The organism is Rathayibacter sp. AY1C9, from assembly GCF_002932315.1.
Lineage (GTDB): Bacteria > Actinomycetota > Actinomycetes > Actinomycetales > Microbacteriaceae > Rathayibacter.
This window is the reverse complement of sequence record NZ_PSVZ01000007.1, coordinates 1-51,899: the sequence shown is the minus strand read 5'-3', so window position 1 is coordinate 51,899 and position 51,899 is coordinate 1. Positions and strand designations below refer to the sequence as shown.

Sequence of the window (51,899 nt, the reverse complement as noted above, 5' to 3'; positions counted from 1 at the left end):
GCTGACCGTGCACGCGCCCGCGGAGAGAACAGACGTGCCCTATGGCTTCGACCTCCATCGGGTGGACGTCTTCACCGCCGTCTACGACGAGATCAGCGGAGAGCTCCTGACGTCACAGGGCGATGTCGACCTCGCGTCTCTCGGTGCGCCCGGCGAGCTGATCACCGCCGGATAGATCCTTAGTTACCGTCCGTATGGGAATCCCCAAACGGGACGCCAGAGGCGATGCGGATGAGGCGAAGCGCGCGATTGCTTGGTGGCGCGCTCGCTACGCTCACGTGATGGTCGGCCTCTCGCAGTGGCGCCGGCGAGCTGACGCTCGCCGTTCGCGCCGCGCCCGGTTCCGGGTTCTGCTCGCTGAGGTTTGTGGTGAGTGCTCGCACCCCTGGGTGGAGCACCTCGCGGACGCCGGCCTGGTCGGCAGCCCCGTGTGCTCGGAGTGCGTCTACGAGCTCGAGCATGGGTTCAGTAGCGGACCGATTTGTCACCGACCGGTTCCGATCGATGTGTTGAGTCGCGCTGATGCCGCTGCGGCGGCGGCAGGGCAGGGCGGCAGTGATCAATTGGTCGGAGGAGGCCAGATTCGGGTCGCAAAAGAAGACCTTGACGCCTCATGTCAGCGTCCGGCGAGAGTGGTCAGCAGGTCCTGGATGCTCGTCTTCTCGACAACCGGGTCGGGGCTGCCGGCGCGGACGGAGGAGAGAACGGGGTCGATCTGCTGGTCGACGTAGGTCCACGTCTGGCAGTTCGCGGCGCTCAGTGCGGGCTCCGCGTCGTCCCAGGCGGTCTCAAGGTCGGTGGCGCGGGCTTTCGCGCCGGCCTGATCGCCGCTGGTGACGAGGGCGAGGGTGTCGGCGGTGATCGTCTGGAAGTTCTGCACGTCGGCGGAGGGGAAGTCGGTCTGAACGGATGCCTTCGCGTCAGCTGCGGACAGCGTTCCCGACGCATCGCAGGCCGGGGCTGCCCCTTCGGGTGCCGGACTGGTGTGCGGCTGGCTGTTGGTGAAGGCGAGCAGCCCGACGACGGCGACGGCGAGGACCGCGAAGGCGACGAGTGAACGGCGTTCGCGGGCGACTGGCGTGGTGTAGTGCTCGGATGCGCCCTTGTCGACATCGGCCTTGCTGAGGGAGAGGTAGACGACGGTGGCGAGGATCGCGAGCAGGAAGATGATGCTGGTGACGAAGGTGCCGAGCCCGAGGCCCTGCTCGTCGGGGGACAGGCCGAGCCAGTCGCCGATATTGGCGCCGAGGGGGCGGGTGAGGATGTAGGCGATCCAGAACGCGAGGACCGGGTTCGCGCCGTAGCGCCAGAGGCCGGTGACGATCGCGAGCAGCGTGAGGGGCAGGAGGATCGAGACGCCAGGGCCCCAGCCGGTGAGCTCGAGAGTCCAGTCGCCGAGGGCGGTGCCGAGCGCGAAGGTGACCAGGACGGTGACCCAATAGAACGCCTCCCGCGGGGTGGTGTCGATGCTGTGGATCGAGAGGGTGCGCTCCTTCGAATACCAGACGCCGAACACGATCACGAGCAGCAGCGAGAAGACGAGGGAGCTGGCCCAGAGAGGCACTCCGAGCTGGTCGGTGAGGATGTCGGTGAGCAGGGTGCCGGTGACGCTCATCACCACGACAGTCAGCCAGTACGCGGCGGGCACGTAGCGTCGCAGCCGCATCTGCACGGCGAGCACGACCGCGGTGACGATGATGAAGATCACAGCCGTCGCGATGAGGCCGACGCCGAGGACCATGTTGATCCAGTCGGCGAAGCTCTCACCGACCGTGGTGCAGAGGATCTTGATTATCCAGAACCAGATCGTGACCTCGGGGACCTTGCTGAGCAGCCGCCGGCCGCGGGACGGTGCTGCCGTCGTTGAGATGTCCATGCCCGCAGAGTCTCAGTCGGGAAGTGGGCGGCGGCTCGGGATGCGCCGTGCTGCGTTGTGTTTGCTCACAACGACCCGAAGTACCCGAACGCGATCAGGTCGGTACCGAGCTGATGGGGTCGAGGCTCTGTGCTTTCACAACGGATGCAGGGGAATCCGCCGCCGCCACAGACGGCTCGTTCATAGCGTGGACTTCTGCGGCGTGCTTCGCGTCGAGAGACGAGGACGACACTGATGCCGAACCGGGAACCCCAACCGGACGGTGCGATCGCTTATCGGGCGGCGCGACGATGGCCGCTGATCTCGGCGGGCCTCGCGGTGCTGCTCACCATCCTCCTGGCCGCGCTGATCTTCTACCGCGAGCACGACAAGCCGTTCGGGTTCGACACCGCCTGGATGAACGAGATCATCGAGCACCGGTCCACGTTCTGGCTGGTCCCGTCGCTGGTGATGAACAGCCTCGGCGGCGGGATCCTCGGGACGATCGTGATTCCTCTGGTCGTCTTCGCGGCGCTGCTGCTCTGGCGCGGTCGCTGGGCTGCGACGTACTTCGCGATCGCCGCGCCGCTCAGCGGGCTGCTGGTGCAGATCCTCAAGAACGCGGTCGGGCGTCCACGGCCGCTGGAGATCCTCGTGAACGCCGACTTCGGCTCCTTCCCCTCCGGACACAGCGCGAACGCGGCCACGACCGCGGTGGTCCTCGCGATCGTCTTCCCCCTGTGGTGGGTCCGGATCGCCGGTGCCCTCTACACGGTGGCGATGATGCTCAGCCGCACCTACCTCGGTGCGCACTGGATCTCCGACACCGTCGGCGGGCTGCTCCTGGGCGCCGGGGTGGCGTTGATCGTCTGGGCGCCGCTCGCGGTCAGGCTGCACACCGAACGTGCTGCATCACCGTCGTTCCGTTGGCGGCGCTTCTCCGGGCACCGTCCGACCAGATGACGGCGGAAGGCAGCGGGCAGCGCTGCCGGTGAGCGGGTCGCTGTGCGCTTGTTCAACGGACCCGGCGAAGCCCCCAGCCCCGGGTGCCGCAGACTGCCCGACCATGGCGGAATGACGCACCTCACCGATCAGCGCCGACCTCCGCTCCCTCGGATCCGCTCCCGCCTCCTCGCCGGCCGCTACGCCGCCTCGACGGTGCCCGAGGCGACGGCGCTGTTCTGGGTCCTCAAGGTGCTGACGACGGGGATGGGCGAGACGGCGTCGGACTTCCTCGCGACCGCGTTCGACCCGGTGATCGTTGTCGGAGTGACCGGGCTCGCGTTCCTCGCCGCGCTGGCGCTGCAGTTCGCAGCCCGCCGGTACGTCCCCTGGGTGTACTGGACGGCGGTGCTGATGGTGAGCGTCTTCGGCACGATGGCCGCCGACGTGCTGCACGTGGTCGCCGGAGTCCCGTACCTCGTCTCGACTCTCGGGTTCGCGGTGGCGCTCGCCGCGGTCTTCGCCCTGTGGTGGCGGGCGGAGCGGACGCTGTCGATCCACTCGATCACGACGCCGCGCCGCGCCGCGTTCTACTGGCTCGCCGTCTCCGGGACCTTCGCGCTCGGCACGGCCGCGGGCGATCTGACCGCGTCGACGCTCGGGTTCGGCTACCTGCCGTCCGCGGTCCTGTTCGCGGCGGTCATCGCGGTGCCGGCGCTCGCGCACCGGTTCACGGGGCGGAACGCGGTCCTCGCGTTCTGGGCCGCCTACGTCGTCACGCGACCGCTCGGCGCCTCGGTCTGCGACTGGCTCGCGGATCCGGTCGACCGGAAGGGCCTGGGCCTGGGCACCGGCCCGGTCACGCTCGCGGCCCTCGCGGTGTTCCTGCTGCTGGTAGCGGTGATCGCGCTCCGCCGACCGCGCGCGGCCGTCACGGCGACCCCCTGAGCGCTGGGCTCAGGCGTCGCGTCCGGCGCGGTTCTTCTGCCGCCAGTAGGTGAGGGCGATGCCGGCGAGGCTGATCACGACGATGCCGACGAGGACGATGTCGATGTACTTCCCCACGAAGTCCGCGACGCCGGGGATCTGCCCGAGGAAGAAGCCGAGGAGGATCACGCCGGTGGACCAGACGGCGGCGCCGAGGGCGTTGAAGCCGACGAAGTGGCCGTAGTGCATCTTGCCGACGCCCGCGGCGACGGGGGCGAAGGTGCGCACGACCGGCACGAAGCGGGCGATGGTGACCGCCCAGCCGCCGAACCGGTCGAAGAACGACTGGGTGCGGGCGACGCTCGAGCGGCTGAAGAGCCCGCTGTCCTTGCGCTCGAAGATCCGCGGCCCGCTCGCGCGGCCGATGACGAACCCGAGCTGGTCGCCGAGGAACGCGGCGGCGGCGACCATCAGGATCACCAGCGGCACCGGCAGGGAGATCACGCCGGTCGCGACGAAGACACCGGTGAAGAAGAGGAGGGTGTCACCGGGGAGGAAGAACCCGATCAGCAGGCCCGTCTCGACGAAGGCGATCAGGCAGACCAGGGCGATCGCCCAGGGGCCGGCGCCGTCGAGGAGGGATTGGGGGTCGATCATCGGTTCTCCTTGCGAGAGGTCGGGTGGGGCTGAGTCGCGGGGATGCGGACGTCGACACCGAGGCCGTGGGGGGCGAGGTTGCGGAGTCGGAGCTCGCCGCCGGCGGCGCGGCTGAGACCGGCGACGATCGCGAGCCCGAGGCCGGCGCCGCCGTCGCGGGAGCGGGCGGCGTCGGGGCGGGTGAAACGGTCGGTCGCGACGGCGAGGAACGCCTCCGGAACGCCGGGGCCGTCGTCGTCCACCGAGAGGACGGCCTCTCCTGAGCGCTCGACGAGGGTCGCGCTGACGCTGCCGCCGTCGGGCGTCGCAGTGACGGCGTTCGCGAGCAGGTTGTCCAGGATCCGGCCGAAATCGGTCGGGGAGATCGGGTACCGGGCGGCGACGATCGAGGCGGGGGCGACGAAGTCGATCGCGAGGTCCCGCTCGCGGGCGAGCATCCGGGCGCGGTCGACGCTGTCGGCTACCTCCTCCCGCAGAGCCGCCGAGGAGGCGTCGCCGGTAGCGATGCCCGCGTCGATCCTCGACAGGATCAGCAGCCCGTCCGTCAGGGACTGCAGGCGGTCGATCGAGCGGCGCGCGTCGACGACATCGGCGTAGAGAGCCGCCGGATCGTCACGGACCCGCTCAGCGAGCTCGAGCCGGGTGCGCAGCGCGGCGAGCGGGGTGCGCAGCTCGTGGCTCGCGTCGGCGACGAGCCGCCGCTCCCGGTCCGCCGACTCCCGCAGGTCCGCGATCAGCGCGTTCAGGGTCGAGGCGAGGTCGGAGAGCTCGTCGCGGGCGGGCCCGACCGGGAGCAGCTCGGTGGAGCGTCCCTGGCGCAGCCGGTCGGCGATCGCGCGCATCCTGCCGACGGGGCGCAGCGCGAGGCCGACCAGGACCCAGGACGTCACAGCGAACGCGACGAACAGGATCGCGAGGGCGATCAGGAGCGTCGTGCTGACGCCGCCGACGACGGCCTCGGCGGTGTCGCGGCTCTCCTCGATCAGCGCCTGCGACGCTCCCGAGCGGACCAGCTCGATCGTGGAGGCATCGAGGATGTGATCGAGCTGCTCGCGCACGACGACCGCGACGATCCCGAAGAACAGCATCGCGACCAGCAGGCTCGACACCGTGATCCGCACCCGGATCGACAGGGACCGCCACCTCACGGCGTCACCCCGAGGCGATAGCCCGCACCCCGTCGGGTGAGGATCTCGACCGACGCCCCGCCCGCGGCCAGCTTGCGGCGGAGGTAGCTGATGTACTGCTCCGCGATGTTGTGGTCCACGAACTCCGCCGACCCCCACACCTCGAGCAGGATCTCCTCCCGCGGCACGAAGTCCCCGGCGCGCGCCGCGAGCGCGCGGAGGACGCCGAACTCCTTGGGGCTCAGAGGCAGGACGGCGCCGTCGACCGTCGCGGCGTGCGCGTAGGGGTCGACGCGCAGATTTCCCAGCACGACCGGTGCCCGGTTCGTGAGGTGCTCTCTGCGGATCATCGCTCGGAGGCGGGCGGAGAGCTCCTCGAAGTGGAACGGTTTCGCGAGGTAGTCGTCGGCCCCCGCGTCCAGGCCGAACACACGGTCCTGCAGCGCGTCGCGGGCGGTGAGCATGATCACCGGGAGCGTGGCACCGCTCGCGCGCAGGTGCCGGCAGATCTCGAAGCCACTCATCCCCGGGAGCATCACGTCGAGGATCGCCGCGGAGTAGTCCGCTTCGCGCGCCGAATTGAGCGCGTCGACCCCGTTCGAGAACAGGTCGACGTCGTAGCCGTCGCCGGTGAGGCCCCGCTTGATGAGCTCGCCCATCTCGACGTCGTCTTCGACGACCACCACCGCGTCACGCATCCAGGCCTCCTACGGTCATGCTCGCACCGGTGGCGCGGCGGAACCGGCCTACTCCGCGGAGATATGCGGCTTCTCAGCGGTACGCACTGCATACAAAGGCAGCACGTGCGGCCCGATGGAGCAGCACGCCCCTGGTGCGCAGACGATCTCGGACGCGGGCACCGACATGGACGCCGACCTCCGGTCGACGCGGTGCTGTGCGCTGTGCGCATTTTTGCCTGGAAGCCTTCGGCAACGTACGAGCCTGCGGCGTCCACGCAAGCCGCTGCGCGGCCGGCTCCTCCGAGGTTCTCGGCACGCGGTCGCTGCGCTCCCTCACATCGCGCCGACAACCTCTCCTCCTCCGCCCTCCGGGTTGCGCTCCCACCTCCGACCCTGCTCGGCACTACGTGCCTTCCAGGCAAAAAAACGCTGGGAGAGAAGGAAGAACAACCGAGCCAGACCACCCCCGCTGGCTTGACAAATCTGATTGAGATTCTTCACCTCTCCGCGGTTCCAACCTATTTCGCTCCACCGGCTGCGTGCCACCGATCCCGGACGCGCCCTACGGGCTTATTTCGCCCGTGATCGGTGTCACTCCGCCGGCTCCACTCAAACGGTTTTCCCCGCCGGAGAGGCAAAGAAAAACGATCAGCCAGGAGCAGGAGCAACACACATGGACACCCTCGAAGCGATCCTCCGTGACCAGACGGTCACCTACCTCGTCAGCAAGAACATCCTCTGCCCGCGCACCGGGGCCGTTCTCGACTCGCGCACCTGTGCCGTCTTCAACGACGCGGACGGGGATCCCGCGGTCGTCATCTCGCCCGAGGGCTGGCAGCAGATCGCGAAGGAGCCCGCCACCCTCGACCGCCTCGCGGAGCGCGGGATCACCGTCGACATCAACACCGCGCTGGCCGCAACCCGCTGAGAGGAACAGACCATGTACCGCACCGACACCGACACCGGCCTCGCGACCCCCGATCAGGTCGCCCTCATCATCACCGACCAGCGCGCTCACTGGGACCAGAACGCCGACGACAGCGACGACGTGATGCTCGCCGCCGTCCGCAACGCCCACGCCCTGCCGGGCGCCGAGCCCGTCGAGGACGACAGCTCCGCCCTCGCCGCCGCACTGATCGCGTTCCTCACCCCGGACCCCGCCCGCACCGCACCGGTCATCGACGCCGACACCGGATGCGCGACGCCCGAGCAGATCGGCCTCATCGTCGCGTTCGAGCGCAACTACTACGAGGAGCACGAGAGCTACAGCACCGAACGGCTGCTCGCGGGCGTCCGCAACACGCTCACCCTCCCCGGGGTGTGGGTGCTCGGAGGGTTCCCCGTCCGGGAGGACGGCACCGACCACGCCGCCGCGCTGATCGCGTTCCTCATCCCGGCGGTGACTACGTGATCGAGCGCAGCCGTGTCGATGAGCGGCCCGGGGCCGCGCGCGCGGCTCATCAGCTCTTGCGCCTGTCCAGCGGCCGACTCCAGCAGGAGGCCGACCGTGTGCGCCTGCACGGCGAGCGGCTGACGGGGCTGAGTCGGAAGACGAGCCGCCGCCTGATCGAGCAGGAGGAGGCGATCCGAGCGAACCGGATCGCCGCGGCGGACAGCGCCGCTGAGCGGCGGCTCATCGTCGGAGTCGTCATCGCGACGGGCGCTCTTCTCGCGGTCGGGCTGCGGCTGATCCTCACCTCAGGGCAGCTCCCTCCTCTGTTCTGACGAGCGGGCCGCGCTGACTTGTTGTCATGCTTACAAGTCGGACCTCGCCCACCGTCCCGCCTCCGCCCGCGCATCCCGTCAGGGCGAGCAGCAGTGCTCCTGCCAATGCGATCCCTGCGGTCGTCCGCCTCATCGTGTCCCCCGATCACTCCGCCGCGGCACGTCGCCGGGCGCGTCACCTCGACGCCAACAGCAGCCGCCCGCCCGGACGGAGTCGTCCTGGCGGGCGGGCAGCCCCCGTCCCGGTCACGCGCGCGGGATGACCACCGAGACGCTCGCGCGCGAGGCGCCCGAGACGGCCGTGACCGTGCCGGTGCCGGCGGCGATCGAGCTCTTGCCCGTGCGGAACACCTTGGTCACCGTGGCGCCCGGGGCGACCGCGGCCGAGGACGCCGTGCCGTAGGGCGTCACGACGGTCAGATCGGCGGCCGCGCGGCCGGTGTTCGTCGCCGTCACCGTGACGACGACCTTCCCGAGGATCAGCCGCGAGGTCGCCTTCGCGGTGACGGAGGCGCCGGGCGCAACGCTCGCTCCGGCCAGCGCCGTCGTCACGCCGTCGACGCGCGCGGTGATCGAGACGGTGCCGGCGGTGGAGCCGGTGCGGATCCGGGGGAGCGCGGCGACGCCGTCGGCGCCCGACAGCACCGCGGCGGTCGTCGCTCCGCTCTCGAAGGCCGCCGGCCCGGTGATCGCGAAGCCCACCGAGCGGCCCGCGAGGGCGCGACCGGAGGAGTCGCGCACCAGCACGGACTGCGCGAGGTCGCGCGTCGTCGCGGTCGGCACGCTCTGCAGCGTCCCGCGCGCCTCCGCCGAGGCCGCGAGGGCGATGCCGTTCACCTCGATCTCGGCCACGCCCGTGGACCCGCCGTACTCGCCGGCTCCCCACGCCGTGAACACGAGCCGCAGCGCCGTCGTGGTCACCGGAGCGAACGTCGCGCGGTTCAGCACGTCGCGCTCGCGGCCGGGAGCCGCTCCGCTCACGGGAGTCCAGACGTCGCCGACCAGGTGCTCGACCCGCCACGACCGCGCGGGGATCAGCCCGCGTCCGTCGGCGTCGGCCGCGTCGCTCGCGAACAGCACCGAGGCGCTGTCGACGGTCACGGCGCTCGGCCAGCGCAGCTCGACGTGCTGCTCTCCGACCCGGGGCCAGGAGCCCCAGATCGTCGAGGCGGCGCCGTCGGCGACCGCTCCGACCGAGGTCCACGGCGAGGTGTACGAAGCGCTCGTCGACGAGGCGAGCGGAGCGATGTCGCCGACGTAGTCGGTGCACGGCACGGTCACGGTGACCGTCGCGGTCCGGGTGAGCTCGTCGATCCGGTCGACCCGCACGGACATGCCGGAGTTGAGCACTGCGCTCTCTCCGCCGAGCACGAACTCGTTCGCCTCGCTCGCGTCGCCCGGACGCTCGAGCAGGTCGCCGGCGTACGGCTGGCCCGGGTTCGAGCGCAGGATCTGCACGCCCGAGACGTCGCGGCGCACCTGGAAGGGACTCGTGTACGCGCCGCCGTCGGACGTCGTGTCGGCGCGGTCGTTGTACTGCGCCCAGTAGCGGATGCCCGTGTCCTGCGGGTCGTTCCAGGTGAGCGCACGCCGGCCGGCGGGTCCGGCTCCGAGGGTGTCGAGCGTCGTGGTGCGGGGTGCGCCGCAGACCGGCTGGCGGGTGTTCGGCAGCGTGCCCAGGCGCGCCAGCGACGGGGACGACAGCGGCAGGAACGACCAGGCGCCGCCCATCACGTCGGTCCGGTTGCCGTACTCCTCGCGGCGGCAGTCCGCGGGCAGCGGGGTGGAGGCGTAGTCGCGGGTCGTGGCGCAGTTCACGCTGTAGGCGTGCGGCAGCGAGAGGTTGTGGCCGAGCTCGTGCGCGAGGAAGTACGCGTCCGGTCCGGGCTGGAACGCGCGTCCGCCGTCATCGGGATCGCCGGACTGCTCGCCGTTGGCCCAGTTCGGGCACGGGTCACCCTCAGGCACCATGGCGACCAGGTGCTTGCCCGGTCCGCGCTGCCAGCCGGTCCTCTGCGCGATCCAGTCCTGCAGTCCGCCCGTGTTCGTGCAGCCGATCGGCTGGTCGACGACCTGCCAGTCGACGACCTGGTCGAGCTCGAAGCGGATCGCCCCGCTGGTCTCGCGGGAGTAGAACCGGTCGACGAGGTCGAGGGCGCGGACGGCGTCGGCGGTCGTGTACCCGCCCGGGACGGTGCCCTGCGGAGCGACGAGCGCGATCGTCACGCGGTGCGTCTGCACCTGGGCGCGCGCCGGGATCTCGACGTCGACGAAGTCGGCGTCGAGGGCGAGGGCGGCCTGCTGCGTCGTCGCGTCCGCCTCCGGCTCGATCACGGTGGGCTCGGCGTCTGGAGCCGCGACGGGGCGGTCCGGAGCGGGAGCGGGAGCGGCGGGAGCGGGGGCCACCGGAGCGGCCGCCGCTGGAGCCGCGGCGGGCCCTCCGGCGACGAGCCCGGAGGCCAGCAGCAGTCCGGTGAGCGCTCCAGGGAGCAGGGCGTGTCGTCGTCGCATGGTCGTCCTCTGGGTCGGTCCTCGCTGAGTGCCCCGAGCGGCAGCAGGCGGGGGCACGAGCTCCCGCCGACCTCCTCGCCGCTGAGGAGTCGGCTGACGTTACCGTGAACATCCGTGCAGGAACGGGCAGATGTCCCTCCGCGGCGGCCCCTTTCCGGGTGGGGACCAGAAATGACGAAGGCCGGGAGCGGGACCCCGGCCTTCAGCGACGATCAGATCTCGGTGTGCCCCAGATCCGCCGCGTCCAGCAGTCGGATCTCGGTCTCACATGCAGGGGTCGCAGGTGGGGGAGGGCCGGCCTTCCAGCCGGCCCGCGAGGGGCGATCCCCTCACGCTCTCTAATGGTCTCGGCTGGCCTGGTGCCGGCTGTCAGGCTGGTCCTGGCTTGCTCGGGCGTGACTCATCACACTCTTGACCGCTGTGTCTTGCTGGGGACCTGTCCGTCCGAGCGAGCTAGTTCCGGCGTGACGCTGCGATGGCTTGATAGAAGGTTGTCCGCGACTTCGGCCGCGTGACTCGTTAGAGAGATGCCTCCGCGGCGCATCCCACCCGGATGACCCCTGAGGAGAAGAGGCCGCATGATCGTCGCCCACCGCTATGACCACGTCGTCGGAGTCGACACCCACGCCCGCACCCACACCTACGCAATCGTCGCTACCAAGACCGGCGAGATCCTCGGAACGAAAGCCTTCCCGGTCACGGCGGCGGCGATCGACAGAGCGATCGCCTGGGTGCGAGGCATCGCGGGCGGGTCGGTTCTGTTCGCGATGGAGGGCACTGGCTCCTACGGTGCGTCGTTGGGTCGAGCGCTGCTGCGTGACTAGATCGTGTTCTGCGAGGTCCGGCCGCCGAAGAAGTCGAGCCGCGTCCGCGGCAAGACTGATGAAATCGACGCGATCGCTGCCGCGACCTCGGCTATGGGGATCGAGCTCGAGGCGCTGACTCGGCCGAAGGCCGACGGGCTGCGCAATGCACTCCGAGTGACGCTTGACGCCCGCCGAGATATGGAAGTTCGTCGCACGAGCGCCCGGAACCAGCTCAACGCGTTGATTCGTACCGCGGACTTCGGGCTCGACACGAGGCGGGCACTCACCGATCGTGGTGTGCAGCAGCTCGCCAATCTGGACGCTAATCGTTCCGACGTGGCTGAGCGCATCATCCGCGCTGAAGCTGTCCGGCTGGCCTCGACCGTGATCGATCTTGGACGGCAGATGCGACACAACCGCGAAGCGTTAGCTGAGCTGGTCGAGCTTCTCGCGCCCGGGCTGCAGCAGATCTACGGCGTCGGCCCGGTCACCGCCGCAGTGGCAGTCGCGGCATACTCCCACCCGGGCAGGGTGCGGAGCGAGGCTGCTTTCGCAGCTCTCGCCGGAGTGAACCCGATTCCGGCGTCATCGGGGAACACGACACGTCACCGGCTCAACCGTGGCGGTGACCGTCAGCTCAATCGCGCGCTCGACGTGATCGCTCGCGTACGGATGGTGTCCGAGGCGCGCACGCGCGCGTACGTCGATCGACGAACGTCAGAGGGCCGAACTGTCCGCGAGATCAGGCGCAGCGTCAAGCGATACATCGCACGTGAACTATTCAAGGCGCTACAGGTCCGCATGGCGTTGTGCACCTAGCCGTATGAATGGGCGCCGAGCACGATGCGAGGGCGTCTGTTCGGCCGTCGACGAGCGTCAGAGGTGACGAGTCTTACGCGAGGGTGGTGGCGTCCTGATCGTCTAAGCGGAACACTGCGCAGCGCGGCGCGGCCGCTGCGAAATCGGCAGCGCTCGCCTCCGGGCCGACTTCGAAGATCTGAGCGGCGACTTTTCGGCCCTGGCTGTGCTGATGCCAGTACGCGCTGAGGATCGGGCCGCGCTGTTCAAGGGTCATCTCGGTGAAATTCACTGCCTCTCGTCGTCGGCCGCGCTGGATCTCGCCACGGCCGGCAGCCCTCACGTTCTTGACCCAGGACATCTTCTGTCCGGCGACCACGTACCGAGCCCCGTCCACGACAACGATCGAGACGGGTGTGGAGCGCGGCTCGCCGGAGACTCGGCCGACCACGGTCAGAACATGCGGAGGACCGGTGGTGATACCGATGTTGTTGAGGAACACGATCACCCTGTTGGCGTACTTCAGGAACGGGGGAAGGTTCTTGTCTTGTGGCATGTCCTACGACCTCGCTTCAGAACACGCGGCCCGTCGGGCTCGCTGCGGCGTCCAGTATCCACCGGGACCCCGTCGACTCCCTGACCGGCGCCGTGGGGTCTCAGGCCGAGACGACGACCGACCGCTTCATCGCGTGTTGGGTCTTGACTCGAAGCCATAGAAGGGTCCCCGATGTTCCGCCGGCGGCGGGGCGCGAGCTGCGCTCCCGCAGCGTCGACGGAGCGACGCCAAGAGGTCGCCCGGCTGCGCCGGCCGCCGTTGGTCGCCCTACGGGCTCACACCCTTTTTTGCCGTGAAGCCTTCGGCGGCTCCCTCCGCTTCGCTGCGGTCGTAGCTACCTACGGGCTCCGTTCAAGTGGCTGCGCCACCGGCTCCTCCGAGACTTTCGGCACGCGGTCGCTGCGCTCCCTCACATCGCGCCGAAACTCTCTCCACCGCCGCCCTGCGGGTTGCACTGCGCCCTCCGGTTGCTAAGGCGGAAAACCGCCTTCCTTACCGTTATTTCCGTGGATCCGGGGCAGTTGTAGGCTCCGGAACGCGCCAGGGGTCCCGGGTATGGCTGACCGCCTTCAGCCGACTGATGGCACGCCGTGATTAGCCGCCCGGGATCCCGCAACGGCAGGACCGCTCATTGAGAAACGCGACCAGATCGCCCCGTAAGGACATGCCGGCACGGTCGTTCACGGCGCACCGCACCCCTGAACGGAAGGACCCTGCGTGCCCCAACTCTGGGCCGGTATCGACGCCGGCAAGACCGAACACCACTGCGTCGTCATCGACGGCAACGGAACCAAGCTGCTCTCCCAGCGGTTCAAGAACCGAGAAACGGCGATCCTGACCCTGATGGGAGACGTCGCCTCCCTTCCAGGCGGCACCGACGTCGCCTGGGCGACGGACCTCAACCACGGCGGGACAGGGCTGCTGCAGACGCTCCTGCACTCGCATGCGCAGCCGCTGTTCTACATCTCAGGCCGCGTCGTGCATCACGCCTCGGGCGCCTACCGCGGCGAAGCCAAAACAGACGCGAAGGACGCGGTCATCATCGCCGACCAAGCGCGGACCCGGCGAGACGTGACGCTGATGCGCCAGGCCGACGAGGTCACGGCGGAACTGCGCCTGCTCTCGGCGCGACGAGAAGACCTGGTGCACGATCGCACCCGCGCCGTGAATCGCCTGCGCGCCATCCTGGTCCACTACTTTCCGTCGCTCGAGGGGGCATTCAACTACGCGACGACCAGGGGACCTCTGGTGCTGCTCACCCGGTACGCGACCCCCGGTGCGATCCGGCGCATGGGGGAGAGCCGGCTGGCGGCGTGGTTGAAGGGACAGGGCTGCTGGAAATCCGCGGCGGTCGCGAAGACGGCGGTGGAAGCCGCGCGCGAGCAGACATCGGTCGTCGTGGGGGAGGGGGCAGCGGCTCGGCTGGTGAGCCGGTCCGCGCGTGATCTCCTCCGCATCCGCGACGAGGTCGCCGAGCTCGACGGGGAGATCGAAGCCGCTTTGCAGGACAGCAGATCCGCGGATCTTCTGGTGTCGATTCCTGGGTTCGGGCGCAGGCTCGCCGCGGATTTCCTTGCCGCGACCGGTACTGACCTCGCCGCGTTCGAGACGCCCGACCGGTTGGCCAGCTTCGCGGGTCTCGCTCCCGTGCCGCGGGACTCCGGGAAGATCTCCGGCAACCATCACCGGCCACGTCGCTATGACCGGCGGCTGTTGAACGCCTGCTTCCAGGCGGCGTTCATCGCGTCGAGGAACTGCCCGGTCTCGCGCTCGTTCTACGATCGGAAACGCCAGGAGGGGAAGTCGCACAAGCAGGCTCTGATCGCTCTCGCCCGGCGCCGTATGAACGTCATCTGGGCGATCTTCCGTGACCAGACGACCTTCAACCCCACCCCGCCCCGGCCGAACGATCCCGTCACCCCGCTTCTGCAGCACGGTCCAGAGTCGCCATCGAGGAGCAGACCCACCATCGCCCTTGCGGCCGCCTGACGCGTCTAGGTGAGGAGTTCGGTCTGGATCCGGGCGGCGACGGCCTCGCGGAGGGGGCGGACGTTCTCGGTGCTCCAGTCGGTCGGGTCGGGGAACTTCCACTCCAGGAATCGGCCGGTCGGCGTTGCGGGGAGGGTGAGGCCGGGCTTCATGGTGATGACGATGTCCGCGTTCTCGAGGTCCTCGACGGTGACGGCGCGGGGGATGTGGTTCCTGATGTCGAGGCCGAGCTCGGCGACGGTCGCAGCGATCGCGGGGTTCACCGTCTCGGCGGGGGAGAGACCGGCGGAGGTGGCGGTGTAGCGGTCGCCGGCGAGGACTTCGAGTAGGCCTGCGCCGAGTTGGGAGCGGCCGGCGTTGTGCTGGCAGAGGAAGAGGACGGTGGGCTTCTCGGTCATGCGGGGATGCTGCTTCCGGTGGTGGTGCGGGTCCAGGTCTGGGTGGCGATCTGCACGGCGTCCCAGGGGGAGCCGAGCGGGGGTGTGTAGGAGAGGTCGAGGTCGGAGACCTGCTCGACGGTGAGCCCGGCGAACAGGGCGGTCGCGTACGTGTCGACGCGCTTGGCGGTCTCGGTGCCGAGGCGTCCGACGAGCTGCGCGCCGAGCAGACGTCCGTCGCGGGTGTCGCCGGTGATGCGGATCGTGATGGGCTGCGCGCCCGGGTAGTAGCGCTTGTGGTCGTCCGCGACCGCGCTCGTCGTCGCCGGCGCGAAGCCCGCGGCGAGGGCCTCGTGCTCGCGAAGGCCGGTGCGGGAGGCGACGAGGTCGAAGACCTTCACGACCTGCGTGCCGACCGAGCCGGCGAACCGGGCATCGCCGCCGAGAGCGTTCTCGCCGGCCACCCGTCCCTGCTTGTGGGCCGTGGTGCCCAGCGGCAGGTAGGTGCTGCCGAGCAGACGGTGGTGCGTGGTCACTCCGTCGCCTGCCGCGAACACGTGCGGCAGGCCCGTGCGCATCGCCTCGTCGACGACGACCGCGCGGCCGGCGCCGAGAGACGCTCCGGCGCGGGCGAGCAGGTCGGTGTTCGGCTTCACGCCGACGACGAGGAGGACGACGTCAGCGGTGCGGGTGAGAGGTGTGCCGTCGTGGTCGGCGTGCACGGCGAGGCCGGTGGCGGTCTTCTCGATCGAGGCGACGGTGGTGCGGGTGAGAACCTCGACGCCGCGCTCGGTCAGTTCGGTGTGGACGAGGGCGCCGAGTTCGGGGTCGAGGGTGGAGAGCACTTCCGGGCCGCGCTGGAGCTGGGTGACTCGGAGGCCGCGGACGGTGAGGGCTTCGGCCATCTCGAGGCCGACGTAGCCGGCGCCGACGATGATCGCGGTCTGCGGGTCTCGACTGTCGAGGAACCGCTCGAGCGCGAAGGTGTCGCCCATCGAGTGCAGCACGTGCACTCCGTCCTCCGGCCCCAGTGCGTCCACTCCCGCGATGCCGGCGGAGGAGGCGAGGGCGCCGGTGCCGACGATCAGCTCGTCGTACCCGATCCGGTCGAGCGAGCAGTCGGGGGTGCGGACGGTGAGCTGCTGCCCGGCGACGTCGATGTCCGTCGCGAAGGTGTCCAGGCGCAGGGTCATGCCGGTGGCTTCGAGATCGGCGTGGCTGCGGTGCGCAAGCGACTGCCATGGCTGCACCTCGCGGGAGAAGTAGTACGGGATCCCGCAGATGGAGAAGTTCGGGTACGAGTCGGCGACGACGACGGTCACGTCGACGGACGGGTCGAGCTCGCGGGCGCGCAGCGCGGCGGAGATCCCCGCGTCGCTGCCGCCGATAGCGACGAGATGCATCAGATGGGCCTTTCGAATCAGACGTGTGAAGAGGTCGAGGTGGCCGGGACCACAAGGTCCCCGGCGGCCCGGGCGGCGCCCGGGAAGAGGAACACGGCGATGCCGACGCCGATCGCGGCGCCGACGAGCTGCGCAGCGACGAACGGCAGGACGGAGGCGGGGGCGATGCCGGCGAAGGTGTCGGTGAAGACGCGGCCGAGAGTCACGGCGGGATTCGCGAACGAGGTCGAGGACGTGAACCAGTACGCGGCACCGATGTACGCGCCGACCGCGGCCGCCGCGAGCGGGCCTCGGTGCGTACGGGCGAGGGAGAGGATCACGAGGACCAGGCCCGCGGTGGCGACGACCTCCCCGAGCAGGTGCCCGGCAGTGACCCGCTCCGTCGTCGCGATCGAGGACGGGATTTCGAACATCGCATTCGCGAGGACCGCGCCGCCGATGCCTCCGAGCAGCTGCGCGCCCACGAACACCGCCAGCTCCCGCCCCAGCAGGCCGGTGCGGTCGCGACGACCGAGGACCGCGTCCACGGCGGAGACGAGCGGATTGAAGTGCGCCCCCGACACCGGGCCGAGAGTGAGGATCAGCACCGCCAGCCCCAGCGCGGTCGCGAGGGAGTTCTCCAGCAGTTGCAGACCGACGTCGTCCGGGGAGAGCGTCTGAGCGGCGATGCCGGAGCCGACGACGATCGCCACGAGCAGACCGGTGCCGAGGAACTCGGCCACGGCCCGACGAGCGAGCGGAGGAGGGGAAGTGGTGTCCATGTCGTCGGCCATCTTGACCGCTCACGATCACTCAGTCAAGATTGAGTCAATGAACACCGAGCGAACCGAACTCGAAGCGCGCGCCGCCCGGCACGCCGCCCTCAGCGACCCCGCGCGCCTGCGGATCACCGACCTGCTCACCCTCGGAGACCTCGCGCCGCGGGAGCTGCAGGACCGTCTTGGGATGCCCTCGAACCTCGTCGCGCACCACCTCGCCGTCCTCGAGCGCGAAGGCATGATCCTCCGTCGCCGCTCGGAGGCGGACCGGCGCCGCGGCTACGTCCATCTGATCCCCGGGGCGTTCGACCAGCTCGGGCCCTCGACCACCGCCGCAGCGCGGCGAGTGCTGTTCGTGTGCACCGCGAACTCCGCCCGCTCCAAGCTCGCCGCGCAGCTCTGGGCGCAGCGCAGCCCCATCCCCGTCGCCTCCGCCGGCACCCACCCGGCCGCCGCGGTGGCCGCCGGAGCGATTGCGACCGCCGAACGCCACGGCCTCCCGCTACCCGAAGGAGCCCCGCAGCAGCTCGCGGACGTCGCCGCCGACACAGACCTCGTGATCACCGTCTGCGACGCCGCGCACGAGGAACTCGGCTCGGACGCGCTGCACTGGTCGATCCCCGACCCGGTACCTGCCGGCACGGATGCCGCGTTCGATGCGGCCTACGACGAGCTCGCCGCGCGCGTCGACGCTCTCGCGGCGAGGGTCACGGCCGCCTGATCAGACGCGGGTGAGCATCCCGGCGAGGGAGTCGAGCGCGCCGGGGACGAGGGAGAAGTACGCCCACGTGCCGCGCTTCTCGCGGGCCAGGATCCCGGCGTCCACGAGGATCTTCAAGTGGTGCGACACGGTCGGCTGACTCAGCCCGACCGGCTCCGTGAAGTCGCACACGCACACCTCGCCCGAGCTGCTCGACGCCACGATCGACACCAGGCGGAGCCTCGCCGGATCCGCCATCGCCTTCAACGCTCGCGCCAGCAGCTCCGCGCCCTCGGCGCTCAGCGGCTCGCGCGCGAGCGGCGCGCAGCACGCGGCCGCCGCCGCGGTGAGAGTCAGCTCGGTCGTCGCCATGCCTCCACCCTCCCACACATTGACAGCCATCGATATGCCGGGGCAGACTCGATCCATCGATGACCGTCGATGTTGAGGAGTGCACCTGATGACCCTGCTGCTGACCGTCCCGCCCCGCACCGACGAGCGCCGCCTCACCGGCCTGCCCGTCGCCGTCATCGGCGCCGGCCCCGTGGGTCTCGCCGCCGCCGCGCAGCTGCTCGAGCGCGGCCTCGACGTCATCGTCTACGAGGCGGGTGAGAGCGCAGGTGCCGCTGTGCAGCAGTGGGGTCACACTCGCTTGTTCTCCCCGTGGGAGTTCCTGGTCGACGCGGCCGCCGGGCGCCTGCTCGACGCCGCCGGCTGGGAGGCCCCCGCAGCGAAGAAGCTGCCCACCGGGCACGAGTTCGTCCGCGACTACCTCGCTCCTCTCGCCGCGACCCCGGAGCTCGCCCCGGTCATCCGCTACCGCTCCCGTGTCACCGCCGTCTCTCGTGAGGGCATGGATCGCACCCGCTCCACCGGCCGCGCTGCGACCCCGTTCCTGCTGCGCCTGGACACTCCGGAGGGCGCCGTCGACGTCACCGCGCGCGCGGTCATCGACACCTCCGGCACCTACTCCACGCCCAACGCGCTCGCCTCCGCGGGCCTTGACCCAATCGGTGTCCTTGATGTCGCGGAGCACCTCAGCCACGCACTGCCGGACGTGCTCGGTGCGGACCGTGCCCGGTTCGCCGGGAAAAGCGTCCTCGTCGTCGGCGCCGGCCACTCCGCCGCGAACACCCTGATCAAGCTCGCTCGACTCGCCCGCGAGGAACCGGAGACGAGGATCACGTGGGCGATCCGCGGCACGAGCCCGGTGCGCGTCTTCGGCTCCGGCGACGACGAGCTCGAGGAGCGCGGCAAGCTCGGCGGCACCGTCCACCAGCTCGTCCGCGACGGCGCGATCACCCTCCTGGACCGCTTCGAAATCGACCGCCTCGAGAAGACCCCCTCCGGCGGCGTCACGGTGATGGGGCGCCGCCGGAAGGAGCGCGAGAGCGTGGAAGTCGATGTCGTGGTGCAGGCCACCGGGTTCCGGCCCGACCTCGACATGCTGCGCGAGATCCGCGTCTCCCTGGACGAGATCGTGGAAGCACCCCGCGCCCTCGCCTCGCTCATCGACCCGAACCTGCACTCCTGCGGCACCGTCGACCCCCACGGCGTCGCGGAACTCGCCCACCCCGAGCCGAACTTCTTCATCGCCGGGATGAAGTCGTACGGCCGTGCGCCGACCTTCCTGCTCGCCACCGGCTACGAGCAGGTCCGCTCCATCGCGGACGAACTCGCCGGCGATCACGCCGCCGCCCGGCGCGTCCAGCTCGTGCTCCCCGAAACCGGCGTCTGCTCCACCGACATCGGATCCGCCGGAGGGAGCTGCTGCTCATGACCGCGATCCGGCCGATGACCCCCGGAGACTGGGCGGCGGTCGAGACGATCTACCGCGAGGGGATCGCGACCGGGCACGCCACCTTCGAGGCCGAACCGCCCACGCGGGAGGCGTTCGACGCGGGGAAGCTCGACGTCGGGCGCCTGGTCGCCGTCGACGGAGAACAGATCCTCGGCTGGGCCGCGTTGTCGAAGGTCTCGGCCCGCCCCGTCTACCGGGGCGTGGTCGAGCACTCCGTCTACATCGCCGCCGCTGCACGTGGCCGCGGCGTCGGATCGAGGCTGCTGGCCGCGCTCATCGCCGCGGCGGACGACGCGGACCTGTGGACGATCCAGTCGAGCATCTTCCCCGAGAACACCGCCAGTCTCGCCCTCCACGACCGCGCTGGATTCCGGCGTGTGGGCATCCGGGAGCGCATCGCGCAGATGACGTACGGGCCGGAGGCTGGCCGCTGGCGCGACACGATCCTCATCGAGCGGCGGCGCCCGTGACGCCGTGACTCGTCCAGGATCCGCGTGTATCGTGATCGTCACAACGGGCCGGTTCCCGGAACGTTGCCAGCCGAAGACCCCGCCTAGCGGGGTCTTCGTTTTTAAGGCGTCCAGATCCGGTCGTGCGACGTCGACGCGTCGATCAGAGCGCCCAGGCGCGTCATCGTCGCCGCGGACTTCGGGTGCGTCTCCGTCACCGTCTGCCGACGCCGGTGCAGGTAGATCGCGAGGTCGGCCGCCTGCACCCCGGCGGCGTTCCTCGAGGACGCGAACTGGATCGGGGAGGAAATCAGGTTAAGGCGGCTCGTCAGGTAGCCCGGCGTGCCCAGTGACCGGTAGCTCTCGAACTGCCGCCGGTGCTCCTCCTGCGTCGCGATCTCGTCGGCGACGACGATCACCTCCTCGGTATCGAAGGAGAAGACGTCACGGCGGTACTCGTTCACCCGCTCGAGCAGGTGCTGCAGCACGATCTTGTGCGGCTGCTCCGGGTACCGGTACCGGGCGTTCAGGCGCTTCACGTCCACGCCCCGGAACAGGTAGCGGACTTCTGCCTCCTGCGCGATGCGCAGCGCGGCCGCGTAGATGCCCGCCGCCTCACGATGCTTCCCGCGCAGAGGAGCCCACTCGCCGGCGCCGCCCATCAGCTCGTGCCCGTGAAACTCGACATCCGCCGGCACCCCGTGATCCGCGGCGATCTGCTCCCGGAGAGCGGCGTAGCCGTGCTCGAGCTGCTCCCACTTCTCCTGTGTCGTCACGGCAGCGCCGATGAAGTAGAAGTCCTGTGTGTAGGACTCGTCCAGGTACGCGATCAGCACCCCGTCATCATGTCAGCGACCCCCGCCACCACTGGCGGCAGAACAGCCCGGACGGGCCGCTCCGGACAGCTCAAAGGCGCGAGCATGTCGCAGGAACACACATGCTCGGGGTGCATGGAGAGCACCCGATCGATCGGCTGTCACCGCTTGCGCGCGTCGGCGTCGAGGGTCTGCTGGAGAAGTCGGAGAGCCTTAGGTCCTACCCCATGGAGGGTCGCGAGGTGGTCCAGGCCCACCCGCCGCAGGTCGTCCGCATCGTGCACGCCCGCTTCCTCGAGCGCGCGGGAGGCCGGGGCGCCGATGGCGGGTAGCTGTCGAGACGGTTCCATAAGTCCGACCCTACGAACCGAACTGCTGCCCCGATAGCCGATGTCATCGCTCACCTCGGCACGCCTGCGCCAGGCTGCGGCGCTACTGCGGTCGTGTTCGTTCGCCTCATCCCACGGATCGCAGCGGATCGAACTGCCGTGAAGCCGTCGAAGGACAAGCGGGAACGCTTAGCCAGGGCGCCGGTATCCCGCTGCGTCGAGGACCGCCGGCGTCATTCAGGGCGGGTTGCGCACTTGAACGTCAGGAGCGGACGAGCCGCGCGATGGCGTCGGAGGCTTCTTGCAGCTTGATCTTCGCTTCGTCGCCGCCGGCTGCGGCGGCCTCGAGGACGCAGTGGTTCAGGTGGTCGTTCAGGAGACCGAGCGCGACGGACTCGAGGGCGCTGGTCATCGCGGAGATCTGGGTGAGGATCTTGATGCAGTACTGCTCGTCTTCAACCATGTTCTGCAGGCCGCGAGCCTGCCCCTCGATGCGGCGAAGGCGGCGGAGGTACTGGTCCTTGTCGGAGATGTAGCCGTGGGCGCCGGTGATGTCGGTCTGCTCGCTCGTCTGCTCGGTCACGGTGTCCTCATCCCCCGGGTGCTGGTGCAGCTCGTCCGCTGCTGCGCGGGGCGGACGGGTACGGAGGGGGTTTTCAGCCGCTCCGGCTGCTTTCTGCATACTCTAGGGGGGTATGCATGGGCGTCCCTTCTGATGCCCTCGGACGAGTGACGAGCAGTGTCGGAGGTGTGGATCATGAGCGACAGCGTCGTTTCTAAGCTGTCCGCGCCGCTGATGCGCGCGGTGGTCGTGGTGCTGACGTTGGCGGCTCTGCTGCTGGGCGTGTTCGCGATGCACTCGATGATGGGCAGCCATTCCGACGCGTCTGTGTCCGCAGGACACACGCATGCGCAGACCGATGCTCACGCCGACCCGGTAGCTGCGTCGACAGGCGGGATGGCTCTCGTGGCTGGCGCCGATCAGGGCGCGGTCGTGCCGATGGTGCCGTGTGATGACAGTTGCGCGATGGGGTGCGCTCTGATGGCGGCGACGTGCGTCATCGTCTTCTTCCTCGCGTCCCTGATCCTCCTGGCCCGGGTGCCGGCGCTGTTCGCGCGCGTGCTCGACGCGGGTCCGCGTCTTCTGCTGCTCGTTCCGCGCGCGAAGTTCCATGTGTATCTGCCGTCGTTGACGGTGTTGTCGATCAGTCGCACCTGATTCGCCTGTCGTCGCAGCGTCCGCTGCGACCTCATCACCCCGCCCGCAGGGCGCGGTTCCGGCGATTCCTGCTACCGACTGAACGGATACGACACTCATGAACACCAAGCGCACTCTTCTCGCCTCGACTCTCGCTCTGGCGACCGCAATTACTCTGGCCGCCTGCTCGGACAGCTCCGGCACGGGCGGCATGGAGGGGATGGACCACAGCAGCTCCTCCTCGTCCGCGTCCGCGTCGCCGTCTTCGACTGCTGCGGCGGAGGCGGACTTCAACGATCAGGACGTGATGTTCGCGCAGATGATGAAGCCCCACCACGAGCAGGCGGTGGAGATGGCCGACATGATCCTCGCGAAGGACGGCATCAGCACCGACGTCACCGACCTCGCGACCCAGATCAAGGAAGCGCAGGGTCCGGAGATCGCGCAGCTCGAGGAGTGGATCAGCGCGTGGGGCGCTGAGGACTCGATGTCGGGCATGGATCACAGCATGGACGGGATGATGTCCGACGAGGACATGTCCTCGCTGGAGAGCGCGACCGGCGCCGAGGCGGAGACGCTGTTCCTCGAGCAGATGATGATGCACCACGAGGGCGCCGTGGAGATGGCGCAGACCGAGGTCGACGAGGGCCAGAACGCGGACGCCATCGACATGGCGAACACGATCGTGCAGACCCAGACCGAGGAGATCGCAACCATGCAGGATCTCCTCGCGTCCCGCTGACCCGTCTTTCTGACGCCCCTTCCCCCTCCTGGGCAGGCGGAGCGCTGCTGCGTCGCGCCCGTGCGCGCTACCGCCGCGCCCCGGTGGGGGTCGCCGTACCTGGCGATCCCCACCCTCTACTTCTTCGCGCCCTCTGAGGGCGCTCGAACCAGAAACGTCCCCCTATGCACCGCCTTCCTCTTCACCCCCGTCCGCTTCGCTCGGGAGTCGCCCGGTGAGCGCCGCGTCGACGCCGACGAGCGACCCGCGCCGCCGCGACGTGCACCGCACCCGAACCCGCACCCGCGATGCCTCCCCGCGGCAGGCTGCGCTCACGCTCGGACGCCGGGTGACGTACACGGCGCCCTCGCGAGCCGACGCGCAGGCGTTGCAGCACGCCGCCCGCGTCGCGGCCCGCCCGCGCCCGGCCCCGCCGGGCACGGCCACGATGCGGCCGCGCCTGGCTGGGATGTCCGCGATGACTCTCGTCACGATGATCGCGGTGACCTCCTCCATGCCCGCGTTCGCCGTCGACGGCACCCCGACCAAGACCACGACCCTGGCCGTCAGCGAGGCGCAGCCGCAGACGTTCGTCGCGGCCGGCGCGGTGCAGCTCACCGTCACCCGGGACACGTTCGGCGCGGAAGCCAAACCCGAGGTGCTGGTGACCGCCGCCGTCGCCACGGAACTCGTGGACGACGCATCAGAAGAGTCCGCCGCATCCACTGAGGACAGCGAGGTCGCGTCCGCTACCTGGCGGGTGCCGGTCGCGGGGCGCATCTCGAGCACGTTCGGTCCTCGCCCGGATGCCCCGGTCGCGGGCGTGAGCGCGTTCCACAAGGGCACCGACCTCGCCGCCCCCTGCGGAACCCCGGTGGTCGCAGCGACTGGCGGCACGGTCGAGGAAGCCGGCTACGCCGGCAGCTACGGCAACTGGATCCTGCTGGCGAGCAGCGACGGCATCGAGACCGGCTACGCGCACAACAGCGACCTGCTCGTGGACGTGGGTGACACGGTCGCCGCCGGCGACCTGATCGCTCTCGTGGGCTCCACCGGCGCCTCCTCCGGCTGTCACCTGCACTTTGAAACGCGCGTGGACGGGAGCCCCGTGGACCCGGAAGGCTTCATGAGCGATCTGGGTGTCGGCCTTGGCTGAGCATTGCGGGCACCGCTCGCGCCGCACGCGGCGTCTCGCCGTCATCGTCGGCGCCGCCGTGACGGTGGCGCTGCTCACCGGCTGCGTTTCGTCAGGCCGCGTGGAGACGGGCGCGCTCGTGGCCGCGCCGGCAGGGTTGGAGCACGTGCACGGGCTGGGCTGGGATCCGGTGACCGGGCTCACCTACGCGGCTGCGCACTCGGGAGTGTGGGTGATCCCCACCGACACCCTCCCGGACACCTACCCGGCCAGCCCCACCCCGACCGACGACGAAGCGGGCGGAGGGCCGGTCGCCGGCCGGGCGCAGGACACGATGGGGTTCACGATCACCCCGGAGGGAGTGTTCTACGCCTCCGGGCATCCCGACCCCGCCGACAGGTCCGCGCCAGGACCCAACCTGGGTCTGATCCGCAGCATCGATGCGGCCGCGACCTGGGAGCCGGTGTCCCTGAGTGGGGAGACGGATTTCCACGACCTCGCGACCGTCGCTCTCACCGATGCGGCGACCCGCGTGTACGGGTACGACGCGAGCCGCGGCGTCATCCTCCGCAGCGACGACTCCGGCGCCGCATGGACCCCGTCTGCGCAACTGCCGCTGCGCGATCTGACCGTGGACCCCGAGCGTCCCGACCGGGTGTTCGCGACGACCGAGACGGGCTTACAGGTCAGCGAGGACGCCGCGGTCACGTTCCGGCCCGTCTCCGGCGCGCCCGCCCTGTTCCTCGTGGACGGCAGTGCCGGCGGGCAGCTGGTCGGTGTCGACGTCGACGGGACGTTGTGGACGGGAACTCTCGAGGGCTCCTGGCAGAGCCACGGAACCCTCGAGGGGCAGCCGGAGGCGTTCGCGCTCGTCGACGGCGAAGAACAGTGGGTCCTTGCCGCCGACGAGCGCGGAGTGGTCGCCTCCGGCGACTACGGGCGCACCTGGACGGTACTGCGGCCCTCCTCGTGACGGACTGGGCTGGTGTCGCGTTCGCGCGCGGCGCGGGTGCTGGCCTGCGGGGACAGCTCCAGGCGGCGCAGCAGCTGCGCGTTCACGGCGACGACGACCGTGGACGCGGACATCAGCAGAGCCCCGACCGACATCGGCAGCACGAACCCGATCGGCGCGAGCACTCCCGCGGCCAGGGGGACGGAGAGGAGGTTGTAGCCGGCCGCCCACCACAGGTTCTGCTTCATCTTCCGGTAGCTGGCCCGGGACAGCTCGATCACGGACAGCACCGACCGGGGGTCATCGGAGGCCAGGATCACCCCGGCGGATGCGATCGCGACATCGGTGCCTGCGCCGATCGCGATTCCCACGTCGGCCTGCGCGAGAGCGGGAGCGTCGTTGACGCCGTCACCGACCATCGCGACCCGTCGGCCCTCGCGCTGCAACTCGATGACCTTCGCGGCCTTGTCCTCCGGCTTCACGCCGGCGAACACCCGGTCGATGCCGAGCTCCTCGCCCACGGTGCGGGCGACCGCTTCCGCGTCGCCGGTGATCATGACCACCTGCACGCCGATCGCGTGCAGCGCGTCGACAGCCTGCCGGGACTCCTCCCGCACCTCATCCGCGAGCCCGAGAGCCCCGATGACCCGACCGCCGGCGAGGACGTGGAGGATGATCATCCCCTCCGCCTCCCACGCGCGCGTCTGCTCGAGCGCGGCAGCGTCGTGCGCGCGCAGCATCGACGGACCGCCCACGCTCACCGCACGCCCCTCGACCTGCGCCGTGACGCCGACAGCGGTCGACGCCTGGAAACCGGTCGCTGCCGGCACCCGCACGCCGCGGCTGTTCGCGGCTGCCACGATCGCCCGAGCGAGAGGGTGCTCACTGTCCGCCTCGACCGCCGCAGCGACCGCGAGCAGCTGCTCCTCGTTCACCCCGTCGACAGTGTGCACGGCGGCGAGCGTCGGCTCGCCCTTGGTCAGGGTGCCCGTCTTGTCGAACAGGACCGTGGTCACCGTGCGCATGCTCTCCAACGCGAGACGGTCCTTGACGAGGACGCCGCCCTTCGCGGCCCGCTCGGTCGCGATGGACACCACCAGCGGGATCGCGAGTCCCAGCGCGTGCGGGCACGCGATGACCAGAACCGTGATGGTGCGGATCACCGCCTCGTCGGGACTGCCCAGCAGCGACCACACGATCGCGGTGATCACTCCCGCGCCCAACGCGAACCAGAACAACCACCCGGCGGCAACATCAGCGATGCGCTGCGCCCGGGAGGACGAGTTCTGCGCCTCCGTGACCAGGCGCTGGATGCCGGCGAGAGCGGTGTCGTCGCCGACGGCCGTCACCTCCACCCGCAACGCCGTGTCCGTGGCGACCGTGCCGGCCACGACCATCGATCCCGGGCCGCGACTGACCGGGCGGGACTCCCCGGTGATCATCGACTCATCCACGTCCGCGGTGCCCTCCAGCACCCGGCCGTCCGCCGGCACCCGGCCGCCGGGACGCACGACCACGACATCCCCCTGCACCAGGTCCGCGGGAGACACCTTCTCCACCTCACCCTCGCGCACCCGCTCCGCCTCATCCGGCAGCAGCGCCGCGAGAGAGTCCAGCGCCGAGGACGTCTGCGCGAGAGAGCGCATCTCGATCCAGTGCCCGAGCAGCATGATCACGATCAGCAGCGCCAGCTCCCACCAGAAGTCCAGCTCGTGATCCAGCAGCCCCGCGCTCGCACCCCACGACGCGAGGAACGCGACCGTGATCGCCAGAGCGATCAGCAGCATCATCCCCGGCGTCCTCGAGCGCAGCTCCGACACCGCCCCCTGCAGGAAGGGCCGGCCGCCCCAGACGTACATCACCGTCCCGAGCACCGGCGAGATCCAGCCGACCCCCGCAACGTCGGGGAGGGAGTAGCCCAGGATCATCGAGAACATGCCGCTGAACACGACCACCGGCACCGCGAACACCAGCATGATCCAGAACAACCGCCGGAACTGGCCGACATGATCGCCGTGGCCGCCGTGGCCGGCAGCGCCCGCCGTCATGTTGTGGCCTGCGTGAGGATCAGGCGCTCCGCGCATCTGGTGCCCGGCGTGCCCGTCAGGGGCCGTACTCACGTGATGACCTGTCCTTCCCGCGTCGACGTCGCGTGCTTCGACGGTGCGGTGAGCACTCTCGTGCTCGTCATCGTGCAGGTGGTGCTGCGCCATCATGACTCCTTCCGGCCGCTTCCGGCCTGATCCGACGGTATACCCCCCGGGGGTATCAGACAACGGGGTGATCGGGCGGAAGATTCCCGACTTGACCGAAGATGTCGGGGCAGGGGCAACGCACCACATCGATACGGGATGGGTTGGGCGGGTGCCTAGGCTGAGCGCATGAGTGACTCCAACCCGTCTGGCACGCCGTCGCCCGTCCCGGAGCGCCCCCGCTGGGTGAAGGTGTTCATGGTCGTCGTCGTCGTCCTCGCGATCGGCTTCATCGTCGTGCACCTGCTCACCGGCGGCGGGGCGCAGATGATGAATCACTGATGATGCTCGGCCCGCGAGCTCGCCGAGTCGCCCTCACCGTCCACGTCCTGGTGTCCGTGGGCTGGTTCGGCGCGGTGGGCGCGTTCCTCGCGATCGCGCTCGTCGGAGCGACCAGCAGCGACCCCTTCACGGTCCGAAGCGCCTACTTGGCGTTGGACCCGCTGGGGACGTTCGTCATCATCCCGTTCGCCCTCGCCTCCCTCGCCACCGGAATCCTGCAAGGCCTCGGAACGCACTGGGGACTGGTGCGCCACTACTGGGTGGCGATCAAGCTGTGGCTGAGTGTCTTCGCAACCGCAGTCCTCCTGCTGCACACGCGCCTCATCGAGACGATGTCCCTCGCCGCCCGCCACGGGCTCATCCCCTCCACGCTCGAGGGAACCCGCACGCAACTGGTCGTCGCGACCGCCGGCGGCGCCGTCGTTCTCGTGGTTATCACCGCCCTGTCCGTCCTCAAGCCTCGCGGCCGCACCCGGCTCGGGCTGAGAGCAACCCGAACGACCTGACCGGCGTTGAGTTCCGGCGTGTCAGCGCCGAGACAATGAGGAGGCGCGGGGGTGATCGCTGCCCGGGCGCAGCGCTATCCAGAGCCCGCACCGCCGGCACACGTACGCGGCGCCATCGTTGAGTGCGTGAACCTGACGTCGACGGCGGGCCCGTCCGCAGCAGGAACAGGTGACGGAGGAATCAGGGTTCACGGGCAGCGATCGCTTCCACGAGCTGCTCCGTCGTCGGAAGACCCGCCAGCCCGCTCGGCGTGAAGTAGATCCGACAGGCAAGATCCGTGGTCCGCCCGCCCGACGGGAACAGGTCTTCCCCGTCGAGGGTGATCGTCGGGGAACCCGCGAAAGCGACGCCGGCGGCGTCCTCCGGTGTCGCCAGAAGCCGGTAGGTGACGGGGATGTCGGAGTGGCCGGTGGACTTCAGCGCCTGGTCCAGGCGAGGGCCGACGTCCTTCCAGTTCGGGCAGTCGTCGATGTGAAGAACCTCGATCATCATTCTCCGATCATCCTCCCGCCGTGCGCGTCGCACCCGAGGAGAGCACTTCTGAGGTTGAGGGTGTCTGCCCCGGAACATCGATCGTCAGCCCGCTCGTGGCTCGCCTGTCGGCGCCCGCTCTAGTCATCGTCATCGTCGTCTTCTACGAGCTCGCCTTCCCAGGCCTCGCGTCCCTCGTGAATGGCGAAGAGAGCGATGACGAACCCTGCAACCGGGTCAAGCCACGCGGCTCCAGTGAGGGCGTAGAGGACGAGCCCGACGAGGGTGGAGACGCTCAACAGCACGCAGATCCGAGTCTCCGCTGCGTCCGCGAGGATCAGGGGGTCTCCGAGCCTCTTCCCGACACGCGTTTTCACCGCCGCAAGGACCGGCATGACGATGATCGAGAGGATCAGGAGCACGATGCTGACCGGGGAGGACTCGGGAGCGTCACCCGCGATCAGGCTGCGGATGCCCTCGATGCTCACGTAGGCGGCGAGGAGGAAGAACGTCACGGCGACGAACTTCAACGTGCGCCGCTCCTTCGCTTCGTCCGCCTCACCATGCCGCAGCCGCGCCGCCAGGCGCAGCCCTACCAGCACGGCGGCGATCGACTCGATGCCGGAGTCGATGCCGAACCCGATCACGGACACGAGTCCCGCGGCGATACCGGCCGCGATCGCGACGATGCCCTCGATGACGTTGTAGGCGACGGTGAACTGCGCCAGGCGCAGCCCGCGTCGGGTCAGCTGTTCGGTCTCGGCGGGGGTGAGTGCGCTCATTCGGTGGTCCTCTCGGGGCGGGGGTGACGGGTCAGATGGGGAGGACGAATCCGTTGATCAGGTTCTGGAGGCGGTAGATCAACTGGGTCCACAGGCCGCTGACCATGGCGGTGCCGATGAGGATGAGTAGCCCTCCGCCGAGGAGGTTGATGGTGCGGATGTGGCGTTTGAGGAAGCTGGTCGCGGTGGCGGCCCAGGAGAATCCGAGGGCGATCAGCAGGAACGGCAGTCCCAGGCCCAGGCAGTACAGCAGGCCGAGGAACGCGCCGCGGCCGGCGGAGGCGCCGTCCAGGCTCAGCGCGGAGATCGCGGTGAGGGTGGGCCCGAAGCAGGGTGTCCAGCCGAGCCCGAACACCACACCGAGCAGGGGTGCTCCGGCGAGTCCGGTCGCGGGTTTCCAGCGGGGGCGGATGGTGCGTTGCAGGAACCGGACCTGCCCGATGAACACGACGCCCATGAGGATCACGAGCACTCCGAGGATGCGGGTGACGGTGTCCTGCCATTCGAGCAGCCATGTCCCGAGGGCGCCGAACGCGGCGCCGTAGGCGATGAAGACGACGGCGAAACCGGCGATGAACAGGCCCACTCCGGCGACGAGGCGGCGCCGGCTGCCTGTGGCGAGGTCGGGGTTTCCGCCGATGTAGGCGAGGTAGCCGGGGACGAGGGGGAGCACGCACGGGGACGCGAACGAGACGAGGCCGGCGAGGACCGCGATGGGCGCGGCGAGCAGGAGTTGGCCGCTGAACACAGCCTCTCCCCAGTTCACGAGGCCGCCTCCGCGATGGTGTCCGCGATGAGGGTGTCGAGGATGGAGCGGGCGGTGACCCGGCCGAGGATCCGCGCGGCGGGTCGGCCGTCGACGTCGAGCACGAGGGTGGTAGGGACGGCGTTCGCGGCGAACTTCCCAGAGAACGCGAGGGCCACGGCGGCGTCGGTATCGATGATCGAGGGGTAGGTGATGCCGTAGGTGTTCGCGAACGAGGTGGCGGTGTCGGCTTGGTCGCGAACGTTGACACCGAGAAACGCCGCTCCGTTCCCGTCGTACTGCTCGTGCAGCGCTTGCAGGTCGGGTGCTTCGGCGCGGCAGGGGGCGCAGGCGGCGTACCAGAAGTTCACGACGAGCACCTGCCCGCGGTAATCCTCGGAGCTGATCGCGTCGCCCGTTTCGCTCGTTCCGGCGAAGTCGACCGGCTCGCCGCGACTGCCGACAGGCCATTCGATGACGGTGCCGTCACCGGCGACGTAGTTCTTGTTCGACCCGCCGCGGTACTGCTCCGCGAGGTCGTCCCGCGCGCATCCGCTGGTCCCGATGCCGATCATCGCGAGCGGGGGAAGGGCCAGCAGGGCGCGGCGGCTGAGGGCGCTCACGAGGCGAGAGCGGCGTCGAGAGCGGCCTGGATGTCTTCGAGGCGTTCGAGCTGGATCGCCTCGTCGTTGACGAAGATCGTCGGCGTGCCCTGCACCCCCAAGTCCTTGCCCGCCTCGAAATCAAAGCGCACCCGCTCGAGCGTCGACGGGTCGGCCACATCCGCGTCGTACTGCTCCAGGTCGAGGCCGATCTCCTCCGCGAAGCCGCGGAACACGTCGGCCTTGGAGTCTTGGCTCTCGCCCCAGCTCGCCTGCGTCTGGAACATCCGGTCGTACATCTCCTCGAACCGGTCCTGCCGCGCTGCTGCCTCGACGGCGAGAGCGGCATTCTCGGAGTTGCGATGCGAGGGAATCGGGAAGTAGCGGGTCGCGAAGGTGACCCGGCCTGCGTACTCCTCACGCAGCTGCTCGATGGTCGGGTAGACGGCCGCGCAGACCTCGCACTCGAAGTCGAGGAACTCGACCAGCGTCACCTTCCCGTCCTCCGCCTGATCGAGCATGTGGGTGTTCTGCTCGAGGACGGGCGTCGCGGCGGCGACCTCTTCGCGGGAGGCGGAGAAGGGCCGGAAGATCGCGATCGCGGCGATGACCGCGACGACGAAGACAGCCGCGGCGATGGCGATCAGGTTGACCTTGGTGCTGGTTTTCACGGGTGGTGCTTTCTGTCAGGCCGGTGGTCGGCAGAAACAAGGGGACGGCGCCGTGATCCGGCGAACGGTGAGGCTCAGGGCTGCGCCTCGATCAGGTTTCGCTCGTCTGTGGTTGGGGCGCGTCCGCTCTGCCGAAGACCTGCAGGAGGGCCCAGCCGGCGATGCCGCAGGTGGTGAAGATGTCGGCGACGTTGAAGATCGCGAACCAGTCGACCGCGATGAAGTCGACGACCTCTCCGCCCAGCGGCGTGTCCGCGGCTCGGCTGATGCGGTCCCAGATGTTCCCTGCGCCACCGCCGGCGGCGAGAGCGAGAAGTGCCGGTCCACCCAGCGGAGCCCCGCGGATGGTCCGCACGAACACCCACACCGTGAGGCTCACAAGAATGACGATCAGTCCGACCGCCAGTGCAGGTCCCAGCTCGGAGCCCATCCCGAAGGCGACGCCGGGGTTGAAGATCAACTCGAACCGCGCTCCGAGAGCGAGCTCGATCGTGCGTCCGTCTTCCAGCGCTGTCAGGGCCCAGCTCTTCGTGAGCTGATCAAGACCGAACGCGGCCGCAATCAGCGCAGCGATGAAAGCCACTCGGAGGACGAGCCTGCGCGTGGCGGGCATCAGAACAGCTCGAGGAGTCGAGGCAGAACACCCGACTCGATCAGGATGAACAGACCCAGGCCGATGAATACGGCAGGCACGAGCCAGTGCTCGACCCTCTCCAACAGCTCGGTCACCGTCTTGTTCGTGCCGACGACGCGAGCGATCAGGCACCACACCGCGACGAGGAGGAAGAACACGATGATCGTGACCACCGTGTCCGCGATCGGGCTCGTGCGGAATACGGGCGTGTAGAGGGAGATGTTGTCCGCGCCGTTCGCGATCGTGATCCCCGCAACGCCCAGCAGCCCGACCGCACTGATCGAACTCTCGTCATCGTCGTCGTCATCATCGCCCCTGCTGCGCAGGGTGCGGATGAGCCCGTACAGACCGATCGCCAGCGGGATCAGGCCCAAAAGCCCCACCCACTCATCCGGGATGATCGTCAACCCGGCGGCGGCAACGACGCTGATCGCGACGAGAGTCGCGAAGCCGAGGTACTGCCCCGCCACAACCTTCCAGCCCGGCAGCGAGCCACGGGCGGACGCGAGGAACAGCACCGTCAGAACCACGATGTCATCGATGTTCGTCGCAGCGAACAGTCCGATTGCCGCCGCGATAGTGCCGATCACGGCGCCACTTCCACGCCCCGACGGACCTCCGATGCGGCAGCGTCCACGTCACGTGCGCTCCGTGCTTCCGCCCCGAACGTGCCGCACAGATCCGCTTGGAACCCCGTCGCCTCCAAAAGTGCCTCAGCGGACTCGAGAAGATCGATCAGCTCCGGACGGGCCAACGAGTAGAACACCTGCCGTCCCTCTGCACGCCCCACGACCAGGCCGCACTCGCGCAGGCAGCTCATGTGCTCAGAAGCCGTCGACTGCGCCACGCCCAGCTCCGCCACTAGATCACTGACCCGAGCCTCACCATGCTGAAGTCGCCGCACGATCTGGAGACGCTTCGGGTCGGCCAAAGAGTGAAAGAGGGAGACGGCGGCAGAGGTGCCCCGCACGTGATCAATCGGCATGCACCGATGTTATCGACAGAAATCGATTTGAGCGACCACTGCCGAGGTGTTCGCGAACGATCGTTTACGAGACGGTCGAGCAGCGCGGCGGTCCAATCGGCGCGCCGTGTTCCACGGCCCGTGTCCGAGAGCTATGACCCGCAACCTACGTTCGCAGTACAGTCAGGCCTATGGCTTCGATCGGATACGCGCGCGTCTCGACCAGAGACCAGAACCCCGACGCTCAGACCGATGCGCTCACGGCAGCCGGCTGCGAGAAGGTGTTCGTCGAGCACGCCTCCGGAGTACTCGCGAAGCGTCCCGCGCTCGAGGACGCTCTCGACTACCTCCGCGAGGGTGACTCCCTCGTCGTGACGAAGCTCGATCGCCTCGGCCGGTCCGTGCGGAACTTGAAAGAGGTAGCCGACGGCCTCCAGCAGCGCGGCGTCGGACTGAAGGCGCTGTCTCAGGGCATCGACACCACCACTCCGGGCGGCCGGCTGTTCTTCCACATGCTCGCCGCGATCGCGGAGTTCGAGCACGACCTCATCGTGGAGCGAACCCACGACGGCCTTGCCGCCGCTCGAGCTCGCGGACGTAAGGGCGGCGGGCGCTTCAAGATGACGCCGACGAAGGCGAAACAGGCGCGTGCGATGTACGACGAGAAGACCTACACGGTCCAGCAGATCGCCGACACCTTCGGCGTGTCTCGCGGCACCATCTACCGCCACCTCACCGAAGACCACTGAGAGCCGCCGCGACGAGCGTCGCGGTTCACAGACCCGAGCGAACACCGGCCTCTGGCCGGCGGCGGTGTTGAGCGCTGTGCGCATTTTTGCCTGGAAGCCTTCGGCAGCGTACGGGCCTCCAGTGTCCGCGCAAGCCGCTGCGCGGCCGGCTCCTCCGAGGTTCTCGGCACGCGGTCGCTGCGCTCCCTCACATCGCGCCGACAACCTCTCCTCCTCCGCCCTCCGGGTTGCGCTCCCGCCTCCGACCCTGCTCGGCACTACGTGCCTTCCAGGCAAAAAAACGCTGGGAGAGAAGGAAGAACAGGCGAGCCAAACCATCCCCGCTGGCTTGACAAATCTGATTGAGAATCACGGCAAAAAAACGATGAGGAGGAGAAGAGAGATGCAACAGCAGATCACGACCGTCAGCACCTTCGTCCCGGCCGCCACCGAGGAGGGGATGCGCCACCAGTTCCGCAAGATCGCGGAGCGCGACGAGGACCTTGCCGCCCACGCCCGCAACGGGTGGGCACTCGCGCACACCGCCACGATCCCCGGCCCCGAGGGCGTCATGTTCGTGGACACCCTCACCCGCACCCAGCAGTAGCCCGCACCACCATCGAGGAGGAGACGCCATGTCCGACACCATCACCACCAGCCCCGCCCCGGAGAAGCCGACCCTCCTCGACGCGGTGGCCGAGTTCGCGTCCGTGTTCTCCCACGGGGACACCGCCGACGACCTGGCCACGCGCCTCAACTGCACCGAGGTCGACGCGCTGGCCGGACTCCTGCGAGCATTCGGAAGGGACGAAGCCGCAGACCTCTGGATCGCGCAGCACGCGACCGACGACGACGAGGGCGACGCCCACACCCCCGAAGGAGCCCAGCGATGACCGAGCAGCAGCAGGCCGCCGACGCGGTGGCGACCTACCAGGCAGCCGTGGCGACGTTCGCGGCCACGCTCTCGGACCCCGCCGTCGCGGAAACGATCGCCCCGACGCTCACCTGCGCGCGCGCGACGCCGATCATCGACCTCCTCACCGAGGCAGGACACCACGACGCCGCCCAGAAGTGGGCCGAGCTGCACGCCTGGACCCGACTCAACGACGAGCACGACCCACACCGCGGCGACGAGTCGGACGGGTGGGCCGACTGATGCTCACGGTCTACTCGAAGCCGTCGTGCGTGCAGTGCACCGCGACCTACCGAGCCCTCGACGCGAAGGGCATCGAGTACGACGTCGTGGACCTCACCACCAACCCCGCCGCGCTCGAGTACGTCATGGAGGAGCTGGGCTACTCCGCCGCCCCCGTCGTCGTCGCCAGCGATCAGGACCACTGGTCGGGATTCCGCCCCGACCTCATCGACAAGCACGCCGCATGAGCGGCGAGATCCCGAGCGATGAGTTCCGGGCCGGCTACCTCGCCGGATTCGCGGACCGGCAGGCCGAGGTGGACCGGCTGGAGAACGACGCCGACCGGCTCTACCGCGCCGCCTACGGCGACGAACGCCGCATACCCGGGCAGCACGTCACCCGCGCCGAGCTCGAACAGCGCAGAGCGCTGTCCGAGCCGCCTGTCGAAATAACCCGGCGCGAAGCGCTCGCATCCTGGGGGATCGAGCTACCCGCCGAGGACCCCACACGCACCCCCGCGGCCGAGCCCGCGACCGAGAGCCCGTCGACGGCGACGGGACCCACGAACCGCACGAGCAGGAGACGACAGATGAGCACCAGGACGATCACCGGAAACCTCGCCACCGACCCCGAAGCCGTGCAAGCGGGCCGCGTGCAGATCGTGAAGCTGCGCGTCATCGAGAACACCGGCGAATACCGCGGCGGCGAGTGGACCCCGCACGAGGCCCCGACGACGCATTTCGTGGAAGCGAAGTTCGAACTGGGCGAGCACGTCCTCGCCTCCCTCCACAAGGGAGACGCCGTGATCGTCGTCGGCTACGAGCGCACCGTCGCCTGGGGCGAAGGCGAGAACCGGCGCACCGGCCGTGTCCTCGAAGCCGACGCCATCGGCCCCAACCTCACCCGCGCGACCGCCGTCGTCACGACGGCCGCGCAGCGCGCACCCCGCCGCAGCGCCGCCCCCGCGGCTGCGTAAGTTGGTCGGCATGTGGGACGTGATCGCTCTGCTGCTGGCCGTGACGGGCGCTGCGCTCGTCGCCGCCGGTGTCGTGCCGCTGTATCGCGACTCCGAGCTCCACTCCGAGCAGCTGTCCGAGGTCGCGCTCGACAAGCGCGCCCGAGCCCGCGGCGCTCTCGTGGCTGCCGTTGTCCTCTTCTCCGCAGCGGCCGTCGCCCTCCTCGCCGGGACGGCCTGAGCCCCTACGCCGAGCCGTCCGCGATCCGGAGCACGGAGAGGATGACGTGATCCTCCGGTATCGCAGCGCGCACTTCCGCGATCGCCGCGGCCGACGTCGCCGCGTTGATCTTCTTCTACGGGCGATACTCGCGATTGTCCGTGGTCGAGGGCGGCGGCCCCGGATTCGGCTGCTGAAAACTGCCTACACCCAGTGAGGCCAGTCCGGCGGACACCGCCGCGCCCACGATGCGGGCGACGAGCGCTACTGACTTCCCGACGAGCTTCAACGCTGTTGCCATCACGGAACCATCACCTTCAGGACTGGATGGCAACGCTAGTGGTTTGGAGCCGCCCGGGTGCTCTACTTCGAGCCGTTCGCGAGCCGGAGCACGTAGAGGATGACGTGATCCTCCGGAATCGCAGCGCGCACTTCCGCGATCGCCGCGGCCGACGTCGCCGCGTTGCTCTGCACAACCGTCGATGCCGATTCAGCGCGCGTCCGGTGTGCCAGTTCCCACATGCTCCCATCGTCGCACCCGGCGCCAATGGGAGCGGCGGACCGGCAGTGCCGGCCCACGAGGGGGAGAGCCCCCTCGACCCCCCCCGAGCACGTGGAACGGCCGCGCGCTCGAGCGGGAGTCAGCTACGAGGACGCGGCTTGTACTTCTTCCCCGCGCGGATGTTCCGGTTCTCGATCACACCGACCACGGCCAGACCGGCGGCAACGAGGACGATCAGCGCCCATCCGAGGACGTTCAACCACGTCCCGGTGAAGGCCGCATAGGTCTGCTCGCCGGCGATGGAGAAGAGCATCAGCGACAGCCCGAACCAGACCATGCCATTGCTGATCAGCGCGGCACGCGCGAGCTTGGTCCGAGGCTTCGACATGCCCTCACCCTCCCACCGCCGGCTGGACGTGTCCACGGACTTGCACGGCGCCGATCGCGCCGCTCACAGATCCGGACGTCGATATCCGCAATCGGCGCAGTTCAGCAGAGTCGGCGGCATCGCGTGACCGCAGAACGCGCAATCCCAGTCCGGTTGTCGCGTCCCGCACTCCTCGCACCGCTCGGCGGAGGGCCAGGTCACCGCGGCACACGAGACGCACCGCAGCGGATCCGAGGGTTTCACCTTTGCAGAAGGCGACACCCGCGGCGATTCCTCATTGGCGAAGTGCACGCACAAGCCGGCGACGTCGGCGCCGCCCAAGAAGTCAGCCACCGACACCCGAATGGGATCAAGCAAGTCGACGGAGAATCCCACGAGGAAGTCGCCCGGCAGTGCGACAGGCTGCGCTCTCGCCTCCGTGTGCGCGACGGTCATCACCCGGCCGACCTCGTCCACCCGGACGAACGTATGCGTATCCGGGTACGTCGTGTAGTGAAGGACCCGCATCAGGTCACAGCGCTCACGGCTGCGGGGCGTGTGCCGGTAGGTGCTGCGCCATTTGCGAGGTCCGAAAGGGCACGAGGAGACCCATCACCATGCGCTCTGGTCGCCCGGAAGAGGCGGCGGAGGCGTCTCGGCATCTTGCTCCGCCCGAAGCTGTTGAACGACGCGCGTCACGAGGACCACCGCTTGCGCAGCAGCGAAGGCGTCGGTGTGAGAGATGTCTCCGTGGGTTACTTTCTGCGCCAGGTCCCACGCTGCGCGTACGAAGACTCGAAGTTCGGCGTGAGCTTTGCCGCTTGAATACTCCGCGAGGAACAGGTCGAGCCACGTTTTCGCGTCGCCGGCCTTGGGAGCCTCGGTGTCCTTCGGAACGGTCGTGACGGGGGCGATTAGCTTCGCCACGTCGATGATGATTTCGCGGCTGCGACGACCGACGTCCTGCCAGTCGTCTCGGTCGCGCGCTCCGTTCATCACTTTAATCAGAGCATCAATCCGACGATCCACCGCCTCCCAGGTCGGCGCTCCCGTCGAACCCACGTCCTGCACGGTCGCACGGCTCTCGAGTGCCGTCAGCTCTTCGAGCGTCGCCTTGGCGAGATCCTGAATCAGGGCACGACGTTCCGCGTAGCTCGGCAGTTCACGGGACCACTGACCGTGCCACTCCCAGAGGTTCTCCCAAGGAAACGCCGGCGGCAGCCCGAGGCGTTCCAGATTGTCGGTGAGGGTCCTCGCGTCTCCGATGTAGCTCGCGTTCACGCTCTGGATGCGTGGTCCTCCCGTCGCGACGGTCGTCAGCACGTTCGCCTGCTGCTTCAGCAGAAGCCGGATGTTCGGGACGCTGAGGATGTCACTTGAGCCGGGCGGCTGAGCGTTGAAGAGGTCTTCGATATTCGACACGCCTCCATTCTGTTGCGGGTGACTCGTCGGCGGCACCGCCGCGACCGCGAAACCTGGTGGGCGGGGGCGTGGGTGGCCGCCTCGCGTAGTCGATACCCTCGAAAGATGCACCTCCAAGTCGTCCCGAGCGGCACGCCCGCAGTGCCCTCCGACTCCGCCTCCGCGCTGCGCCAGCTCCTCGCGGACGGCGTGACCTGGGGTGACTCGTCCGCCTGGCTCCCGGCTCTGCCCGCGAAGAGCGTCGACCTGTTCTTCACGTCACCGCCCTACGCCGACCAGCGCGCCTACAGCCGGATCCACCCAGACCGTTACGTCGAGTGGTTTCTCCCCTTCGCGCGGGCGATGTACGACGCCAGCGCCGACACCGGCTCGCTCGTCATCAACATCAAGAACCGCGTCGCTAAGGACGGACCCCTCCGCGGACAGCGGCACCCCTACGTGTTCCAGCTCGTGATCGCGTTGCAGAACATGGGCTGGCGGTGGGTGGAGGAGTACATCTGGCAGAAGCCCAACGCGATTCCCGGCAAGTTCGGCCCGCGGACCAAAGACGCCTTCGAGCACGTATTCCACTTCGCTCGAGGTGCGAAGCCGTACTTCGACCTTGATGCGATCCGGGTCCCCTACAAGACGACGGACGATGAAATCGCCCGTCGCCGGCTCGACACAAACGGCCGGCGCACCACGGAGGCCGGTTTCGGCCGCGATCGAGTCGGGACCTACCGCCACGGCGGCGCCGATCCTGGCAACGTCGTATCTGTCAGCCAGACCTACAACCAGCACCGTGGTGTGAAGCACACCGCGGCCATGCCGGAAGGGCTCGCAGAGTTCTTCATCAAGGCCATGTCACCCGTCGGTGGCACCGTCGTCGACCCGTTCGCCGGCGGCGGCACAACCGCCGTTGTCGCCCGCCGTCACGGACGCCTCGCCGGCGGTATCGAGCTGCACGAAGAGTTCGCCACAGAAGCGCGGCGACGCATCGCCGCCGACGTTGACAGCGATGTGCCCGGCCAGATGCTCGGCCTTGGCTGATGCCCAGCGTTGAAGAGACCGTCGCCCGCATCGTTGACACCGCGACCTGGGACCAGCGCGTCGCCCAAATTCGGCTCATCAGCCAGAACCACGGCAGCGCGCAATACCAAGAGATCTACGCGACCGTCGCGCGCGAGCTATACGTCCCTCACCTGGCCCCAGATTTCGCCTACGTGCACTCAATGGAGTTCTACGATCTCCCCACATTCCAGAGCGCCTATGCCGCCGCCAGCAAGGCAACTGCAGCGTTCACCGACGTGTCAGAACAGACGCTCGCGGACACGATCCTCGAGAACCCTCGGACTCTCCTCGCGTTTAGAACCATCCTCGGGCTCACCGGCAACGAGTTCGCTCAATCGACGGGCTTACTTGCGGCGCCTCGGTCCATCAGAGCTGTCTCGCACAGCAAGGTGGACGCGATGGAGCGGAAGGGAACCGCGGTAACGGCGCAGCAGGCCAAGCTCATCGCTATGACGGTCCTCGCCGTGATGGACGGCAGCCTCTTTGGGGACCCGCCCGGCGATCTCCACCGCAAACAGGAGAAGTACGACACCGAACGTGGCTGGGAAGGCGTGCACGAACTTGCACGCGACGGCGTGCCCTACGAGGCTTTGCTTCACCAGCGCCACTATGGCGGGGCCTTCCGGCAGCTCCTCGACGCGACGTCGACGCTGCGCGGGAACCTCCTCGAGGATGCCGTCGAGGAGCTGTTCCTCGAGAACGGCATTCCGCACATTCGCACCGGAAGCCACAACCAAGGCGACATTCAGAAGCGGTTCGAGCTCCACGTCACCCCGGCACCCGATTTCGTCGTCTACGACAACTCTGGAAGCCTCCGCGCAATCCTCGAATGCAAGCTCGTCAACGACGGCGGAACCGCCCGTGACAAGGCTCTGCGGTTCGAACGACTCCGCGCCGAATCGCTCAGGCTCGGCGGAGTCCCCCTCCTCGCCGTCCTCACAGGCCTCGGCTGGACCCGAGTGAACGACACGCTCGGACCCGTCGTTCGCGACACAGACGGCCGTGTGTTCACCCTCGCCACCCTGCCCGACATGCTCGACGTGAATCCGTTCCCGTCGCTCATCGGCACGCACGTAGAGTCCGAGTAGCTTCCTAGCCGGCACCCGTCACAGCTTGTCGATCCACGTGTCCTCGTCTCGATCGACCCAGGCGTTGCCCGTGCCCTGCTTGCTCGAGGTGCGCGCCGACTCGATACGACGGGACAAGCCCAGCAGTAACGACAGCGCCTGCTTCTGCGTCATCTCCGCCACTGACGCAATTTGCTGACCTGTCAGCTCAGCCACCATTGCGAACTGCTCGCGAGCCGTCGTGATTCCGAGCTCCGCGAACGATTGCCGCACTCTCGCTCGGGTCGCGTCACTCATCGCTGGCTCAGCGGCAGGAGTCTCGTTCTCATCGCCGAAAAGGAAAGGAGCTTGTCGGCTGTCAGTCATCGGTGCTCGTTCGAGTCCCGGACGAGCCACCCTCCGCACCCGGGCTCGAGTCGAGGGGCGACTCGGACGACTGCGCGCGCCGCTTCGCGACCCACTTACGTCCGAGGGTTAAACCGCCGGCGACCACGCCGACCACGGCGGTGACGATAGCACCCCCCTCGATGCGCCCCTTGCCGCGCCCCTTATGAAATCCGTGACCCCATGCAGGATTGCCCTTGCCCATCGTCCGCCTCCGTTGACCTGTCTACCCACGAGCTGTGTAGTTCAGGATGCCATCGGTACCAGCGGCGCCACCCAGCCACGGCCCATCGTCCTAGCATCTAGGCCCCGTCGATCGAGAGTTCGGCACGTCCGAGAGCGCCAAGACCGACAGCAAGATTCCCCGCAAGCTAGCGAGGGACAGCTCCACCAGGGTGCCCAGGGCTCCGAGGGCAGTTGCGACCGTCTCGATCCGCGCGTTGATCGGCTGCGGCCGCTGCTTCGTACGGTCCTTCGCCCATACCCGCACGAACCCCCAGTGCACGGTCGGCGCCAACCGTTCCCCGTCGCGCTCGCGCACGACCATCACCGGCGACATCGGCTCAACGTTGTAGTTCGGCCGCAGATCCCCGAAGTCACCTGTGAAGAGATCCTGAGTAAGCCCTCGGTGTTGTTTGAGACAGCGAAACGACCACACATCGATGGCGCTCTTGTCGATTCCTCGTCAGACGGTTCCGGAGATGACCCAGCTGTTACCGTCCCACTTGAAACCGTCTACGAGCGCGTCCGTATAGCCATTTTCGAAGGCGAGGCCGACTCGGTATTCGTTAGACAGCGGGGCGGGGCGGTCCGCGAATTCCTCTGGAAGGTACAGGTCAAGCCGTACTTGGTCGTCGGCCTCGCGTAACCGGTCTTCGTCAATGCCCTCGTAGACCTCGGGGGCAGCATCGGCGCCTGAGCCGGGTACTACGGTTGCGGCTTGCGTGAACGTGTATCCATCGGTGAGAACCGCCGTCTCGGGGGCCCACTTACCCATGTTGATTGCAAGCGACGCAGGGCAGCCCTCGCCGTAGTTCTGCGTCACAATTCGTTTCTGCTCGTCCAGCTCGATGTGGTCGCAGATCGCGGCGTAATCCCGTGCCGCCGCTGCCGCGTAGGTCGACAAGACAGCCGCCTCGAAGGTGCTGTAGTCGCCTCCGCCGGCCTCGCCAACCTCTTCGCTTACTGACGTCGAAGTGCTCTGAGGCGCCTCGGGGGCGTCGCCGACGGAAGCTCCTCCCGAGGAACATCCTGCGAGTGCCAAGACGGCTACTCCTGCCGCTGCAGCCCACGTTTGACGCCTCATGTTTCCCCCTAGTTGCGGGGCTGAACCACTCCGCCCCTTGGACATGAAACCAGACCCTCCGCCACCCATACGGCCACTTAGGACACCAAGTCTCTCTTTGGGGGGGTGCGGATACCTCCGCGCTGTCCAATCGCGTCCCGTACGGGATCGTTCAGCGAGCTGCTGAGCCGGCGGGTGCTGCTCTCGGCCGCGTTACGGGTCACGGCCGAGAGCAGGGCGACACCGGCGGCCCCCCGCCGGTCTGTCGCGTGCGGCGTCAGCGAAGTCCCCACTTCTCGACCGCACCGCCACAGTAGAGCCACCAGCGCACTGCCCGAACGTCATCCGAGCTGAACGCTGCTGCGCAGCTCACCTCCGCTCCACGTCTCGAGAACCCACCGATCGGGACCGGACAGCACGCCCACTGCTTCACCGGCCACTTCCCGGGCACGCTCGGCGCAGCCGTAAATCCCGATGACGTCCGGCGTCTCGGCCCAGAAGGCGCTTCGCAGAAGTAGGTAGTGCTCTCCGTCGATGCTGATGCTCACACCACGGATCCTCGCTGGCCGCAGAGCCCCGCGACGGGTCCGGCACAAAGTGCCACTTCGATGGCGCGTGTCCCGTAAGGGGATCGTTCTGCGGATCACCAAGTCGCCGGGCCGACCTCCGCCGGGTGCCGTGGTTCAGCGAGAGAGCCCTCCCGCTGTCAGCTTGCGCGGACCGACAGGTTCTTGCCGAGCTGAGTCCAGCCGTCGCCGGTGGCGTCGTCCGGTACGGCGTCGTCGGGGTGGATCTGTACCGTCCAGTCGTTCTGCTTTGACAGCTTCTCGCCGCAGCCGCTGACCGGTTCGTCGCCCTCGTTGACGATGACGCAGTGTCCGGCTCCCTCGCGAGGTAGGGCCAAGTAGAAGTCGAGGCCCTCGACGGACCCGGCGAACCGGATCGAGTCGGGATCGAGCTTGTCTCCGACGCTGCCGAGCGAGGGGAGTGCGTCCTGCTCCTGCTGCGCCCTGTCGTAGTCCGAGTACACGGTCGGGTCGTCGTAGACGGTGGTGTCCTGCGCGCACCCGCCGAGAAGAGGAAGGGCCATGAGCGCGACCGAGGCCGCACCGATCTTGAATCCGTAGGTCGATCGTTTGTGGCCCATGGCGTCCCCCGTCGCGTTTCGCTCACCCTACTTCGCCTGAACTCCAGAGCACCGGCTCTCATCAACGGAGCGAAGAGCGCGAGGCTGCCCGTTCCGTATGGGGATTGCCTATCGGACACGCTGCCGACGCTCGACGCTATGGTCGCCCCATGACCAGGGTTGTTTTGATGTGCGGTCCCGCCGGCGCGGGCAAGTCGACGGTCGCGCGCGAGCTCGCAGCAGCCGGGATGAGACGTCTTTCCTTCGACCAGGAAGCGTGGCGTCGAGGGATTCGAACGATGCCGTTACCGGCGAACGTACATGCAGAGATAGAGGGCGAGCTGCGCGGTCAGCTCTTGGACTTGGTGGAGCACGGTGTCGACGTCGTGCTGGACTTCTCGTTCTGGTCCCGCCGTTCCCGGATGGAGTACCGGGAGCTACTAGGGAAGCTCGGGGTGGTGCCCGAGACGATCTACCTCGCTACGCCACGGTCGGTCGCACTGGAGAGGATGCGGACTCGCCGTCTCGAACACGCCGACGACTACGCCCTGCCGGACGAGGTGGCGGCTGCATTTTTCGATCACTTCGAGCCGCCAACTGCCGACGAAGGTCCTCTGACGATCGTCAAGGCGGGCTCCCGCTAGCCCATGGGCTAGCGCGTCAGACCCGGCGTTTCTCTGCAGACCCGAGTGCTCGTTCCGAGGGCGGTAAGGACAGCAGGTCACCGAGCTCGCGCTTCGCCTTCTGGTAACGGCTGCGCGCAGTCGACGGCGGAACGGACACGATCTGAGCCGCCTCGCTGAGAGAGAAGCCGTCCCAATGCACGAGCCGCACCAGTTCTGCCAGCTCCGGAGAAAGCTTGCTCAGCGCTGCTTGGACGTCGAGGGTGACGTCGGAGGGTTCTCCGGTCACTTCGATGGGTTCGACGGTGCCGCGAAGCTTTTCGGCCAGGAGGTCTTGGCGCCGGCGGGTCCTACTGGTGTTCAGGACGACGTTCCGCGCGACCCCGAACAGCCAGAGGCGGGCGTCCTCGTCCGGCAGGGGCATGGACGACGACCGGCGCCACGCGATCGTCATCGTCTCAGAGAGCGCGTCGGGAGCGTCGTCGGTGCCGACTCGGCGTTCGAGGTAGTTCAGAAGGTCACGGGCTGTGGCGTCGAGGATGGCTACGACGCGATCGGCTCGCGTGTCGCGGCGGCTCACTGGGTGAGGTCTGCCTGGGTGAACTGTGCGCAGTCGTCTTGGCTTCCGGTGGAGAGGTCTGAGCCGGTGACGGGATCGACCACCCCTCTATCCTCGAGCTCGTCCCAGACGACGTTGGTGATCGCACCCACCACGGCTTGGCGGTACAGCTCGTCTTCCGAGTACAACTCGGTCGCGGGCACCACGGTGTCGCCGTCGTCGCCGCGGACAGTCACGTCCCGAGCGACGATCCGGGCTAGCTCGCCGTCGATGTCAGCGAGGGCGAGCACGTCGGTGGTGCGAAATACGTCCTGCGCCTCCTTGATGTCCTCCGGGTCGCCTTCCCTGACGACGCTGCGCAACTCGCATTCTCTTCCGCTGGGCAGCGTGAAGTGGACAACGGAATCCGGATTCGCCACATACGGCTGCCAGCCGGAGAGCGTCGCTGCTGCTGCCGCTCCCGTACCGCCCAGAGCGAGAGCGACGACGGTTCCGATCACGAGCGCGCGCGGCGTTGCCTGTCGCCGGCCGCGTCGCGCGTTCCACTCCGCTCCGCGAACCATCTCTCGAAGAGAGGAGTCGGAGACGGCCTCTGCCAGTGGGGTCGGCGGCGCCGATTCGTCCAGGAGCGCGTTCATCGCCCGATCGCTGTCTGCGTCGTGAGGTTCGGTGGTCATGATCTGCTCCTGTGCGCTCGAGTGGCCTTCACTCTGTACATGTCCGTCAGGACCCCGAACTGACGACGCGACGATGAAAATAATCGAGAACCTGTCCCCTAAGGGGATCGTGCACCGGACGGATTCGTTAGGGGTTCTCGCTCGCCGGTCCTTCTGTGTCAGCGAGGAAGGCGACGGCGAGTCGAGCGACCTTCTGGCGGTATCGCTCGCCGGCTCCGATGCCTCGTGCGTCGAGCTCGTCATCGACCTCGACAAGGGGCTGCGCAGCTGCCGGTCCTTCGTGACCGATCCGGTCGTGCACCCAGGATGAGAAGGAGCGGAGATCCCAGTCGCCGGTGAGGAAACGACGGCATGCGACGCGCAGCGCGAGAAGCGGGATCTCCTCACCGTCCCGATCCAATGGCCGCGCGCCCGCTTCGATGAGTGCCGCCGAGCTGAGGTCGAAGACGTCGGCGGGAGTGGCGCTGGAGTAGAGGGACGCGAGAGCGACAAGGGACTCGCTGTCACTCCCTGCTGCGACGAGATTCGCTGCCAGAGCGATCACGTCTCGGGGCTGGACCAGCCCGAAGAAGAGAGCGGCTGTCGTTTCGCGCAGGGTCGGGATCGAAGGGTCATCACGGTCTTCTGCATCGTCTCGCATCCGACCTCCTCCGACCAGTCGCTCGCTGCCGCCCCGCGCTGCTGTCGCGGCGGCGGCGTCAGCGCGACTCGACACGTCGATCGGAACCGGTCGGTGACAGGTCGGCCCGTGGCTGAACCCGTGCTCGAGCTCGTAGACGCATTCCGAGCAGACGTGACCGCCGGCCGGTCCGGCATCCGCGACGTGCTCCACCCACGGGTGAGAGCACGCGCAACAGGCCTCAGCGAGCAGGGAGCGGAACCGAGCGCGGCGCGAACGGCGCGCGTCAGCTCGCGGGCGCCAACGCGAGAGGCCGAACATCCCGTGAGCGTAGCGAGCGCATCGCCACGCCGTCGCGCGCTCCGCCGTGCTTCCATCGCTTCTGGCGTCCCGTAAGGGGGTCGCTGAGCAGGAACTTCTCGAGTCCCGCGGTGCCGATGATCGGTGCCGTGTGGCGGTACCGTCGTTGCCCCTTTCGTAGAGGACCTCTGTGATCACCGTCAGCAGGTCAGGGTGAACCTGACGAGCTGGAGACCAACGCTCGTCGCAGTGATGGCAGCGAACGCGATGAGCGACGCCGCCGGACGAGACGGCACTCTGCGTCTCTTGGACAGCATGAGGATGCTGGATGCGCCGAGCGCCCAGGCAGGTGTGCTGAGTGCGGCGATGAGGAGCAGGACGGGTCCGCCTGTCGGAGGCGGTCCAGGGTCATCCATCTCCGCGAAGCCCATCAGCCCGGCGATGAGGATCGCTAGTCCCGAGAACGTCACGATTCCGAGGATCGCTGTGAGGAGGAGGGCGTAGGGGAGCGCGGTCGACGTGAGCGCACGCGCGGTCTTCGCCGCCGCATAGACGGATCCTCCGATAACGAGCAGGGCGCCGAGGTACCAGGCTGCTGCGCTCAGCGGGATCTCGCGCGGCCGGCAGTCCGTCATGGCTGGTGAGGCGAGGGTCAGCAAGCTCGCGCCGGCCTGAACGAGAAGCGCGGCGACAACGGTGAGAACAATCGCCGTCGCACCGGCGATCCGCCTCGCGCGCAACCGTGCATCGTTCTGCTGGTCGGTCATGGGCTCGAGGGTAGCTACCCCAGTCGGATAAAGAGGTCTAGTGGAGACGGCCGCCCTCCATGGGACCGTCAACCATGCGTCCGGTAGGGGATCGTTCAGCGGGCCGCTGAGCCGGCAGGTGTTGCTCTCGGACGCGTTACGGGTCGCGGCCGAGAGCAGGGCGACACCGGCGGCTCCCCGCCGGTCTGGCGCGTGCGGCGTCAGCAAAGTCCCCACTTCTCGACCGCACCGCCACAGTGGAGCCACCTGCGCACTGCCCGAGCGTCATCCGAGCTGGATGCTGCTGCGCAGTTCACCGCCACTCCGCGTCTCGAGCGTTCACCGGTCAGGTCCGGGCGATGCTCCTGGGGAGTGATGCCGTGTCAGCTGGTGGGGGAGACGTCCGGTGCGACGGTTTCCGGGAAGTCTGCCGGGGTGTGCGCCGTCTCGTGCGTGAGGGTGTCGACTGACCAGGTGCCCGCGTGTAGGCGCAGCGTCGCCTCCTGCGGGAACGAGTAGGCGTACTCCGGAGCCGCTTCGCCGGTCTCGTACGGGCTCCGCTGAAGGGTCGTGCTCTCGGTGAACGTCACCGTGGCCGAGTCGCCCGTGATCTGCACCGAGTCCAGCGACACGTCGGTCTCGAACGCCGTGAAGGACTCCCCGAGCTCGAGGTAGCGGTCTCGCTGAACGCGCAGCCGGGCGTCATCCTCCACGATCACCGCAAGCCGCCCCGGCGTCGAGGTCGATTCCGGGACGCCGAGGCCGGTGAGCTGCGGCGATCCTTCGACCAGGCTCTGAGCGTTCCGGTGCTCGAGGTCTGAGATCAGTGCCGTCGAGATAGCCTGGTTCTGCGACGACGAGGATGCGAGGCCGACGATCACCGCTGCGCCGGCTCCCGCGACGCACACAGCGCTCAGGGCTAGGACAAGCACTCCGGCAGGGCGCACAGCTCTCTCCTCACGGGAAGCCGATGACCGGCTGCTGCGAGCCTATACACCACGGTGTGACTACCCGAGAAGGGACAGCGTCGTCGCCCCGATGAACGGGCTATGACGACGTCGGTTCGGAGGGCGTACGGTGACGGGCGTGGACGACTCCAGCGACCGAGCGAACCGGTGGGCGGTCGGCCTCGGTGTCGTCGTGCTCCTACCTGCCGCTTTGTGGACGATGGTGAGCAGCGTCCTAATGGGCTTCGCGACGGACTCGTGCGCAAGCGCGAGGCCCTGCGACCGCGGACTGGCTGATGCGGGCATGGCGGTCGGCTTCTTCGGCGCCCTCGGCGTCTCCGTGGCTGTGATCGCGGCGTTCCTCTTCAAAGTCGGGCCGCGCGGGGTCAGCGCGTGGATCCCGTGGACGGGCGTCGGGCTCATCGTCCTCACTGGCATGGCTGCCCAGCTCCTGGTTCACGCTGCCACCTGAGCATTGTCGCGGCCTTGAATGTGCACGCTGCGGTCCCTGCCTGCCCTAGCGTTGCCTCATGGTCGCGTCTCGGCCTGAAATGCGCAGCGCCGTTCCGAAAGGGGAGTGTCTGTCGCGGGTCATCAAGAAGCCCACCGGCTCTTAGGCTGACCCGATGAGTTCCCCGGCACCGACCCGCCCGTTCGTGGGCGCTGCTCGCGTCGCCGTCGGTGCAGCGGCGATCGCGGTGATCCTCCACACCTACGCCTTGAGCATCGCGGCCGGCGATCCGAATCCGTTCGACTACTTCGGCTACTTCACGAACCAGACCAGCCTCCTCGCGAGCGCGGTGCTCATCGTCGCCGGATCGGTCGCGCTCGCCCGCCGTCCGACGCCGGTGTGGCTGAGCTACGTCCGCGGCGCGGCGACGGCCTACTCGATCGTCGTCGCCGTGATCTACAACACCCTCGTTCCCGGTACCGGAACGGCTCCGCCCTGGGTCAGCGCCGTCCTGCACGTGGTGCTCCCCGCGCTCGTCCTCCTCGACTGGATCGTCCTCGCCGACCGCGGACCGCTCTCCTGGCGCCGGCTGTGGGTGGTCCTGCCCTACCCGATCGTCTGGGTCGTCGTCGTGCTCGTCCGCGGAGCGACCGACGGGTGGGTGCCGTACGGTTTCCTGCTCCCCGAGAACGGAATGCCGTCGCTCGTCCTGCACGTCGCCGGGCTGACCTGCGCGGTGCTCCTCGCGGGCGCGCTCGTCTGGGCACTGAGCCGACGCCGCACCTTCCACCTCATCTAGTTGATGTCCCAGCGGAGTAACTTCTTGACTCAGCTCAGTTCACAGATCAGACACTCACCCGCAGGTAGGGGCGCTGACCGGCCGCGGCGATTGAGGCGAGTGTCGAAGCGAGATCCTCGACGAGGCGGTGCACCTGCTCGGGTGACCATCCCTCGAGCTCGGACGACGCATCCTCCCACTGCCGCGCTGCGGCGGCACGACCCGTCTCACCTGCGGCGTCTAGCGCGCCACCCAGGCCGGTGCTGACTGCGATGACGAAGCTCTCGTAGTCATCGGTCGCCGCAACCGGCTGGTACTGCGCCGCGGGAACCTCGAGCGCTGGTGTCGAGGTCAGGATGCCTTCGAGCTCCCAGAGTCCGGTCGGATCTATGTCGCAGACGAGACCGTCCGATCCCGACAGCGCCGCGCCCGCCTCTTCATCGGAACCAGCACCAAACACACTCGCAAGAATTCCCATAGCAGTCAGCGTCTCACATAGCACCCAGCGTCTCACGTAGCACCCAGCGGTGCGCATGTGGCGGGGGACACGCGGTCGTGCGGTGCTACCTCACCTACGCCGAGGAACCAGGTCCGCAGGCTTCGCACGGCGGCTAGCGGAAGCGGTGACCCACCGTTCGTAGCACTGGAACAGCTGAATCGCGCCGACGGCTGAGACGACAAATCCGATCAGAATTCCCATGAGCAGGACTGGGCTGAGCTGGCCCCCTGTCTGATTCAAATCTGCACGAACGCCGGCCTGAAACTGCAACAGCGAGCAGATCACGGCGATCACAACACCCGACGCGAGCAGGCTCGAGCCCTTGAGCACTTCCACCATGACCACCCTCGGTCGTGAAACTACCGCAGAGTCTCCCACCCGACACCGCCTCGACCCTTATGGAGATCGTTCAATGGGCCGCTGCCGGCGGGTGTTGATCTCAGTCGCGCTGTGCGTCGCGGCCGAGAGCAGGGCGACACCGCCCCCCGCCGGGCTGTCGCGTGCGGCGTCAGCTCAGCGATGCCAGGATCTGGCTGGCGAGTGGCAAGCGCGCTAGGTCTCAGGCGGGTATTCTCCGCGCGTGGACCTGAATGACCGATCGAGCGCGGAGTTGGAAGAGATGATCACGGCAGTGTGCCGTCGAGTGCGTCGACGAGCGCGGGCCAGTTTTGACTTCGGTCTGGCGGCCGGTCTCGCGGGAGGCCTGCTGCTGGGCAATCTTTTCTTCGGGGGCCCCTCCACGCAGGCTCTTACCCCGATTTCCGTCGGCTTGCTCGTCATTACGGCGCCGCTCGCGGTAATCGCTACCTACATGAACACGGTGAGGCGTGCCCCGGACTTACAAAGCATCCATGACCTGCAGGAGATTCTCTTGCGCCGAGAATCTGCTTCCTGAGCGCGCCAGGTCCACATCGAATCGTTAGGCTTCTCACCTGCTGTCTGGCGACCCTCCTCTCGGCCGCGGTTGTTAACCAGTAATAGGGTCGGCTGGTGGTCGTGCCGTGCCGTCATACTGAGCACGTGTCCATCAGTTCGCGGGTGTTGCGTTACGCATCCGCCTATGCGCTACTGCTCGTCGTCGTCGCGATCGTGTTGCTGAACACGTGGCCCGACTTGTGGGACGAACCACTCGTTCTCGTCGTCCTCGTTCCACTCATGATCATGGCAACGGCTTACCCGAGCTTGCGTCACCAGCTTCCTCCTGAGAGGAGCGTGCGCGAAGGGCAACAGGAGGGCCGTTCCATCCGCGCCGCTGCGTCCAAGGGCGCTCACTCCGCTGACCTAGAGCCGGACGAAGCGCCGGGGCTTTTCGACTCGCCCGCTCGCCAAGCACTCATGGCAGCAACAGTCACCGCCGCCGTGGTGATCGTGCTGGCTCTCATCAGCGTCGTGCAACCGGCGCTAGATCGAGGGTGACGTCACTGTCGCTCCTGGAGCCAGGAACGTCCCGTTACGGGATCGTTGACCGGCAGAGGGGGCGCTGCGCTATGTCGTCGCTCGTTCTTCCTTCGACTCGGTGATGAGCTCCTGCTTGCGTTCGGCTCTGAGCGCGACGACGGTTCCCGCGAGAGCGAGTGCGGCGGCTGCGGTGAAGAGGGCGGTGGCGTCCCACCTGTAGTGACGGATGGTGATGCCTGGTGAGGTCTCGCTGGCTGCGTAGGTGCAGGACAGGCCGAGCGGGTAGAGGATCTTCTCGCCCGACACGCGGCTGGAGTAGAGGTCGATCCCGTCGGGGTACTCGCTGTGCTGGCACTGCACGGCGGCCGGGTCCCAGCCGGTCTGGATCCAGCCGATCGTGTGGGTGAGGAGGGCGACTGGGGTGCCGATCACCATCGCGAGGATGCCGAGGGTCTTCGCGGTCCGCAGTTCCATCCCGTCAGAGTAGGGCGGACGCTACCCACCACGCGCGTCCCGAAAGGGGATGGTTCTCCGGTACACGCGCACGCAGCAGAACCGGCCGCGGGATCCCGCGGCTCGCAGTGTCCCGACAACCCCGTCCGATGAAGAGTCCCGCTGAGGCACCCCACCCGGGACGGTACTCGTGGCGACCCGACGAAGGCGAGCTGCTCAGAGGCGCCGCTGCCTGTGTGCTCCGTCCGTCCGTGACGGCGACGTGTTCCGGCGGAACGACGCTCTCGGCGACCTGCGGAAAGACGCCCTCGGCGACCTCCGGGTCGGGCCGCGGCCGTCGCTCGCCGAGACCGAGACGGCGCTCGGCATCGAAAGCGATCCCGGCGACCCTCCCTCCGCCCGCCCGCCTAGCGTGGTGCGTGAACGTTCACGCACCACGCTAGGCGGGCGGGAGGGGCCGGGACAAGTGCGTCGCGGATCCTGCGCG

Annotated in this window: 68 protein-coding genes and 1 pseudogene (1 of these 69 running past the window's edge); 31 read left to right on the top strand and 38 right to left on the bottom strand. The window is 68.5% G+C overall.

What is annotated here, in order from left to right:
- A protein-coding gene (locus C5D09_RS07130) for a hypothetical protein (protein WP_104268937.1) crosses the window boundary here: on the top strand, window positions 1–175 show its 3' portion. 821 nt of this gene lie to the left of the window's left edge; the window shows 175 of its 996 coding nt (coding positions 822–996); the start codon falls outside the window, past its left edge; it ends in the stop codon at window positions 173–175.
- A 441-nt stretch (window positions 176–616) separates the two neighbouring features.
- Here the strand turns inward: C5D09_RS07130 and C5D09_RS07125 are convergent, their stop codons facing one another.
- Window positions 617–1,876 carry a hypothetical protein gene (locus tag C5D09_RS07125; protein WP_104226509.1) on the bottom strand — a complete coding sequence of 420 codons (1,260 nt, stop codon included), beginning with the start codon at window positions 1,874–1,876 and terminating at the stop codon, window positions 617–619.
- Between the two features lie 234 nt (window positions 1,877–2,110).
- Between C5D09_RS07125 and C5D09_RS07120 the strand changes: the two genes are divergently transcribed.
- Together C5D09_RS07120 and C5D09_RS07115 are read left to right on the top strand one after the other, a co-directional pair.
- Entirely contained in the window at window positions 2,111–2,818 is a 708-nt protein-coding gene (locus C5D09_RS07120; RefSeq protein ID WP_104268936.1) for a phosphatase PAP2 family protein, read from the top strand.
- 111 nt (window positions 2,819–2,929) lie between these two features.
- On the top strand, window positions 2,930–3,745 hold the full coding sequence (locus tag C5D09_RS07115; RefSeq protein ID WP_104268935.1) for a hypothetical protein: 816 nt from the start codon (window positions 2,930–2,932) through the stop codon (window positions 3,743–3,745).
- 9 nt (window positions 3,746–3,754) lie between these two features.
- On the opposite strand, the gene C5D09_RS07110 is transcribed toward C5D09_RS07115, so the two are convergent.
- From C5D09_RS07110 to C5D09_RS07100, 3 genes are read right to left on the bottom strand one after another with little or no spacing between them, the layout of a single operon-like run.
- On the bottom strand, window positions 3,755–4,381 hold the full coding sequence (locus C5D09_RS07110) for a DedA family protein (RefSeq protein WP_104250829.1): 627 nt from the start codon (window positions 4,379–4,381) through the stop codon (window positions 3,755–3,757).
- On the bottom strand, window positions 4,378–5,529 hold the full coding sequence (locus C5D09_RS07105) for a cell wall metabolism sensor histidine kinase WalK (protein ID WP_258066937.1): 1,152 nt from the start codon (window positions 5,527–5,529) through the stop codon (window positions 4,378–4,380). The genes C5D09_RS07110 and C5D09_RS07105 overlap by 4 nt, the downstream gene beginning before the upstream one ends.
- On the bottom strand, window positions 5,526–6,206 hold the full coding sequence (locus C5D09_RS07100) for a response regulator transcription factor (protein ID WP_104268934.1): 681 nt from the start codon (window positions 6,204–6,206) through the stop codon (window positions 5,526–5,528). Before C5D09_RS07100 ends, C5D09_RS07105 begins: the two co-directional genes overlap by 4 nt.
- A 655-nt stretch (window positions 6,207–6,861) precedes the next feature.
- On the opposite strand from C5D09_RS07100, the gene C5D09_RS07095 reads away from it, so the two are divergent.
- From C5D09_RS07095 to C5D09_RS07085, 3 genes are read left to right on the top strand one after another with little or no spacing between them, the layout of a single operon-like run.
- Window positions 6,862–7,116 (top strand): hypothetical protein, encoded by a 255-nt coding sequence (locus C5D09_RS07095; RefSeq protein WP_104268933.1) that lies wholly within the window; start codon window positions 6,862–6,864, stop codon window positions 7,114–7,116.
- A 12-nt stretch (window positions 7,117–7,128) separates the two neighbouring features.
- On the top strand, window positions 7,129–7,599 hold the full coding sequence (locus C5D09_RS07090; RefSeq protein ID WP_104223236.1) for a hypothetical protein: 471 nt from the start codon (window positions 7,129–7,131) through the stop codon (window positions 7,597–7,599).
- 56 nt (window positions 7,600–7,655) lie between these two features.
- On the top strand, window positions 7,656–7,913 hold the full coding sequence (locus C5D09_RS07085; RefSeq protein WP_146084446.1) for a hypothetical protein: 258 nt from the start codon (window positions 7,656–7,658) through the stop codon (window positions 7,911–7,913).
- Between the two features lie 246 nt (window positions 7,914–8,159).
- On the opposite strand, the gene C5D09_RS17455 is transcribed toward C5D09_RS07085, so the two are convergent.
- Window positions 8,160–10,424, bottom strand: coding sequence for an Ig-like domain-containing protein (locus C5D09_RS17455; protein WP_181135013.1), 2,265 nt, complete (start codon window positions 10,422–10,424; stop codon window positions 8,160–8,162).
- Between the two features lie 578 nt (window positions 10,425–11,002).
- Here C5D09_RS17455 and C5D09_RS07075 point away from each other — a divergent pair.
- A pseudogene (locus C5D09_RS07075) lies at window positions 11,003–12,049 on the top strand (IS110 family transposase).
- A gap of 73 nt (window positions 12,050–12,122) precedes the next feature.
- Here the strand turns inward: C5D09_RS07075 and C5D09_RS07070 are convergent.
- Window positions 12,123–12,584, bottom strand: coding sequence for a nitroreductase family deazaflavin-dependent oxidoreductase (locus C5D09_RS07070; RefSeq protein ID WP_104226502.1), 462 nt, complete (start codon window positions 12,582–12,584; stop codon window positions 12,123–12,125).
- Between the two features lie 717 nt (window positions 12,585–13,301).
- Between C5D09_RS07070 and C5D09_RS07065 the strand changes: the two genes are divergently transcribed.
- The gene (locus C5D09_RS07065; protein ID WP_258066936.1) at window positions 13,302–14,573 is read left to right on the top strand and encodes an IS110 family transposase; all 1,272 of its coding nucleotides are present in this window, start codon (window positions 13,302–13,304) and stop codon (window positions 14,571–14,573) included.
- A 5-nt stretch (window positions 14,574–14,578) separates the two neighbouring features.
- Here C5D09_RS07065 and C5D09_RS07060 read toward each other — a convergent pair whose 3' ends face one another.
- Genes C5D09_RS07060 through C5D09_RS07050 form a run of 3 tightly spaced genes read right to left on the bottom strand, consistent with a single transcriptional unit; the run spans window position 14,579 to window position 17,114 of the window.
- Window positions 14,579–14,971 carry a low molecular weight phosphatase family protein gene (locus C5D09_RS07060; RefSeq protein WP_055794495.1) on the bottom strand — a complete coding sequence of 131 codons (393 nt, stop codon included), beginning with the start codon at window positions 14,969–14,971 and terminating at the stop codon, window positions 14,579–14,581.
- Entirely contained in the window at window positions 14,968–16,353 is a 1,386-nt protein-coding gene (locus C5D09_RS07055) for an FAD-dependent oxidoreductase (protein ID WP_055794493.1), read from the bottom strand. The genes C5D09_RS07060 and C5D09_RS07055 overlap by 4 nt, the downstream gene beginning before the upstream one ends.
- 17 nt (window positions 16,354–16,370) lie before the next feature.
- Window positions 16,371–17,114: an MIP/aquaporin family protein gene (locus tag C5D09_RS07050; protein WP_181028834.1), complete on the bottom strand. Its 744-nt coding sequence runs from the start codon at window positions 17,112–17,114 to the stop codon at window positions 16,371–16,373.
- Window positions 17,115–17,163: 49 nt separating this feature from the next.
- On the opposite strand from C5D09_RS07050, the gene C5D09_RS07045 reads away from it, so the two are divergent.
- Complete coding sequence (locus tag C5D09_RS07045; protein ID WP_104268932.1) at window positions 17,164–17,832, top strand: helix-turn-helix domain-containing protein; 669 nt, start codon at window positions 17,164–17,166, stop codon at window positions 17,830–17,832.
- On the opposite strand, the gene C5D09_RS07040 is transcribed toward C5D09_RS07045, so the two are convergent.
- Window positions 17,833–18,183 (bottom strand): helix-turn-helix transcriptional regulator, encoded by a 351-nt coding sequence (locus C5D09_RS07040; protein ID WP_055794488.1) that lies wholly within the window; start codon window positions 18,181–18,183, stop codon window positions 17,833–17,835.
- Between the two features lie 88 nt (window positions 18,184–18,271).
- Between C5D09_RS07040 and C5D09_RS07035 the strand changes: the two genes are divergently transcribed.
- Together C5D09_RS07035 and C5D09_RS07030 are read left to right on the top strand one after the other, a co-directional pair.
- Window positions 18,272–19,591, top strand: a complete 1,320-nt coding sequence (locus C5D09_RS07035) for an FAD-dependent oxidoreductase (RefSeq protein WP_055794485.1) — start codon at window positions 18,272–18,274, stop codon at window positions 19,589–19,591.
- Window positions 19,588–20,082: a GNAT family N-acetyltransferase gene (locus C5D09_RS07030; protein ID WP_055794483.1), complete on the top strand. Its 495-nt coding sequence runs from the start codon at window positions 19,588–19,590 to the stop codon at window positions 20,080–20,082. Before C5D09_RS07035 ends, C5D09_RS07030 begins: the two co-directional genes overlap by 4 nt.
- A gap of 101 nt (window positions 20,083–20,183) precedes the next feature.
- Here C5D09_RS07030 and C5D09_RS07025 read toward each other — a convergent pair whose 3' ends face one another.
- Together C5D09_RS07025 and C5D09_RS07015 are read right to left on the bottom strand one after the other, a co-directional pair.
- Window positions 20,184–20,897, bottom strand: coding sequence for a DUF3800 domain-containing protein (locus C5D09_RS07025; protein WP_055794482.1), 714 nt, complete (start codon window positions 20,895–20,897; stop codon window positions 20,184–20,186).
- Between the two features lie 570 nt (window positions 20,898–21,467).
- Window positions 21,468–21,788: a metal-sensitive transcriptional regulator gene (locus C5D09_RS07015; RefSeq protein WP_055794478.1), complete on the bottom strand. Its 321-nt coding sequence runs from the start codon at window positions 21,786–21,788 to the stop codon at window positions 21,468–21,470.
- Window positions 21,789–21,962: 174 nt separating this feature from the next.
- Between C5D09_RS07015 and C5D09_RS07010 the strand changes: the two genes are divergently transcribed.
- The 4 genes from C5D09_RS07010 (at window position 21,963) to C5D09_RS06995 (ending at window position 25,232) form a co-directional block, all read left to right on the top strand.
- Window positions 21,963–22,424 (top strand): hypothetical protein, encoded by a 462-nt coding sequence (locus tag C5D09_RS07010; protein WP_146078443.1) that lies wholly within the window; start codon window positions 21,963–21,965, stop codon window positions 22,422–22,424.
- A 97-nt stretch (window positions 22,425–22,521) separates the two neighbouring features.
- Window positions 22,522–23,145, top strand: a complete 624-nt coding sequence (locus tag C5D09_RS07005; RefSeq protein WP_055794475.1) for a DUF305 domain-containing protein — start codon at window positions 22,522–22,524, stop codon at window positions 23,143–23,145.
- A gap of 457 nt (window positions 23,146–23,602) precedes the next feature.
- Window positions 23,603–24,280, top strand: a complete 678-nt coding sequence (locus C5D09_RS07000; protein ID WP_146083184.1) for a M23 family metallopeptidase — start codon at window positions 23,603–23,605, stop codon at window positions 24,278–24,280.
- Entirely contained in the window at window positions 24,273–25,232 is a 960-nt protein-coding gene (locus C5D09_RS06995) for a F510_1955 family glycosylhydrolase (RefSeq protein ID WP_146078441.1), read from the top strand. Before C5D09_RS07000 ends, C5D09_RS06995 begins: the two co-directional genes overlap by 8 nt.
- Here the strand turns inward: C5D09_RS06995 and C5D09_RS06990 are convergent.
- Window positions 25,193–27,259, bottom strand: coding sequence for a heavy metal translocating P-type ATPase (locus tag C5D09_RS06990; RefSeq protein WP_374953803.1), 2,067 nt, complete (start codon window positions 27,257–27,259; stop codon window positions 25,193–25,195). The two genes, C5D09_RS06995 and C5D09_RS06990, sit on opposite strands and share 40 nt — an antisense overlap.
- A gap of 333 nt (window positions 27,260–27,592) precedes the next feature.
- On the opposite strand from C5D09_RS06990, the gene C5D09_RS17450 reads away from it, so the two are divergent.
- Entirely contained in the window at window positions 27,593–27,745 is a 153-nt protein-coding gene (locus tag C5D09_RS17450; RefSeq protein ID WP_157603228.1) for a hypothetical protein, read from the top strand.
- The gene (locus tag C5D09_RS06985) at window positions 27,745–28,251 is read left to right on the top strand and encodes a DUF2269 domain-containing protein (protein ID WP_219812359.1); all 507 of its coding nucleotides are present in this window, start codon (window positions 27,745–27,747) and stop codon (window positions 28,249–28,251) included. Before C5D09_RS17450 ends, C5D09_RS06985 begins: the two co-directional genes overlap by 1 nt.
- A gap of 181 nt (window positions 28,252–28,432) precedes the next feature.
- On the opposite strand, the gene C5D09_RS06980 is transcribed toward C5D09_RS06985, so the two are convergent.
- From C5D09_RS06980 to C5D09_RS06945, 8 genes are all read right to left on the bottom strand, one after another.
- On the bottom strand, window positions 28,433–28,744 hold the full coding sequence (locus C5D09_RS06980; protein ID WP_055794463.1) for a hypothetical protein: 312 nt from the start codon (window positions 28,742–28,744) through the stop codon (window positions 28,433–28,435).
- A gap of 119 nt (window positions 28,745–28,863) precedes the next feature.
- The gene (locus tag C5D09_RS06975; protein ID WP_055794460.1) at window positions 28,864–29,505 is read right to left on the bottom strand and encodes a cation diffusion facilitator family transporter; all 642 of its coding nucleotides are present in this window, start codon (window positions 29,503–29,505) and stop codon (window positions 28,864–28,866) included.
- A gap of 31 nt (window positions 29,506–29,536) precedes the next feature.
- Window positions 29,537–30,253 carry a cytochrome c biogenesis CcdA family protein gene (locus C5D09_RS06970; protein ID WP_258065301.1) on the bottom strand — a complete coding sequence of 239 codons (717 nt, stop codon included), beginning with the start codon at window positions 30,251–30,253 and terminating at the stop codon, window positions 29,537–29,539.
- Window positions 30,254–30,267: 14 nt separating this feature from the next.
- Entirely contained in the window at window positions 30,268–30,873 is a 606-nt protein-coding gene (locus C5D09_RS06965; protein ID WP_104233615.1) for a TlpA disulfide reductase family protein, read from the bottom strand.
- The gene (locus C5D09_RS06960; RefSeq protein WP_082481720.1) at window positions 30,870–31,523 is read right to left on the bottom strand and encodes a thioredoxin domain-containing protein; all 654 of its coding nucleotides are present in this window, start codon (window positions 31,521–31,523) and stop codon (window positions 30,870–30,872) included. The genes C5D09_RS06965 and C5D09_RS06960 overlap by 4 nt, the downstream gene beginning before the upstream one ends.
- 91 nt (window positions 31,524–31,614) lie before the next feature.
- Entirely contained in the window at window positions 31,615–32,136 is a 522-nt protein-coding gene (locus C5D09_RS06955; RefSeq protein WP_104268930.1) for a signal peptidase II, read from the bottom strand.
- Window positions 32,136–32,747: a cadmium resistance transporter gene (locus C5D09_RS06950; protein ID WP_055794455.1), complete on the bottom strand. Its 612-nt coding sequence runs from the start codon at window positions 32,745–32,747 to the stop codon at window positions 32,136–32,138. Before C5D09_RS06950 ends, C5D09_RS06955 begins: the two co-directional genes overlap by 1 nt.
- Complete coding sequence (locus tag C5D09_RS06945; RefSeq protein ID WP_055794452.1) at window positions 32,744–33,142, bottom strand: helix-turn-helix transcriptional regulator; 399 nt, start codon at window positions 33,140–33,142, stop codon at window positions 32,744–32,746. Before C5D09_RS06945 ends, C5D09_RS06950 begins: the two co-directional genes overlap by 4 nt.
- A gap of 170 nt (window positions 33,143–33,312) precedes the next feature.
- On the opposite strand from C5D09_RS06945, the gene C5D09_RS06940 reads away from it, so the two are divergent.
- From C5D09_RS06940 to C5D09_RS06910, 7 genes are all read left to right on the top strand, one after another.
- Window positions 33,313–33,870, top strand: coding sequence for a recombinase family protein (locus tag C5D09_RS06940; protein ID WP_104256092.1), 558 nt, complete (start codon window positions 33,313–33,315; stop codon window positions 33,868–33,870).
- A 382-nt stretch (window positions 33,871–34,252) separates the two neighbouring features.
- Window positions 34,253–34,456: a hypothetical protein gene (locus C5D09_RS06935; protein ID WP_104268929.1), complete on the top strand. Its 204-nt coding sequence runs from the start codon at window positions 34,253–34,255 to the stop codon at window positions 34,454–34,456.
- A gap of 28 nt (window positions 34,457–34,484) precedes the next feature.
- Window positions 34,485–34,742, top strand: a complete 258-nt coding sequence (locus C5D09_RS06930) for a hypothetical protein (RefSeq protein WP_219812874.1) — start codon at window positions 34,485–34,487, stop codon at window positions 34,740–34,742.
- On the top strand, window positions 34,739–35,005 hold the full coding sequence (locus C5D09_RS06925; protein ID WP_104268928.1) for a hypothetical protein: 267 nt from the start codon (window positions 34,739–34,741) through the stop codon (window positions 35,003–35,005). The genes C5D09_RS06930 and C5D09_RS06925 overlap by 4 nt, the downstream gene beginning before the upstream one ends.
- The gene (nrdH, locus tag C5D09_RS06920; protein ID WP_104268997.1) at window positions 35,002–35,232 is read left to right on the top strand and encodes a glutaredoxin-like protein NrdH; all 231 of its coding nucleotides are present in this window, start codon (window positions 35,002–35,004) and stop codon (window positions 35,230–35,232) included. The genes C5D09_RS06925 and nrdH overlap by 4 nt, the downstream gene beginning before the upstream one ends.
- Entirely contained in the window at window positions 35,229–35,960 is a 732-nt protein-coding gene (locus C5D09_RS06915) for a single-stranded DNA-binding protein (protein ID WP_104268927.1), read from the top strand. Before nrdH ends, C5D09_RS06915 begins: the two co-directional genes overlap by 4 nt.
- Window positions 35,961–35,970: 10 nt before the next feature.
- Window positions 35,971–36,180: a hypothetical protein gene (locus tag C5D09_RS06910; RefSeq protein ID WP_146084490.1), complete on the top strand. Its 210-nt coding sequence runs from the start codon at window positions 35,971–35,973 to the stop codon at window positions 36,178–36,180.
- 342 nt (window positions 36,181–36,522) lie between these two features.
- On the opposite strand, the gene C5D09_RS17445 is transcribed toward C5D09_RS06910, so the two are convergent.
- The 4 genes from C5D09_RS17445 to C5D09_RS06895 form a co-directional block, all read right to left on the bottom strand.
- Window positions 36,523–36,681, bottom strand: a complete 159-nt coding sequence (locus C5D09_RS17445) for a hypothetical protein (RefSeq protein ID WP_181065733.1) — start codon at window positions 36,679–36,681, stop codon at window positions 36,523–36,525.
- A 119-nt stretch (window positions 36,682–36,800) separates the two neighbouring features.
- Window positions 36,801–37,049 (bottom strand): hypothetical protein, encoded by a 249-nt coding sequence (locus C5D09_RS06905; RefSeq protein ID WP_104268925.1) that lies wholly within the window; start codon window positions 37,047–37,049, stop codon window positions 36,801–36,803.
- 63 nt (window positions 37,050–37,112) lie between these two features.
- Window positions 37,113–37,505 (bottom strand): hypothetical protein, encoded by a 393-nt coding sequence (locus C5D09_RS06900; RefSeq protein ID WP_146084491.1) that lies wholly within the window; start codon window positions 37,503–37,505, stop codon window positions 37,113–37,115.
- 135 nt (window positions 37,506–37,640) lie between these two features.
- Window positions 37,641–38,450 (bottom strand): hypothetical protein, encoded by an 810-nt coding sequence (locus C5D09_RS06895; protein ID WP_104268923.1) that lies wholly within the window; start codon window positions 38,448–38,450, stop codon window positions 37,641–37,643.
- A 105-nt stretch (window positions 38,451–38,555) separates the two neighbouring features.
- Between C5D09_RS06895 and C5D09_RS06890 the strand changes: the two genes are divergently transcribed.
- Entirely contained in the window at window positions 38,556–39,479 is a 924-nt protein-coding gene (locus tag C5D09_RS06890; RefSeq protein ID WP_104268922.1) for a site-specific DNA-methyltransferase, read from the top strand.
- Window positions 39,479–40,588 (top strand): hypothetical protein, encoded by a 1,110-nt coding sequence (locus tag C5D09_RS06885; protein ID WP_104268921.1) that lies wholly within the window; start codon window positions 39,479–39,481, stop codon window positions 40,586–40,588. The genes C5D09_RS06890 and C5D09_RS06885 overlap by 1 nt, the downstream gene beginning before the upstream one ends.
- 18 nt (window positions 40,589–40,606) lie before the next feature.
- Here the strand turns inward: C5D09_RS06885 and C5D09_RS06880 are convergent, their stop codons facing one another.
- The 5 genes from C5D09_RS06880 to C5D09_RS06860 all read right to left on the bottom strand — a co-directional run bounded on the left by C5D09_RS06880 (window position 40,607) and on the right by C5D09_RS06860 (window position 43,383).
- On the bottom strand, window positions 40,607–40,933 hold the full coding sequence (locus C5D09_RS06880; protein ID WP_146084492.1) for a hypothetical protein: 327 nt from the start codon (window positions 40,931–40,933) through the stop codon (window positions 40,607–40,609).
- Window positions 40,934–41,246: 313 nt separating this feature from the next.
- Window positions 41,247–41,609, bottom strand: a complete 363-nt coding sequence (locus tag C5D09_RS06875) for an SOS response-associated peptidase family protein (RefSeq protein WP_374953802.1) — start codon at window positions 41,607–41,609, stop codon at window positions 41,247–41,249.
- 27 nt (window positions 41,610–41,636) lie between these two features.
- The gene (locus C5D09_RS06870; RefSeq protein ID WP_146084493.1) at window positions 41,637–42,215 is read right to left on the bottom strand and encodes a hypothetical protein; all 579 of its coding nucleotides are present in this window, start codon (window positions 42,213–42,215) and stop codon (window positions 41,637–41,639) included.
- 362 nt (window positions 42,216–42,577) lie between these two features.
- Window positions 42,578–42,784, bottom strand: a complete 207-nt coding sequence (locus C5D09_RS06865; protein WP_104268917.1) for a hypothetical protein — start codon at window positions 42,782–42,784, stop codon at window positions 42,578–42,580.
- Between the two features lie 158 nt (window positions 42,785–42,942).
- Entirely contained in the window at window positions 42,943–43,383 is a 441-nt protein-coding gene (locus tag C5D09_RS06860; protein WP_104234410.1) for a hypothetical protein, read from the bottom strand.
- 149 nt (window positions 43,384–43,532) lie between these two features.
- Here C5D09_RS06860 and C5D09_RS06855 point away from each other — a divergent pair, with 149 nt between their 5' ends.
- Window positions 43,533–44,006 (top strand): ATP-binding protein, encoded by a 474-nt coding sequence (locus C5D09_RS06855; protein ID WP_219813054.1) that lies wholly within the window; start codon window positions 43,533–43,535, stop codon window positions 44,004–44,006.
- Window positions 44,007–44,022: 16 nt separating this feature from the next.
- On the opposite strand, the gene C5D09_RS06850 is transcribed toward C5D09_RS06855, so the two are convergent.
- The 5 genes from C5D09_RS06850 to C5D09_RS06830 form a co-directional block, all read right to left on the bottom strand.
- Entirely contained in the window at window positions 44,023–44,565 is a 543-nt protein-coding gene (locus tag C5D09_RS06850) for an RNA polymerase sigma factor (protein WP_104268916.1), read from the bottom strand.
- Entirely contained in the window at window positions 44,562–45,221 is a 660-nt protein-coding gene (locus C5D09_RS17115; RefSeq protein ID WP_104338011.1) for a hypothetical protein, read from the bottom strand. Before C5D09_RS17115 ends, C5D09_RS06850 begins: the two co-directional genes overlap by 4 nt.
- A gap of 127 nt (window positions 45,222–45,348) precedes the next feature.
- Entirely contained in the window at window positions 45,349–45,861 is a 513-nt protein-coding gene (locus C5D09_RS06840) for a hypothetical protein (RefSeq protein WP_104268914.1), read from the bottom strand.
- 479 nt (window positions 45,862–46,340) lie between these two features.
- Window positions 46,341–46,907, bottom strand: a complete 567-nt coding sequence (locus C5D09_RS06835) for a hypothetical protein (protein ID WP_104223345.1) — start codon at window positions 46,905–46,907, stop codon at window positions 46,341–46,343.
- A 362-nt stretch (window positions 46,908–47,269) separates the two neighbouring features.
- Window positions 47,270–47,767, bottom strand: a complete 498-nt coding sequence (locus tag C5D09_RS06830) for a hypothetical protein (protein WP_146079436.1) — start codon at window positions 47,765–47,767, stop codon at window positions 47,270–47,272.
- Window positions 47,768–47,972: 205 nt separating this feature from the next.
- Here C5D09_RS06830 and C5D09_RS06825 point away from each other — a divergent pair, with 205 nt between their 5' ends.
- Both C5D09_RS06825 and C5D09_RS06820 read left to right on the top strand, forming a co-directional pair.
- Window positions 47,973–48,305: a hypothetical protein gene (locus C5D09_RS06825; protein ID WP_146076580.1), complete on the top strand. Its 333-nt coding sequence runs from the start codon at window positions 47,973–47,975 to the stop codon at window positions 48,303–48,305.
- A 154-nt stretch (window positions 48,306–48,459) separates the two neighbouring features.
- A complete protein-coding gene (locus C5D09_RS06820) occupies window positions 48,460–49,083 on the top strand; it encodes a Pr6Pr family membrane protein (RefSeq protein WP_104250060.1) in 624 nt (207 codons plus the stop codon).
- Between the two features lie 46 nt (window positions 49,084–49,129).
- On the opposite strand, the gene C5D09_RS06815 is transcribed toward C5D09_RS06820, so the two are convergent.
- On the bottom strand, window positions 49,130–49,540 hold the full coding sequence (locus C5D09_RS06815; RefSeq protein ID WP_104248174.1) for a hypothetical protein: 411 nt from the start codon (window positions 49,538–49,540) through the stop codon (window positions 49,130–49,132).
- Between the two features lie 90 nt (window positions 49,541–49,630).
- Window positions 49,631–49,900, bottom strand: coding sequence for a hypothetical protein (locus C5D09_RS06810; protein ID WP_104250058.1), 270 nt, complete (start codon window positions 49,898–49,900; stop codon window positions 49,631–49,633).
- Between the two features lie 241 nt (window positions 49,901–50,141).
- On the opposite strand from C5D09_RS06810, the gene C5D09_RS06805 reads away from it, so the two are divergent.
- Both C5D09_RS06805 and C5D09_RS06800 read left to right on the top strand, forming a co-directional pair.
- Window positions 50,142–50,456, top strand: coding sequence for a hypothetical protein (locus tag C5D09_RS06805; RefSeq protein ID WP_146076581.1), 315 nt, complete (start codon window positions 50,142–50,144; stop codon window positions 50,454–50,456).
- 125 nt (window positions 50,457–50,581) lie between these two features.
- Window positions 50,582–50,977 (top strand): hypothetical protein, encoded by a 396-nt coding sequence (locus C5D09_RS06800; RefSeq protein WP_104250057.1) that lies wholly within the window; start codon window positions 50,582–50,584, stop codon window positions 50,975–50,977.
- Between the two features lie 69 nt (window positions 50,978–51,046).
- On the opposite strand, the gene C5D09_RS06795 is transcribed toward C5D09_RS06800, so the two are convergent.
- Window positions 51,047–51,433 (bottom strand): hypothetical protein, encoded by a 387-nt coding sequence (locus C5D09_RS06795; RefSeq protein ID WP_104250056.1) that lies wholly within the window; start codon window positions 51,431–51,433, stop codon window positions 51,047–51,049.
- Window positions 51,434–51,899: the final 466 nt, after the last annotated feature.

What these genes read in the sequence shown, in the direction of transcription:
- C5D09_RS07125 (WP_104226509.1), bottom strand. Translation starts at nt 1,876, where the DNA reads ATGGACATCTCAACGACGGCAGCACCGTCCCGCGGCCGGCGGCTGCTC.
- C5D09_RS07120 (WP_104268936.1), top strand. Translation starts at nt 2,111, where the DNA reads ATGCCGAACCGGGAACCCCAACCGGACGGTGCGATCGCTTATCGGGCG.
- C5D09_RS07115 (WP_104268935.1), top strand. Translation starts at nt 2,930, where the DNA reads ATGACGCACCTCACCGATCAGCGCCGACCTCCGCTCCCTCGGATCCGC.
- C5D09_RS07110 (WP_104250829.1), bottom strand. Translation starts at nt 4,381, where the DNA reads ATGATCGACCCCCAATCCCTCCTCGACGGCGCCGGCCCCTGGGCGATC.
- C5D09_RS07100 (WP_104268934.1), bottom strand. Translation starts at nt 6,206, where the DNA reads ATGCGTGACGCGGTGGTGGTCGTCGAAGACGACGTCGAGATGGGCGAG.
- C5D09_RS07095 (WP_104268933.1), top strand. Translation starts at nt 6,862, where the DNA reads ATGGACACCCTCGAAGCGATCCTCCGTGACCAGACGGTCACCTACCTC.
- C5D09_RS07090 (WP_104223236.1), top strand. Translation starts at nt 7,129, where the DNA reads ATGTACCGCACCGACACCGACACCGGCCTCGCGACCCCCGATCAGGTC.
- C5D09_RS17455 (WP_181135013.1), bottom strand. Translation starts at nt 10,424, where the DNA reads ATGCGACGACGACACGCCCTGCTCCCTGGAGCGCTCACCGGACTGCTG.
- C5D09_RS07070 (WP_104226502.1), bottom strand. Translation starts at nt 12,584, where the DNA reads ATGCCACAAGACAAGAACCTTCCCCCGTTCCTGAAGTACGCCAACAGG.
- C5D09_RS07060 (WP_055794495.1), bottom strand. Translation starts at nt 14,971, where the DNA reads ATGACCGAGAAGCCCACCGTCCTCTTCCTCTGCCAGCACAACGCCGGC.
- C5D09_RS07055 (WP_055794493.1), bottom strand. Translation starts at nt 16,353, where the DNA reads ATGCATCTCGTCGCTATCGGCGGCAGCGACGCGGGGATCTCCGCCGCG.
- C5D09_RS07050 (WP_181028834.1), bottom strand. Translation starts at nt 17,114, where the DNA reads ATGGACACCACTTCCCCTCCTCCGCTCGCTCGTCGGGCCGTGGCCGAG.
- C5D09_RS07045 (WP_104268932.1), top strand. Translation starts at nt 17,164, where the DNA reads ATGAACACCGAGCGAACCGAACTCGAAGCGCGCGCCGCCCGGCACGCC.
- C5D09_RS07040 (WP_055794488.1), bottom strand. Translation starts at nt 18,183, where the DNA reads ATGGCGACGACCGAGCTGACTCTCACCGCGGCGGCGGCCGCGTGCTGC.
- C5D09_RS07035 (WP_055794485.1), top strand. Translation starts at nt 18,272, where the DNA reads ATGACCCTGCTGCTGACCGTCCCGCCCCGCACCGACGAGCGCCGCCTC.
- C5D09_RS07030 (WP_055794483.1), top strand. Translation starts at nt 19,588, where the DNA reads ATGACCGCGATCCGGCCGATGACCCCCGGAGACTGGGCGGCGGTCGAG.
- C5D09_RS07010 (WP_146078443.1), top strand. Translation starts at nt 21,963, where the DNA reads ATGAGCGACAGCGTCGTTTCTAAGCTGTCCGCGCCGCTGATGCGCGCG.
- C5D09_RS07005 (WP_055794475.1), top strand. Translation starts at nt 22,522, where the DNA reads ATGAACACCAAGCGCACTCTTCTCGCCTCGACTCTCGCTCTGGCGACC.
- C5D09_RS07000 (WP_146083184.1), top strand. Translation starts at nt 23,603, where the DNA reads ATGACTCTCGTCACGATGATCGCGGTGACCTCCTCCATGCCCGCGTTC.
- C5D09_RS06990 (WP_374953803.1), bottom strand. Translation starts at nt 27,259, where the DNA reads ATGACGGCGGGCGCTGCCGGCCACGGCGGCCACGGCGATCATGTCGGC.
- C5D09_RS17450 (WP_157603228.1), top strand. Translation starts at nt 27,593, where the DNA reads ATGAGTGACTCCAACCCGTCTGGCACGCCGTCGCCCGTCCCGGAGCGC.
- C5D09_RS06985 (WP_219812359.1), top strand. Translation starts at nt 27,745, where the DNA reads ATGATGCTCGGCCCGCGAGCTCGCCGAGTCGCCCTCACCGTCCACGTC.
- C5D09_RS06980 (WP_055794463.1), bottom strand. Translation starts at nt 28,744, where the DNA reads ATGATGATCGAGGTTCTTCACATCGACGACTGCCCGAACTGGAAGGAC.
- C5D09_RS06975 (WP_055794460.1), bottom strand. Translation starts at nt 29,505, where the DNA reads ATGAGCGCACTCACCCCCGCCGAGACCGAACAGCTGACCCGACGCGGG.
- C5D09_RS06955 (WP_104268930.1), bottom strand. Translation starts at nt 32,136, where the DNA reads ATGCCCGCCACGCGCAGGCTCGTCCTCCGAGTGGCTTTCATCGCTGCG.
- C5D09_RS06945 (WP_055794452.1), bottom strand. Translation starts at nt 33,142, where the DNA reads ATGCCGATTGATCACGTGCGGGGCACCTCTGCCGCCGTCTCCCTCTTT.
- C5D09_RS06940 (WP_104256092.1), top strand. Translation starts at nt 33,313, where the DNA reads ATGGCTTCGATCGGATACGCGCGCGTCTCGACCAGAGACCAGAACCCC.
- C5D09_RS06935 (WP_104268929.1), top strand. Translation starts at nt 34,253, where the DNA reads ATGCAACAGCAGATCACGACCGTCAGCACCTTCGTCCCGGCCGCCACC.
- C5D09_RS06930 (WP_219812874.1), top strand. Translation starts at nt 34,485, where the DNA reads ATGTCCGACACCATCACCACCAGCCCCGCCCCGGAGAAGCCGACCCTC.
- C5D09_RS06925 (WP_104268928.1), top strand. Translation starts at nt 34,739, where the DNA reads ATGACCGAGCAGCAGCAGGCCGCCGACGCGGTGGCGACCTACCAGGCA.
- C5D09_RS06915 (WP_104268927.1), top strand. Translation starts at nt 35,229, where the DNA reads ATGAGCGGCGAGATCCCGAGCGATGAGTTCCGGGCCGGCTACCTCGCC.
- C5D09_RS06910 (WP_146084490.1), top strand. Translation starts at nt 35,971, where the DNA reads ATGTGGGACGTGATCGCTCTGCTGCTGGCCGTGACGGGCGCTGCGCTC.
- C5D09_RS17445 (WP_181065733.1), bottom strand. Translation starts at nt 36,681, where the DNA reads ATGTGGGAACTGGCACACCGGACGCGCGCTGAATCGGCATCGACGGTT.
- C5D09_RS06905 (WP_104268925.1), bottom strand. Translation starts at nt 37,049, where the DNA reads ATGTCGAAGCCTCGGACCAAGCTCGCGCGTGCCGCGCTGATCAGCAAT.
- C5D09_RS06890 (WP_104268922.1), top strand. Translation starts at nt 38,556, where the DNA reads ATGCACCTCCAAGTCGTCCCGAGCGGCACGCCCGCAGTGCCCTCCGAC.
- C5D09_RS06885 (WP_104268921.1), top strand. Translation starts at nt 39,479, where the DNA reads ATGCCCAGCGTTGAAGAGACCGTCGCCCGCATCGTTGACACCGCGACC.
- C5D09_RS06880 (WP_146084492.1), bottom strand. Translation starts at nt 40,933, where the DNA reads ATGACTGACAGCCGACAAGCTCCTTTCCTTTTCGGCGATGAGAACGAG.
- C5D09_RS06860 (WP_104234410.1), bottom strand. Translation starts at nt 43,383, where the DNA reads ATGGGCCACAAACGATCGACCTACGGATTCAAGATCGGTGCGGCCTCG.
- C5D09_RS06855 (WP_219813054.1), top strand. Translation starts at nt 43,533, where the DNA reads ATGACCAGGGTTGTTTTGATGTGCGGTCCCGCCGGCGCGGGCAAGTCG.
- C5D09_RS17115 (WP_104338011.1), bottom strand. Translation starts at nt 45,221, where the DNA reads ATGACCACCGAACCTCACGACGCAGACAGCGATCGGGCGATGAACGCG.
- C5D09_RS06840 (WP_104268914.1), bottom strand. Translation starts at nt 45,861, where the DNA reads ATGCGAGACGATGCAGAAGACCGTGATGACCCTTCGATCCCGACCCTG.
- C5D09_RS06835 (WP_104223345.1), bottom strand. Translation starts at nt 46,907, where the DNA reads ATGACCGACCAGCAGAACGATGCACGGTTGCGCGCGAGGCGGATCGCC.
- C5D09_RS06820 (WP_104250060.1), top strand. Translation starts at nt 48,460, where the DNA reads ATGAGTTCCCCGGCACCGACCCGCCCGTTCGTGGGCGCTGCTCGCGTC.
- C5D09_RS06815 (WP_104248174.1), bottom strand. Translation starts at nt 49,540, where the DNA reads ATGGGAATTCTTGCGAGTGTGTTTGGTGCTGGTTCCGATGAAGAGGCG.
- C5D09_RS06810 (WP_104250058.1), bottom strand. Translation starts at nt 49,900, where the DNA reads ATGGTGGAAGTGCTCAAGGGCTCGAGCCTGCTCGCGTCGGGTGTTGTG.
- C5D09_RS06795 (WP_104250056.1), bottom strand. Translation starts at nt 51,433, where the DNA reads ATGGAACTGCGGACCGCGAAGACCCTCGGCATCCTCGCGATGGTGATC.